Genomic DNA, 56,764 nt, shown 5'->3' with positions numbered 1-56,764 from the left:
AGGAGGCCACCGGCCGCTGGCTGGAGGACTTCCCCTTCTACCCGGTGGGCTACGGCAACGTGGCCATCACCGCGCGGCTGATGACGGCCATCTCCCAGGCGAAGCAGCGCGTGGACCCGGCGAAGGGCGCGCAGTACCAGGCCGCGCTGGACAGGGCCGCCGCCTACGTGCGCGCGCACATGAATGACTTGACGGACGGGGCCCAGGCGGATGGCCAGCGCTACACGCACCAGACGGCGTGGGCCATCGTCGGGCTCAAGGCCGCGGGGCCCGGGGACAACGGCGTGAACACCGCCGCCCTGGGCACGCTGGCCACGAAGCTGCTCGCCACGCGCGCGCTCGGGGACGCGCCCGGTTGGGGGACGCTCGCGGGCGAGCCCGCCGACGAGTTCGCCACCGGCCTCTCGCTGTACGCGCTGTGCCTGGCGGGACGGAAGCCCGGCGCGGACGGGCGCATGTCCGGGGCGCTCGACTGGCTGAAGTCACGGCAGGCGGCGGATGGAAGCTGGGGCGTGGGCACGCGCTACCCGGACATCCCCACCACCTTCGCCGCCATGGGGCTGGCGTGCTTCGGCGACTTCAGCGTGGGCGTCTCGGTGAACGGCGCGGCGCGCAGGCCGCTCGAGCATGACCTGCCCAATCCCCAGACGGCCACGTACGTGCTCACCGTGCGCAACCACGGGTACAAGACGGACGAGTACTCGCTGAGCACGCAGGGCGGGCTGCCCGGGTGGACGGCGACGCTGGACAGGACGACGCTGGAGCTGGGCCCGGACGAGTCCACCACGGTGCTGCTCACCATCACCGCGCCCCCGGGGCTGGCGGCCTCGCTGTCGTCGGACGTCATGGTGGTGGCGGCTTCGGACGGGGCGGCGGGAGTGAAGGGCGCCACGAAGGCCTCCACGTACACGACGCCCCCCGCGCCCACCGAGGGCCTGCCCACCACGACGGCGCTGCTGTCACCCGGAAGTGGCCCGCTCACGGTGGCGCTGGCCAACACGCTGTCCGCGCGCGTGGTGGATGACCGGGGCTGGCAGGCACGAGGCCCTGGCATGGGCGTCATCACCTTCAGCGTCGCGGGCGTCACGGTGGGGGCGGACAACGACGCGGATGGGGACGGGGTGTATTCGATTGTCTGGAGGCCTCGCGCGGCGACGTGGGACGACCTGGGGCTCCAGGATTTGCGCGCGGTGTACTCGGGGGTGACGCTCCAGCCGGAGCGGGACAACCGCCTGGGGAGCACGGCGTCGCAGGAGGTGGAGGTGCTTCCGTCGCCCTACCCCGCGCCGTCGGTGACGCTGTGCGGGCTGCCAGACTTCACCGGAGCGACGTCGCTGACGGCGTGCGGCTTCACGACGCCGCTGGCCGTGGGGACCTCCATCGAGTCCGCGGCCTTCATCATCCACGGCGAGACGTACCCCGTGGTGCCGGACGTGAATGGCGGCCTGGTGATGGCCTCGCTGCCGCTGCGGGACGGGCCCAACGTGGTGCGGCTGGTGGCCACGGACACGCTCGGCGGGCTGTCCAGCGACGAGGCGACGGTGATGGTGGACAACACCGCGCCCGAGGTGACGCTGCTGTCGCCAGCCAACGGCAAGGCGCTGAGCGTGTACAGCGTGGACGTCCAGGTGGTGGTGCGCGACTGGTCGCCGGTGCGGGTGGAGACGAACTGGGTGCACGTCACGCAGGTGCCCGCGGGCGGCGGCACGGTGACGCACACGGTGTGGCTGAACCCGGGGCAGAACGCGATTCTGGTGCGGGTGACGGACGCGGCGGGCCACGCCACGGAGCAGGTGGTAAATGTCTGGGTGGATGCCCAGGCGCCGTTTGTGGGCACGGGGCTGCCGGACGGGTGGCTGATGGGGCCGCAGCCGGGGGACACGCTGTGGTACGGCATCGGCGTGTACTCGGCGTCTTCGACGCAGGTGGTGGTGTCGTCGAGCGGGACGTACTCGCTGCCGCGCGGCGGCGGCGCGGTGAATGCGCAGCTGCACCTGGTGCCCGGCGTCAACACGTTCACGATTGATGTGACGAGCGAGACGGGGCTGACGACGTCGCTGACGCGCACGGTGCGGTACGACAACTCGGCGCCGGAGGCGGAGCTGGTGATTCCGACGCCCGGTGGGACGTACAGCGGGCCCATCGTGCTCACGGCGCGGGTGACGGACACGGTGGGCGGCGTGCGCGGGGTGGCCTTCACCCGCGATGGCTCGGGGATTCGAGCGGCGACGCTGCAGCCGGACGGGACGTGGACCGCGGAGCTCGACACGCGCGAGCTGGTGGACGGGGCGCACACGGTGGAGGTGTGGATGGATGATTGGGCGGGGAACTTCGTCATCCGGACGTTCCACTTCAACACGCGCAACCGGCCGTAGCCGTGCGGCCCGGGGTCAGACCTCTTCGAACTTCGTGCCGGTGATGGCCGCGTCCTCCATGGCCTGCTTGAGGTCCTCCGAGACGATGAGGGCCACGGACCAGCCCCACGGGCGGAAGATGCGGGCATCGCCCACCTTCGTCGGGTCGATGCGCATGCCGATGACGGAGCGATACTGACCTTCTTTATCGGGCCGTTCATCCTCCGGCTTCCAGTACTGCACCTCCTCACAGCGAGCATCATCGATGCAGCGGAGGGTCCGCAGCGTGTTGAGGATGAAGTAGGGCCCCTCGTGCCCTTCGACCTCCACCGGGATGAACTGGACCTCCGAGATGCCAAGACGCTCGAACAACTGGACGACGCGCTCGTGGACGACTGGCGTCGCAAAGGAGTCCAGGGTGAACTCGAGCACCTGCCCCGCAGGCTTCACGGGAAAGCGAATCGTGTCCTGCAGCTCGATTCTTCTGCTCTCAAAGAACTGCCAGGAATGGACTTCCTGTCCTTGCTCATCCCGGGGTGACCTCAGGTGCCAACGCCGTCGGATGCGCATGTCATCCGTCAGTTTGAAGTACCGATTCATGAGCATTTTCCTTGAGGCACTATCACTTCGTGACGAGCCGGTGCAGCAGGGAACCGCCGGTACAGATTTCGCTCGCCAGCTTCTTCAACTCCGTCAACAGGCGGGGGCGACAGTCCGCCCGGGGGCGACAATCTCCGAGTGCAGATCGCACCCGCTCAAATACTGCCTCGTGGTACCGCTCCGGATGCGGCCCCTGATGTCCCTTCAGGTAGACAAGGTTTACTGGGTCATCCAGCCCCACCCCAGCCCTTCCAAAAAGCTCTTCGAAGCGTGGCGTCCACGGCCCTCCTCTCACCTCAGCCGTATCGTTCTTGTTCGTGGCGATGTGGTGCCACTGGTGGTCGTCCTTCTTCACCGAGCCGTCCGTGCACGCGCTCCCCGCCCCTCCTGACGCGGAGCCCGTCGCCGTCCCCACTGCCACACCGCTGACCACCAGCGAACCGTCCGCCACCATCTGCGCCGTCGTCGCGCTCTGCCACGTCAGCCCGCCGGGCACCGCGTACCGCGAGGGTTTGAGAAGCGACCAGCCTCCGCCCTCCGGCACCTTCGGCAGCGTCTTCCCAACACCAAAGGTCGCCACCAGCACCACGACTCGCAGCGCTGTGCCTCCCAGCGCCCGCCCGAAGCGCTCCGCCACTGCCTCCAACTCCTCCACCGTCCTCGCCGCTTCCGCATCCTTGTACAGCTGGTAGCAGGCCACTCCCAGGTTGCGCAGCTCCAGCAGCCCCACCGCAATCGCCAGCCTCACCGTCAGCGCCGCCGCGAAGGCCTTGCTGAAGACGGGTTCCGGCAACGCCCATGCCGCCAGGTACACCGTCACCGACAGCGCCACGCTGGCCAGGAAGGCCGGTGAGCTGAACAGCTCCTCCGCCGCGTCACGTATGCCCGGCGCCATGTAGCGCGTCGACCGGCGCAGCACGAGGAACAACCGACTCTGCTCCACCGAGTCCGGCAGCGGCAGCCGTGAGGGCCCGTACCGCGCGAGGAACTCCTGTCGAAGCTGGAGCTCCCACGGGGCCGGTGTGCCCCCGCCGCCCGCGAGCGCACGCTGGACACGCGGCGGGGTGGCCTCGCGCAGAGCCTGGTGGAAGCCGGCGAGCACCGCTCGGGCTTCCTCTGCACTCAGCTTCCCCAGCGCAGGGCTGACCTCCAACGGCGGGAAGGTGAGTCGTACCCGCTCTCCTGACAGCTGCGTCGTCCGCACCTCCTCGGGACGGGCCCTCTCCGAATGGCCGTCAGGTGACGTAGCGCACGAGGAAGCCAGCACGCAGCAGCAGACCAGGGCCAGGCGCAACACCACCAGGAGAGCGGTCCTCATGCGTGGGCAGCTTGCAGGACTCTCCGCTCATCTGCACTTCGGCTTCCGTCCACCAGCAGCACATGCACAGCGTCTCGGAAACTTTCGAGCACAGCCCTCCATTCAGTGCATCGCCTGCCCCGCCTACCCAGCGGCCTTCGCCAACTGACGCATCCGCTCCGCATGCTCCGGGTACTGCGCCACCAGCGACTCAGCGGACGGCATCTCCCAGTCCGAGAAGTCAAAGCCGGGCGACACCGTGCAGCCCACCAGCGTGAACTCTCCCCGAGGCACCGCCGCCTGCAGCACGCCCGCGTGCACCACCACCTGCGGCTGCTCGCCCTTCGTCACCTCCCGCCCGAGCACCACCGTCTCCAGCCGCCCGTCACTGCCCACCAGGAGCAGCTCCAGCGGGTGCCCGTCGTAGAAGTGCCACACCTCGTCCGACGTCACCCGGTGCCACGCCGCGAACGAGCCTCGCGGCAGCAGGTAGTAGATGGCCGTGCCCGCCGAGCGCACGCCTCGCGGCGTCTCCACCGACAGCGCCGCGCGGTACGTCTCCTTGTAGAAGCCACCCTCGGGATGGGGCACCAGGCCCAGCCTGCGCACGAGCTCATCGACCATGGGCACAGAGTCTACGCGCCGCCGGCAGCCGGTCGAGCCGCCTACTCCGGCAGCGGCGTGGCGACGTAGTCCGTGCCGTTGCTCGCATGACAGCCATGGCACGTCCCATGGGCACGGCCGTAGTAGTTGTCGTCGTAGTCCGGCCCGAAGCCCTCGTAGAAAATCCAGGTGTCCTTGCCCGCGCCATCGGCCACCTTCACGTCGAGCGCATGGCCGCGCGACGTCTTCCCATCCGACTCGTACAGCTCCTTCACCGTGATGCTGCCTCGCGGGTGGGTCGCATTGCCCGCCCGCATCGACTCCACCAGCACGTCGTTGAAGAACACGCGGACCTTGGAGCCATGCGAGTTCACCGAGTCGCGCGGTGCGGGCTCGGCCAACCAGCTCTTGTAGCGCCCCTCCCGCACGAAGGCGGTGATGCCGGCCTCGGACGTGTCCAGGTCCCCCACCAGGCCTACCTGCTCGTCCACGGAGGATGACGGACCACAGGCGGCCAGCAGCAGCACGGCAAGGAAGACGGCGGGCAGTCGCATGGATGAGGTCTCGTGACACGGAGGAGGCCCCCCGAACGGGGCAGAGCCTGTTACGCCGCGAGCAGGCCCCCGGTTACTCAACGCAGCCCTTCCCGGCCCCGTCCACCCCGCCGCCCCCACCGTTACCCTGGGCCCGGAGACGCCTCCAAGCCCCAGTCGTAGGAAATTCAAGGACCTGGCACCCACCCCAGGTCTCCCGCCCTACCCACCGGGCCTCGCACGGCCGCCAACCTGTGACGTCACCGCGTGTCATCCCTCCCTGCTAGGGTGCTGACCCAGGAGGTAGTCAGCGCTTGCTCCAACCATTTCCCCGGGTCATGCTGGTACTTACCACCTTGGCAGGTATGGCCGCGGTAGCGGGAGAACCCGGAGTGGAGCGGCAGATGCGGCAGCGGCACATCACCCTCTCGGCGGAGACTCCGGCGGCGACGCACGTCGTGCACGTCGCCGCGGGGACCGTCACCGTGCTGCTGTTCGACTCGCCCGTGCTTCCCGCCAGCCTGGAGCTGGGGGCGTCCCGGGAGCGGTTCGAGCGCGTCGACATCACCGAGGGCGCCCTCATCCTCCTGCCCCGCATGGAGCTCACGCCCCAGGAGCGCATCCCCCTCACCCTGCGCTTCGCCGATGGCCACATCCCCAACCGCGTGACGTTCGCCCTCATGGGACAGCCAGGAGAGGTGGACCGCCAGGTTCGCGTCTTCCGCACCGCGCTCGCGCCCGAGGCACTCGTGGAACACCTGAGCGCCGTGCAGGCCCGCTGCGAGGACTCGGGGCGCTTCGCCAACCTCCTCTTCTCCCGGAACGTGGAGAGCGGCATCGTCGCGGAGCCGCTGAACCACCGCCCCTCGACGGAAGAGGAGCCGCCGCGCCTCTACGCCGCCGGCATGAGGGCCTTCATCGCCCCTGGCTTCCTGGTCCTGGAGGCCACCCTCTTCCTCGCGAAGGGTCAGGCGCCCTGGCGGCCGGGCCGGGTGCAGGTACGCGTCGAGAAGACGGAAGAAGAAGTCCCGGTCCGGGCGACGGACCTGGATGTGCCGACACTCCTCCCCGGCTCCGAGGGAAGGCTCGTGCTGGAACTCCCCGCGCGTCCGCATTTTCCATCCGAGCTGCTGCGAATCGACATCCATGAGCAGGGCGGACCGCGCGTCCTGACACTGGGAAAAGTCCACCTCGCGCGGCCTTCCGCCGGGGAGACGCCATGACGGTGGCGCACCCGGTGGCGCTCCGGCCGGGCATGACGGTGGGCCCATGGCGCATCCTCGCGCAGTTGGGCTCGGGCTCCTTCGGCATCGTGTTCCAGGTGGAGCACGAGGGGCAGGTCCACGCCCTCAAGTTCGCCCTGCGCGGCCCGGGCAGCGAAGACCTCAACCACACCGATGCGCGCGCCACCAAGGAGCTGGCCTGCCTGCTCCAGGCCGCCCACCCGAACGTCGCGAAGGTATGGGCCCATGGCCGGTGGCCCGATGCGCGAACCGGCTACCACTACGTGGTGATGGACTTCGTGGAGGGCTCCACCCTGGCCAACTGGGTGAAGCGGAAGCGCCCCTCGGCACGCAGGGTGGCGCGCCTCTTCGCCCGGCTGGCACAGACCCTGGGTGAGCTCCACGCGCGCGAGGTCTTCCACCGCGACCTCAAGCCGTCCAACATCCTCGTGCGCGCCCTCGACGAGGAGCCCATCCTCGTGGACTTTGGCAGCGCGGACCACGCCGAGTCCCTCCCACTCACCGAGGGCTCGCTGCCTCCGGGTACGCCGCACTACCGCACTCCGGAGGCGCTGCGCTTCCACCGCGAGCACCATGCCCGACCCGATGCGCACTATCCCTTCCGCGCGACGGATGACCTGTATGCCCTCGGCGTGACGCTCTACGAAGTGCTGGCGGGGGCTCCCGCGTTCTCGCCCACCCTCCCCCGGGATGTGCTCATCGAGCACATCGAGGAGCGCCTGCCACCCCTGCTCTCGGCGGTGAACCCCCGCGTTCCGGCCGCGCTGGAAGCCATTGCCCTGCGGCTGCTGCGAAAGCGAGCCCGGGAGCGGTTCTCCCATGGCGAGGCCCTGCACGCCGCCCTCGAGGAAGCGCTGCGGGCCGCGGGCCCCGACTGGGACGAGCCGCTGTTCCCTCCCAGTCCCGAAGAAGCACCTTCCCAGACGACTCCGGCGCGCGAGCTGCCAGCGGAGCGGGGGGCGCGTCCGACGTCCGTCATCCGCCCCACCCCGAGGGCTTCGCCTCTCGCACGGAGTCCCGCACCTCCATCCGACCTGCCTGCATCCCCGGCCCGCTCCTTGCCCCGGCTGCGCCCCGCGGCTTCGTTGCACCTGCTGGGCGCGGGGGTGCTCCTCGGACTGGTGGCCCTGCTCGGGTGGAAGCGCTCGGAGCCTTCCTCCGAGCGGCGGGCCCTGGTTTCGCCCCCGCCCGCCGCGCCCCCGGCTCCTGTCCTGGCCACCCCTGAGCCGCAGGTCCCCATGGGAGCGGATGCCGGGATGGAGGCGGAGACCTCGGAGACCTCCCCAACCACGAGAGAAGAAACCGTGACGAACCCGACGACTCCTGGAGCCCCCAAGTCCCCCGCCACACGAAAGCGCGTGCTGCCTGCCAGCCTCGCGGGGATGGCCGCCGCCGCCAGCCTCCACTGCGCGAGCACCCCCTATGCGACCCCGATGGGAGACAAACCGCGCAGGAATGAGCCCTGCTCCCCCAATGCCCTGAGGGAGATGAACGACGTGCTGGAGAAGTACCGCGGGCAGTACCGCCTCCCCCTGGTGGGCACCGCCCAGCTCGACGTCCACCAGGACTACGTCGACGGCGCGGTGCTCAATGGCGGCCTGAGGACGGGCTTCATCACGAGCATCGTCCGGAACCCAGGCGCGTTCCCCTCTGGCACCGTCATGAATGGCTGGGTGTGGGTGGACGGGGAGGACGCCGAAATCCAGTGGTTCGAGGCGAGGGCCCCGCGCACCCGTACCTCCGAGCCCCTCGGCATGAACATCTGCGCCCGGTCCGGGGACTTGAAGCGCCGCAAGGTGCACAACGCACCGGGCTCCACCCCGAAGAAGCCCATCTGGTACCGGACCGACGAGTACACGGTGGTGGACCGGTGGTGAATCCCCGCCCGGCGCGAGCCGCCTTTCGCGGCCCGCGCCCGGGCACGGGCCCCGACTCCGTCACGGAGGCGGGGCCCGGGGCCTCACTTCTTCTTCTGCTGCATCGCCGAGGCGACCAGGTTCATCAGCTTGAGCTGCACGGGCGACAGCTTGCGCAGGTTGCGCATCAGCCGCCGCATCTCCGGCGTGTCGTCCTCGCGCGTCTTCGCCACCGCCTTGTCCTTCGCGGGCGCCGGGGCGGCCAGCTCCTCGCCCAGGCCCAGCAGCGCGTGCGGTGGCACGTTGAGCACGACGCACAGCCTGCGCAGGTTCTGCACGCTGGGGAGCATGTGCCCGCGCTCCAGCCGGCCGTACACCTCCGACGCCATGCCAATCCGCTCCGCGACGTCCGCCTGCGTCAGTCCCATCCGCACCCGGGCGGCCCTCGACGCGGCTCCCAGCATGCTCGCCAGTTCTGTGTCCATGCGTGTGTCAGTCCACGAAAGGAGGGGCCCCGCTCCAGGCGCCTCGGAGGCCCATAGATAACCCTCAAGGTCGGGTACTTTCACCATACCTTCAGCGTTTTTTCAAACGCGCAGGTCCCCATGCACCCGCCCCGCACAGGCCCTCCGTGCGGGGCGCGCCGCCCCATGCGCCGGAGGCCCGCGCACCCGGGCCCCCGTCTCCTTTCCCACGGAGCCCGAGGAAGGCGCTTCCCCGGAGCCTGCGACGGGTCCACGCTCGCGCCGCCTTCCCACCCTTCATGAACGGAGCGCATGCATGGATTCCATCGGACGCCACAGGTGGGCCATCGCCGAGGGCTACATCCCCAGCGAGAGCACCGGCCCCGCGCCGGCGATGACGAGCCACGAGACGGCCTGCCTCCTCAACACGGGCAACCGCGACGCCCAGGTGAAGCTCACCGTCTTCTTCAAGGACCGGGAGCCCGCGGGGCCCTACCGCATCACCGTGGGCGCGCGCCGCACGCTCCACCTGCGCTTCAACGACTTGAAGGACCCGGAGCCCATCCCCCGCGACACCGACTACGCCAGCGTCTTCATCTCCGACGTGCCCATCGTCGTGCAGCACACGCGGCTGGACTCGCGGCAGGCGGAGAACGCGCTGATGACCACCATCGCCTTCTCCGAGTGAGCCCTGCCGGCCCGCCGGCCTCGGGGGCCCTCCGCGCTCCGGGGCCTCACAGGTCCGCGCGCCGCGCCGGGGGCGCCTCCACCGCGTCCATCAGCGCGCGGCGGCGCTCGGCCGTGGTGAACAGCAGCGACAGCGGCAGCCCCAGGAAGACGGCGTGCAGGACTATCTGGGGGAACTGCGGCACCTCGTGGAACCACGGGTAGTAGCCGCGCCCGACGAACTGGAAGCTCACGGCCCAGACGAGGATGCCGAAGAGCATCCCCACCGCGCTCTGGAACTCCCAGCGCCCCCGCCCGTCCGGCGGCAGCACGGCGTCCAGGAGCGAGTAGGCCAGCCCCGCGAGCGCGGACAGCGCCAGGTGGATGCCCAGGCCCACCAGGAGCACCTGCCCGGCGGACACGCCGCCCGTGAGCGAGGCCTGCCCCAGCCCCACCGCCGCGGACATGCGCACCGGGCGCAGGGCGTCCTCCCCCGTCGCCACGGCCAGCACCACCTCCGCGAGCGCCAGCACCACGCCCGCCGCCAGGCCGAACAGAAGCCCGTTGGTGGCCGACCAGGGGGTGTACCTCCGCCGAGCCATCATCCGCTCCTTGCCAGGGCCTCGCGCTCGGCCCTCGCGTGAACGTGGGCACGGGCCGCGGGGGTGGGCAGCCGGAGCGCGGCGGGGGCTCGGGGCTCCGCCTCCCCGGCGAGCACGCGGGCAGTCCGTTGCCGGACGTGCGGCGACACCCCCGGTCAGTGACGGCCAGCGGGCCCGCTCCGCTATCCGGGAGGGCTGGCGGGCCCTCGCCCCCTCCCGGGGCGTCAGGCCCGCCGCTGGAGGAGCCCCCATGTCGCGCCTGCTTCGTTGGACCGCCGTGCTGTCCTGCTCCGCCGCCCTGGCCCTGGTGGGCTGCGGCGACGACGATGACGATGGGCCCGGTGACGGGAATGAGGTGGCGTGCCCACCCGCGGGCACGGCGCTCACGGAGCAGAACTTCGGCCGCCCCTTCCTGGACGCGTACTGCACGCGCTGCCACGCCTCCACGCGCACCGGGGCCGCGCGCAACGGCGCGCCGCCGGGCCTGGACTGGGACCAGCTCGCCGTCGTCCGCGCCAACGCGGCGCGCATCAACGAGGCGGCCGGCGCCCAGGCGGACGGCAGCGTGAATCAGGAGATGCCCCCCAACGACCCGCGCCCCATGGACGCCGAGCGCCGCAACCTCGCCGAGTGGCTTGCCTGCGGCGCGCCCTGAGCCGCGGCCATGGGGCGCGCCGAGGCGCAGGGCGCCGCCCGAAGTCCCGACGTCGGTCCGCCCTCGCGCCCGGCCCCCGTTGCCGGGCGGCCGGGGCACGAAGAAGTCCGGAGCCTGTCGTTTCTTCCTGGCCAGGCGGAGGGAGTCTGTAACTCCTTCACCCTGGGTATCCGCGCACCTGGGCATACCGCCGGAATTCCAAGGCTGCTTGCCCAGGCATGCGATTGGCATGGGGACGGAGCCCGGAAAGGAACGACGAAGCAGGGATATGCCGCAGCTCCGCCACCACAGCCACGGAACCTACCGCGTGCACTATGCGCCCGACGCCTGGCGCGAGGTGGGACGCATGCCAGCGGAGACCTTCCTGGCGCTGCAGCAGGTGCTGGAGCGGCTGGGCGACGCCACCGGGCGGGCCCCGGACGTCCTGAGCGGCCCCGCGATGCATGTGCTGCCCCAGCACGGGCTGGAGCTGAGCTACACGTGGGACGAGCGCTCGCGCACCCTCACCCTGCTGTCGCTCCAGCGCGTGCCCCGCGAGCCGTGAGTCACGCCGCCGGCAGGCAGAGCTTCTCCACCGCCTCCAGCAGCTCCTCCACGATGAAGGGCTTGCGCAGCAGGCCCCGCGCGCCCGGCGGCGCCTCCGTGGAGACGGCGGTGAGCACCAGCACGGGCACCGACTTCAGCTTCGGCGTCTCGCGGATGTGCGCGAGGAACTCGTGGCCGTTCATCACCGGCATCATCAAGTCGAGCAGGATGAGGGCCGGCTTGCGCAGGTGCCGCAGCTCGTCGAGCGCTTCGCTCCCGTTCGCCGCGATGGCGACCTCGTAGCCCTCCCCCTCCAGGATTTCCGCGATGGCGGCCCGGATGTCCTCGTCATCCTCCACGACGAGCACGGACCTGCGCGGCGCAGCGGTGGCCATGCCCGCAGCATAGGAGCGCCACCTCGCGCGGCGATTCCAGGAGTCCGCCTGCCCGGCAATTAGTGGACAGAAACCCTCTCGAAAACGGCCGCCCGGAGCACCCTGGCGTGCGAGGGAAATTCCCTGAATGGACAATTCCGTTTGAGCTTCAAATGCATGTCAGGGATTCGCGGCGGGAGGAGAAACGACGGGGCGGGGTGTGCATCCAGAAGGCCACCCCGGAGGTGGAGGAACGTGCAGTCCCTCACGAGGTGCTCCGGCGGCGGTGGGGCCAGGGCTTACCTCGGCTCGGGGCGGCTCCCTAGCTTGGAGGGGTGATGTCGCGGACGGCGGAGGGACGGGGCGTGCGCAGGGGCGAGGACGCGGCGCGGCCATGGAAGGCGCGGGCCTGGAGCGAGCTGGAGACGGCGCGAGCGCGCGTGCTGGGCATGCTCGCCGGGCTGCCGGAAGCGGAGCTCCTGCGCCAGCACTCGCCGCTCATGTCGCCGCTCATCTGGGACGTGGCGCACGTGGCCAACTACGAGGAGCAGTGGCTCTTGCGCGCGCTCGGGGCGCCCGCGCTGACAGAGCCGGCGTTCGACGCCATCTACGATGCCTTCCGGCACCCGCGCGCCGCGCGCTCGGAGCTGCCGCTGCTGAGCCCCGAGGCCGCGTTCGCCTATGCCCGCCGCGTGCGCGAGGCGGTGCGCGAGCACCTGGACTCGCTGCCCGAGGAGGGCGCGGGCGCCCAGGCGCCGCTGCTGGCGGGAGGCTTCGTCTTCGGCATGGTGGCGCAGCACGAGCAGCAGCACGCGGAGACGCTGGCCGCCACGCTGCAGCTGATGACGGCGGTGGACTACCGCGTGCCGTCGCGGCGCGCCCTGCCCCGCCCCGGCGCGGTGCCGCAGGCGGAGGTCTTCATCCCCGGCGGCCCGGTGCGGCTGGGCAGCGACGGCGCGTGGGCCTACGACAACGAGAAGCCCGCCTTCGTCACCGAAGTGGCGCCCTTCCTGCTGGACGCGCACCCGGTGACGAATGGCGACTACCTCGTCTTCGTCGAGTCGGGCGGCTACGAGGACTCGCGCTGGTGGCACCCGAAGGGCTGGGCGCTCGTCCAGGAGGAGGGGCTGGGGCACCCGCGGTTCTGGCTGCCTCGCGGCCAGCATGTCTGGGAGCGGCGGCGCTTCGGGCAGGTGGAGCCGCTGCCCAAGGACGAGCCGGTGCAGCACGTGTGCTGGTACGAGGCGGACGCGTATGCGCGCTGGGCGGGCAAGCGCCTGCCCACGGAGGCCGAGTGGGAGAAGGCCGCGCGCGGCAGCGACGGCACGCCGCGCGAGCACCCGTGGGGTGACGCGGCGCCCACCGGGGCGCACGCCAACCTGGGCGGAGACACGTGGGGGCCGGCGCCGGTGGGCAGCTACCCCGCGGGCGTCAGCCAGGACGGCGTGTGGGGCCTGCTGGGCGACGTGTGGGAATGGACGGCGAGCGACTTCCGCCCGTACGCGGGCTTCAGCGCCTTTCCGTACCGGGAGTACTCCGAGGTGTTCTTTGGCGAGGACTACAAGGTCCTCCGGGGAGGCGCGTGGGCGAGCGCGCCAGTGGCGGTGCGCAACGGCTTCCGCAACTGGGACTTCCCCAGCCGCCGGCAGATTTTCGCCGGCTTCCGCTGTGCACGAGACGTGAGGTGAGGCGATGCGGGTGACGACGGCGCAGACGGTGGGGACTCCGGGCAGCGGCACGCAGGGCGCTCCGGGCGTCAGGGTGGACGTGTACGTGCGGCCGGGCGACGCGAAGCGCGCGCTGCGGGCCGAGGCGCTCGAGGGCCTGTGCGGCATGCCCAAGGAGCTGTCTCCCAAGTGGCTCTATGACGAGCGCGGCAGCCAGCTGTTCGACGACATCACCCGGCTGCCGGAGTACTACCCCACGCGGCGCGAGCGCGAAATCCTGCTGGCCCACGCCGGGGACGTGGCGCGGCTGAGCGGCGCGGACACGCTCATCGAGCTGGGCAGCGGCACCAGCGAGAAGACGCGCCTGCTGCTCGACGCCATGGAGGAGGCGGGCCGGCTGTCGCGCTTCGTGCCCTTCGACGTGAGCGAGGCGTTCCTCCGCCGGGCCGCGGCGTCGCTGGCGCGCGAGTACCCGGGCATCAGCGTGCACGCGGTGGTGGGCGACTTCGAGCGCCACCTGGGCAACCTGCCCGGAGGCGGCCGGCGGCTGGTGGCCTTCCTGGGGGGCACCATCGGCAACTTCAAGCCGGCGCAGCGCGCGCTCTTCCTGCGCGAGCTGTCCGCGGGCCTGCAGCCGGGGGACGGCCTGCTGCTGGGCACCGACCTCATCAAGGACCGCGAGCGGCTGTACGCCGCGTACAACGACCGCGCGGGCGTCACGGCCGAGTTCAACCGCAACGTGCTGCGCGTGCTCAACCGCGAGCTGGGCGGGGACTTCGAGCCGGAGGCCTTCGAGCACTTCGCGCCCTTCGACGAGCAGAACGCGTGGATTGAGATGCGCCTGGTGTCGCGGCGCGCGCAGACGGTGTGGCTGTCCAACCTGCGGCGGCGGGTGGACTTCGCGGAGGGCGAGGTGCTGCGCACGGAGGTGAGCTGCAAGTTCCGGCGGGAGCAGGTGGAGGCGGAGCTGGCCTCCGCGGGGCTGGACCTGGCGGCCTGGTGGACGGACGCGGCGGGCGACTTCGCCCTGTCACTGGCCCTCAAGCGCTGAGGAATTCCAAGCGGTAAGGCGATTCCAGAAGCAACTGGGGACGATTTCTGTCGAGAATGAGGCGATGCCGGACGGTTGCGGCCGGCCATCGGGTCCAAAAGGGCCGGGGATCCTCGAGACCCCCTTCCCACAGCGGCACCGCGCGACGGGGACATCCTCCCTCCTCCTGCCGGAAGAGGGAGCATCGGGAGCCAGACGTCCCGCCTCCTGGCACGGAGGCTCCCGGGGTCTTCTCAGCCCCGCTCGTGCGCCGTTGGAGGACTGGGGGGTTTACGCACCACGCCGGGGGGATTCATCGGGCGCGAGGCCGGGCACAACCCGCCGACGCGCCCGATGTCTTTGCGGGGTGAGGCCCACGCGGGCTGAGGCCCAGGTGAGGTGAGGCCCACGCGCCGCGCTCCACGGAGGGCTCACGTGGAGGGACTGCGTGGGAGTGTCGCGACCTGGCGGCGACTAGCGACGCGGCGGGTTGCGGCGGGACGACGCACGCACGGGCACGGGAGCGGGCTGGGGCTGCGGGCGCGTCCAGGCCGCCCAGAGTCCGGCCACCACCGTGGCCGCGATACCGCCCGCGACGATGATCTGCTCCCCCAGAGGTCCAAGGTCCACGGTAGCGAAGTGGAGGGGGAGCATTCCGGAGAACGACATGCGGGGACTCCTTGAGCTGTCACGACATGAAGGTCCTGGAGGGGCCGGACAGCGCCCAACACAGGCCGGGGAGGTGCAGGTTAAGTATTCGTGACGGAATGTGGAAGAGCCAGAGCGACGAAGGCGACCCGGCGTGCACGGAAGTGCACCCCGTGTCCTGTCGGCCTGGGACTCCGGCCCGTCACGAAGTTCATAACCGGTTGGACACGCGGCGCACGCCGGATGTTCACGCGGGCCGCGTGCCTGCCTGCTTCCTCCTCGCGCGCCTCGTGGCACCGGCCTATCCTGAGGACATGCCGTCCGACCTGACGAATGCGTTCCTGGCCTTTCCCGGCAGGCGCTGGACCCCGGAGGAGTACGACGCGCTGGTCCGCTCCGGCATCCTCGCCGAGGACGAACGTGTCGAGCTGCTCGAAGGAGTCCTGGTCCCGATGACGCCGCCCGGCCCCGCCCACACCGCCTTCATCGCGTGGTTGAACTCCGCGCTCGTCGCGGCCACCCAGGGCAAGTCATTGGTGAGTCCGCAGAGTCCGCTGGACTGCGGCGAGAGCCGCCCCCAGCCGGACCTCGCCGTCATCCCCCTCTCGGAGGTCCGGACCGACCGCCTCCCCCGGAAGGCGCTCCTGGTGGTCGAAGTCGCGGACAGCTCACTCGCGCGGGACAGGCTCAAGGCCGCCATCTACGCTCGCGCGGGCATCCCCGAGTACTGGCTGGTGGATGTGGCCGCGCGCACCGTGGAGGTCCACACCGAGCCCACCGCCCGCCGCGAGGCTCGCTACCGGACGGTCCACCTGCTCGGCGTCGAGGACGTCCTGACGACGCCAGCGCTGCCGAAGCTCAAGCACTCCCTCGCCACCCTCTTCGGGCGCGGCAGGCACTGAGCGCTCGCGGGGCTTCGCCCGTCCGAAGCCCGCGCGTTCCGCCCCGCTTCAGGAAGGGGCGCCCGGTCTGAAGGACGCCTGCTCCTGCAGGACCTTCATCAGCTCCACCTTCATGCACCGGTCCTGGACCACGCGGATGCCGGCGCGGGCCAGGCGCTCCGCCGCCCCGTCGTTGCGGATGCCCAGCTGGAACCACACGGCCCTCGGCTTCTTCGCGAGCAGGTCGTCCACGTGCGCGTCGATGTCCTCGGCACGGCGGAACACCTCCACCACGTCCACCGCCCCGGGCACGTCCGCCACCGCGGAGTACGTGGGCTGGCCGAGGATGGGCCCGCGCTCGCCATGCACCGACACCGGGACGATGTCGTAGCCGTGCTGTTGCAGAAAATGCGGCACCCCGTACGCCGGCTTGTGCGCGTGAGTCTCCGAGCGGATGCCCAGCACCGCGACGCGGCGGCTGCTCGTGAGCACGTCCCGCACGCCCGCATCGTCCTCGACGAGGTTGTTCTTCCAGTCCATGGCTGCCTCCTCCCCGGAAGGTTGCCATGGACAGCCCGGACGACGAGTGAGCATCTCCTCAGGCGGGACGGGGGCGCGGCGGGTTGCGCGTGGAAGGAACCTTCATTCCACCCGTCGCAGCGACTACCTGGGCGCGGGCTGCACCTGGATGTCGCGGCACGCCTCGGTGGCCAGCCGCACGTCCTCCGGCGAGGCCCCCGGCAGGCTGGCGCAGAGGAACAGGTCGCTGCCCACCCGCCGCGCTCCGAAGAAGCCCGGAGCCTGGACGCCCACGCCCCCATCCGCCAGCTTCGGCGCGAAGGTGATGCGCAGGAGCGAGTAGGTGTCCGACTCCTCCTCCTGGTCCAGCGAGAGCTCGTAGCCCTTCAGCTCCTCGCGGACCCGGTCGGCCAGCGCGTCGACGGTGGGCATCTGCTCGCCCTGCCCGCGACGCAGGTCCACGCGCAGCACCGCCTGCCCCGGCGGGCCCGCCTGGAGGCTCTCGTCCGGCGCGACCTGCACGGACCAGCCCTTGGGCAGCGGCACCTTCACCCCCGAGCGCGGGGCCACAGGCTGGGCCTCCGCGTCCGGGGAGGAGGCGGCCGGGCCGCCCGCCTCCTGCTTGCAGCCCTTGCAGCCGGTCAGCAGCGCAAGCGCCAGCACGGAGGCTGACGCGATGTGCTTCCCGAAGCGCACTACTTCTTCGTCTCGCCACCGGGAGGCGGAGGCCTGCCGCCCGTGCCGAGGTTCTCCATCTTCAGCGAGCCCTCGAAGATGACGCCGCGGTCCATGGACAGGGCCGGCGTCTCGAGGTTGCCCTTCACGCGGCCGGGCGTCTTCAGCTCGATGATCTGGGTGGCCTTCACGTTGCCTTCGACCTGCCCGTTGATGATGACGGTGCCGGCCTGGATTTCGGCGTTCACCTTGGCGCCGTCACCGATGACGAGCACGTCCTTGGTGATGATCTGCCCGTTGAACTTTCCGTCGATGCGGACCTGTCCCTCGAACGTGAGCTTGCCTTCGAACTCGCTCCCCTTGCCCAGGAGCGTATGCACCTCACCAGTGCGCTGCGACACGGAATCCTCCTCCCGCCTGAACAGAGGCTTGCTGGGTGCTTCGTCTTTTTTCCCGCCAAGGAGCGCCACGTCCTACTCCTTCCTGAGAAGCTTCAAGAGACGATCGAGGTCATCGTACGAAAAGAAGTCCACCTCGATGGTGCCCTTTCCGGGGCTTCGTTCGGTGAGCCGAACCTTCGTCCCCAGCCGCCGCTGAAGCTCCTCCACCAGTGCCTTCACCTGCGGGCTCTGCTTCGGTGTCGGCTTGCCCGAGTCCTTCTTGCCCTGGGAGCGACTCTGCTGGACGAGCCGCTCCGTGTCACGCACGGAGAGCTTCTTCTCCGTCACCTGCCTGGCCAGGTTCTGCAGCTCCGGCAGCCGCGGCACCCCCAACAGGGCGCGCGCATGGCCCATGCTCAGCGAGCCGTCGGCCACCAGGGACTTCACGTCCGCCGGCAGCGCGAGCAGCCGCAGGGCGTTGGCCACCGTGGAGCGCTCCTTGCCCACGCGCTGGCTGACCTGCTCCTGCGTGAGCTTGAACTCCTCGACGAGCCGCTTGTAGCCCTCGGCCTCTTCGATGGGGTTGAGGTCCGCGCGCTGGAGGTTCTCCACGAGGGCCAGCTCGAAGGCCTGGACCTCCGTCACATCCTTGACGATTGCCGGCACCTCCTTGAGGCCCGCGGCCTGGGAGGCACGCCAGCGGCGCTCGCCGGCGATGATGCGGTAGCCGTCACCGTCCTTGCGGACGAGGATGGGCTGGAGCACGCCCTGCACCCGGATGGACTCGGTGAGCTCCTTGAGCTTCTCCTCGTCGAAGTACTGGCGCGGCTGCTCCTTGTCGCGGTGGATGGCCTCGATGGGGAGCTTGAGGACGCCGGCCTTGAGGGCTGCCTGCTCGGCGGCCTTGCCGGCGGGCGCGGGGGCGGCCTGGGGGATGAGCGCGGAGAGTCCGCGGCCGAGCGCCCGCTTCTGCATGTCTGCTTTCACCACGTCATGACTCCAGCGCCGCGAGGGGGCTCACGGCGGCCATGGACCCGCTTCAGGGCCGACGGCATCGGGTTGGGCTCAGGCCACGCGGCGGCGCGGCGGAGCCTTGGGGGTGTCGCGCTTCATGAGCTCGCGGCCGAGCGCGAGGTAGCTCTCGCAGCCCTTCGACTTGATGTCGTAGAGGATGATGGGCTTGCCGAAGGACGGGCACTCGGACAGGCGCACGTTGCGGGGCACGACGACTTCGAAGACCTGCTTCTTGAAGTAGCCGCGCACCTCGTCGACGACCTGGTGGGCGATGTTGGCCCGCGAGTCGAACATGGTGAGGAGGATGCCCTCCATCTTCAGCTCGGGGTTGAGGCCCTGCTTCACCAGGTCGATGGTGTGGGTGAGCTGCGAGAGGCCCTCAAGCGCGTAGTACTCGCACTGCAGGGGGATGAGGACGGAGTCCGCGGCGGCGAGCGCGTTGAGCGTCAGCAGGCCGAGCGACGGCGGGCAGTCGATGATGACGTAGTCGTACTCGGCGGCCAGGGGACGCAGGGCGTCGCGGAGGCGGAACTCGCGGTGCTCCTGGTTGACGAGCTCGACCTCGGCGCCGGTGAGGTCCGGGGTGGCGGGGACGACCTGGAGGTAGCGCAGCTCCGTGGGGTGGAGCAGCTCCTTCATGGGGCGGCCGTTGAGGAGCGCCTCGTACACGGTGCCGTGCAGGTCGTCGCGCTTGAGGCCGAGGCCGCTGCCGGCGTTGCCTTGCGGGTCCATGTCCACCAGCAGCGTGCGGCGCTCGGCCGAGGCCAGGCTCGCGGCGAGGTTGATGGCGGTGGTGGTCTTCCCCACGCCGCCCTTCTGGTTGGAGATGCAGATGATACGACCCACGTGGCCCATCCTCTCTCGACCCCGGCCGGTGCCAGGGCCCCGCGCGTGAAGCAGTGCACGGTTGCGCGCTGCTCCACGCTGCTAGCACGCGGTTTGGGATCGGATCAAATTGTCGGCGACCCTTGCCTACCTGCTCTCTCCGGCGGGTTTTCGGAGTGGGTGGGATGGGGCTCGGAGGGGTGGCTGGCGCCTGGGGGCCAGGCGACCGTGACGGGTGAGGTGGTGGGTGGGCGGAGGCAGGTGAGGTGGGGGCCCGGAGTCCGCGAGATGCCGGGCTCCATATAGAGGTGGTGCGCCGGTGCGCACGCGAGGGTCCGGGCCTGGAAGCGGGGCGCCGAGGGGCGGCGCGGTGGGCCGGACCTGGGGGTCGGGCCGGGCCATGGCGTCACCCGGGGGGCGGGCGGGGTCGGGGGCCGGGCGGGTCCTGGACCTTGCCGCCGCATCGGCCAGGGCGGGCGAAGGGGTCCGGTGTCAGCCCCTATATAAGGATACGGCCGGGCGGCTCTGCGTGGAGATGGCGGAGGCTGACGGGCTCGCGAAGAGGCCCGGGGTTCCGCGCGTGCTCACGCGGGGAGGTCTGCCGGCGTCGCGGCTCGACCTGGGCCCGACTCGGGCAGTCCGCCTGGGCCTCCGGTGTCGGGCTCTGCGTCGGCCTTCCGTGCCGGAGCCGCGGAGGGCTCGCGAGCGTCTGCTCCAGGTCCACTCGGCGGCTTCCCTGACACCCGCGGAGGGCGTGGTCGCATCCTGAGCGACTGAGTCCCAGGCAGTAGAGGCCCCTGCCGGCGACACCTGGCGCAATCCTGTCGGACAGGTAGACAGGTTTGGAACGGCCGCGTCCGGCAGCCGCCTCGGGGACCCAGAATGCGAGCCAGCCCCTACGCGGGTTGCCGTTCATGTGCTCGCGAGGTCGAGGCCACCGGGTTCCGCGTGGAACAGGTGGCGACGGTTCGGGGACGCGGCGCATCACCGTTCGACGGCTCCGGACTCGCCAGGCCGCGCTTCACCTGGCACAGGCGTGGACTCGATGCCGTGCACGACGCGCCCTGCCCTACCGGCGCACCGTGTCCACCTCCGTCCCTGCCGCGGTCAACGGATGGCGTGCTCCTGCCCGGTCCGCACCTCGCTCACCACCGCCAGCCGCATCCTGTGGCAGTACCGCGTGCGGCCACGCTCGTGGTGGCACCGCTGTCCGTGCAGCCACGACGCGACGAGGTGTTCGACTTCATCGCCGGCCCCGATGAAGCGCGCACGCTCGTGCTCCACACGGTCCCATCCGCCGAACGCCTTCATCGCGCAGGTCTCCGCCATCACCGTCCTCCCTCTGCTTCACGTGGAGCAGGTGCCTCGCCAACCGCGGGCGGCGGCGCACAGCGGCCGGCCTTCCCCCGGTGGCATCAGGAAGGAAGCCGCGCCCGCATCGCCTTGGTGGGGAGCCCGCCGTCACGCCGCCTCTCGCTGAGCAGTGCTCACGCGCAACACCAGGCGGAGGCGGCGAACCGAACGCGGCTCCGCACCTCCTGCAGCACGCGGTCATGCGGCGCTGAGGTGAGGCACTCTTCGCCCAGACCGTTGTCGAAGCCGTGCTCAGCCCACCAGGGTCTCGCTGCACGAGGAGCAGGCGGCAGCGCCCCATGTGGCACGGAGCCGCGCGCCCAGGTCGCGGGGCGCGGCCCGTCCCCGGTTGCGCGCTGGTCCTGACCTGCCCCGGGTGGCGCTTCACACGGAGCCAGGCCGCGGGTTCCTGTCGCGAAGGGCGGCTTCGTCCCAGGTTGAAGCGCAGGTGGTGCGGGCAATGCGTGGCTCTCCGCATGGAATGGACCGGAGCGGCGTGGCCACGCCGTGAAGTGCAGGTCGTTGCCCCGCCGCGCGCAGGTGCGGACCTGGCCGGGAGGCATCGTTCGATGTGGCCTCGCAGGTGACGCCTCACCACCGCTGAGCAGCGCACGCCCCCACGCCAGACCTGTCCTCGCGGCCTCCTCGCTCCACGTGGAACCGCAGGACATGCATGAGCGCCGCGCAGCAGCCCACGCGCGACCAGGCCTTGGACGACTGCGGCCTGGGCTCCACGTGGAGCACAGGGCGCCGGACCTCAGACCGTGAAGCCGGGCGCACCGCAGCACCTCGCAGCGGTCGGTGGCCTTGCTCCATGCGGACCAGGGGCCTCGCCGCAGCATCACGCAGCCGCACTCCTTCACCGCAACTGGCTCGTCCTTGTTCCCCGCATCATGTGGAACAGGGCGCCGGGTCAGCAGCGCCGCGACCCGGGCTCGCTCCGTCACCGCTGGCGTGGCACCTCAGCGCGTTCCACGTGAAACAGGGCGCGGCGCCGCCATGGGGTGAGCCATTGCGTCCGTCGCTTCAACACGATGTCGCTCCACGTGGCCCGGACCGGTTGTCCCTCAACGCCGCGAAGTCGTGCTCGAGCAGTCGCGTCCGGCGGGTTCATGCGGCGGCGTTCCTTGGGGCCGAGTGCTCGCGTGGCGACGCGGCGAACCCGTGCTCGCGCCGGCGCGTCCAGCTTGTCCGTTCCACGTGGAACAGGTCCTCGCGCAGCGACGCCGCGAGGTCGTCCACGAGCCAGCGCGGTGAGGCGGGGCGTTCCACGTGGAACAGCCGGCCGCAGCTCGCCGCAGCACGCTGCCGCGAAGTCGTCCGCGAGGCACCACGGCCAGCACGCTCACGCCCCCACGTTCCACGTGGAACAGGAACGTGGGGGCGACGCCGCGACGTCGTCCATGAGCCACCACGGTCCCCGCACTCGAGCGGTGTTCCGCGTGGACCCGGGGCTCGCGTGGTGATGCCTCGAAGTCATGCCTGAGCCACCAGGGTCACGTGGTCAGGCGGCGGCGCTCCACGCGGGACAGGCGGCTGCAGTTCGCTTCCGCGAAGTCCTGCACGAGCGACCATGGCTCGCGGGGTCATGCTGCGGCGTTCCACGTGGAACAGGCGGACGCAGCTCGCTGCTGTGAAGTCGGGCATGGACCACCATGGCCTTTGCGCGCAGGCGGCGGCGTTCCAGGTGGAACAGGCGGCAGCAGCTCGATGCCGCGTTGTCATGCATGAGCCAGCGCGGTTCACGCGTCCATGCGATGGCGTTCCACGTGGAACAAGCGACCGCGGTTCGCTGCCACGAAGTCGTGCATGAGCCCCCATGGCGCGCGGTCGTGCGGCGGGGCTCCACGTGGAGCAGGCAGCAGCACCGCACTGACACGAAGTCGTGCATGAGCCCCATGGCGCGTGGTCGCGAGATGGCGTTCCACGTGGAACAGGCAGCAGCACCTCGCGGCCACGAAGTCGTGCATGAGCCCCATGGCTCGCGCGGTCGCGCAAGGACGTTCCACGTGGAACGGGCAGCGGCACCTCGCGGCCACGAAGTCGTGCATGAGCCCCCATGGCTCGCGTGGACATGCGGCGACGTTCCATGTGGAACAGGCAGCGGAGCCTCACTGCCAAGAAGCCGCGCACGAGCGCCCATGGCTCGCGTGGACATGCGGCGGCGTTCCACGTGAAACAGGCAGCGGCACCTCGCGGCCACGAAGTCGTGCGTGAGCCTCCATGGCTCACGCGGTCATGCGGCCGCGTTCCATGTGGAAGAGGCAGCAGCACCTCGCGGCTACGAGGTCGTGCATGAACCGCCACGGCCATGGCTCGCGCGGTCATGCGCCGGCCATCCACTCGGAACACGCAGCAGCACCTCACCACCACGAAGTCGTGCACGAGCCACCATGGCCATGGCTCGCGGTCATGCGATGGCGTTCCACGTGGAACAGACCTCGCGAGGCGCGGTGTCGCGAAGCTGTGCACGATCCACCCTGCCTCGCTCACTCCTTCGGCGACGTTCCACGTGGAACAAGACCTCGCGCGGCGATGTCGCGAAGCCATGCGCGCACCACGTCGCCTCGCTCACTCCTTCGGCGACGTTCCACGTGGAGCAGGTCCTCGCGTAGCGCTGCCACGACACCGCGCTCGCGTCAGCGCATCGCTCTCTTCCTGGCCTCGTTCCACGTGGAACAGGAGGCCCCACCATGAGCCTCGAATCCGCGCACGCACCACCGTGACGTGCGCCTCATCGGCCTGGTTCCACGTGGAACAGGAGACCGCAACTCGACTCCCTCCATCGCGCATGCTCCATCGCGTCGCGCGTGGTGCAGCCACCCGCGCATCACCGTATCCACGACCTGCGCACGCCACCGCATGCGCGCATCGGAGTGGCGGCGTTCCACGTGGAGCGGCGGGTGGTGCCTCGACACCGCGACACCCTGCACGCGCCACCGATGCGGCGCTGCTCGTGGTGTTGCGCCCATGCGAAGTGACAGGTGGGGCTGCGAACTCTGAGGCAGCACCTGGTCCGCGACAACGCGCCGCTGCTGCCCCGACCGCGCGGCTTCGTTCCACGTGGAACACGGAGGCCGTGGCTCAGGTCCGCGCAGCCGCGCTCATCACCTTCTCTTCGCGCAGCCGCCGGCCCGCCTCGCGCAGCCGTGTTCCTCGTGGAACGGCAGGGCACGTCGACGCCGTGAGGCTGCGCTCGTCACCGCGTCGCGCAGCCATCGACCGACCCTCCTCGGCCTCAGTCCATGTGAAGCAGCAGGACGCGCCTCGACACCATGGGACGTGCGCTGCACGGAATCGCGCCTGCTCCAGCCGAACCCGCGCAGCCGTGTTCCTCGTGGAACGGCAGGCCGCGCATCGACACAGCGAGGTCGCGCACCGCGCATCACCGCTGCTTCGCGGAGCCGCTGTCCCGACCGCGTTGCCTCGTTCCACGTGGAACACGAGGCAGCGCTTCGCGGTGCAGGTGGTCACCGTCATCACGCCCCTCCACGCATGCACGCTGACCGGTGCCTGCTGCCTCACGCGGAACACGAGGCCGCGCTTCGCGGTGCGGGTGGTCACCGCCATCACGCCCCACGCATGCACGCATGCACGCAGACCGGTGCCTGCTGCTTCACGCGGAACATGAAGCTGCGCTTCGAGATGCTGCCAAGGCCTCCTCATCGACGCTCCGCGCATGCCCGCGCGAACCGGCGCCACCACTTTCCACGTGGAACAAGGGAGTTGGGTTCGGGGCCTCGATGCGGGCCGCCTCCTCCGCGTTCCACGTGGAACACGAGGCTGCACATCGACGCTTCGATGCGAGCCATCGCCACCGCGCTCCAGGTGGAACAGAAGGCTGGGCTTCGACGCTTCGGTGCGGGCCGGCGCCGCCGCGTTCCACGTGGAACAGGAGGCTGGGCCCCGACGCTTCGATGCGGGCCGCCACAGCCGCGTTCCACGTGGAACAGGGGACCGCGAACCCAAGACCCCGAGCACCACGCCCATGGCGACACACGCGACATGCGCTGACCGCCCCCGCCACGATGCCGCATCAGTGAGCACGGCGGCACGATGAGCCACCACTTCCCGGTGCATGCGTGGCCCCGTCGCTCAGGAGCACGTGCGGCATGGAGTGGAGCCGCAAGGAACACGAGCGGTGCTCCTCAACGTCGGCACTGATGCATGCGCCGTCCGCGCCGGACTTCTCGGTTCAGGTGGCACCAACAGCTGCGTGTCCCCATCCCTGAGCCGGCGCATCACGCCGCCCCTTCGCGCAGGTTCCGCCCGGGTTCACGCACGCGTTCCACGTGGAACAGGAGCCCGCGCATCGCGCCACAGGAAGGGGCCCTGCTCCGAGCCGAGGCTCGCGCACCGCGTTCCACGTGGAACAGGCGATGGCTCGCGAGCGCCTCCGGCTTCCGCACGGCACCCGCGACACGGCGCAGTGGAGGCTCCCGGGTCGTTCCACATGGCACGGGAAGACGGCGCAAAGGGCCTCCTTCATCACCGCGGCACCGTGAAGCCGTTGGTCGGCAGGTGCGGCGTTCCACGTGGAACAGGTCGGCGAGCATCAGGGCCGCGACGCATGGTCCACAGCTACCGCATGGGTGCCAGTGCTGGCCGAGGTAGCGCGGCGGCGTTCCACGTGGAACGGCTGAGTGCGCCCCCGCACAGCACCATGCCGCTTCACACCTCACTTCTGCACGAGCAACCCGCTGCCCGAGCACGCGCGGCGTTCCACGTGGACGGGGAACGCATGCGCCTCCGAGCCGGCGCAGCGTTCATCGCTTCCGCACGAGCCCGGCGTTGACCCGTCACGCCCGCCCCCGAAACTGCAAGCACCTGCGCACCGCACCGGCCACGCATGCCGACGGCCGGATGCCGCTTCGCGCACCAGTCCCGTCTTCGCTCCTCGCTCATGTGAAGGGGGCGCTCGCTCTCAGCCCCACGTCCGACCATGCGAGTCCTGGAGCAGTCCCCTCCCCTTCCCCACCACGCACCATGCCCCCGGTACCCAGGTCGAGCAGTCGGCACACCAGCCCCGGACCGACCGCCCCCCGCACCACCGACACTGCAGTGCCCTGCTCTGCCGTCGTCTCAACCACCAACCCGGCGTCCTGCTATCGAGCGCCCTTGCCCTCCATGGCTCCATCCTCTGGAAGCAAGCCGTGCAGCCGACCACCGCACCGCCTCCTGACAACCCACCAGCCAACCGACCTGCCCCAGCGACGCATGGCCGTTGCCCATCCACCATGTGCGTCCCCGTTCGGTCACCAACGGACCTCACGCTCCCTCGCGTTGACGAAGCCGCCGTGCTCAGGTCACGTCGTGCCCGATGCGTGAGCGCCTCCCCCCAGCCGAACCCACGACCGAAGACGAGCGGCTCTTCCGCACCTTCGCGGCGGCGATGCCTCAGCTGGCCTGGACCTCCACGTTCGATGCGGACACGGACTCCTTCAATCCCGCCTGGTACGCCTTCACCGGTCAGCCCACGGACCTGACCGGCGCCGCGGCCTGGAACGCCGCGCTCCATCCCGACGAAGCCACCGCGGTCATCGCCGCCAGCAAGGCCATCAGGCTCACCGGCGAAGCCTTCGCACTCGAAGCCCGGCTCCGTCGCGCCGATGGCACCTGGCGCTGGCACCACCTCCAGTCCCGCCCGGTGACGCACCCGGAGGGCCCGGTCCGCTTCCGCCTCGGCACCGCCACCGACATCCATGAGCAGAAGCTCGCGCTCCGCCGGCTGGAAGACAGCGAGCAGCGACTCGCGCTCGCGCTGGAGTCCTCCAACCTGGGCACGTGGGAGTGGGACATCACCTCCGACGTGCTGAGCTTCGACCTGCGCTGCGAGCAGATCTTCGGCATGCCGCCGCGGTCGTTCCGCGGCACCTTCCGCACGGACTTCCCCCGCTTCGTCCACCCCGACGACCGCGAGCTCGTCCTCTCGCACGTCGACGCCGCCGTCCGCGGGCGCACCGCCTATCGCCTCGAGTACCGCACCGTCTGGCCCGATGGCGGCATCCACTGGGTGCGGGCCCTCGGGCGCGCGTACTACGGCGAGACGACGGGCAGGCCCACGCGCATGGTGGGCACCGTCGCCAACATCGACGCACGCAAGAACCAGGAGGCCCGCTTCGAGCTCGTCCTCGAGGCCGCCGGTCTCGGGCTCTGGTACTGCGACCTTCCGGGCGAGCTCGTCCACTGCAACGCCATCTACCGCTCGCTGCACGGACTCCCCGCCGAGGGCGAGGTGAGGGCGGACGCGGTGCGCCGGCGGATGCATCCGGATGACGTCGCACGCGTCGACGAAGCCGTCCGCCGCGCCCTCGAGGAACGCGCGCCGTATGACGTACACTTCCGGCTGCTGCTCGACCCGGCCGCGCCCTCGCAGGTCCGGTGGCTGCGCACCACGGGCCGCGTCTTCTTCGACGCGCACGGCCGCCCGCGGCGGTTCGACGGCGTCACCCAGGACGTCACCGCCGAGCGGCAGCTCGAGGAGTCCCTCCGCCAGACGCTGCTGGAGAAGAACGAGTCCCTCCAGACGCTCGAGTTGGTGAATGAGACGGGCCAGGCGCTCGCCGCCGAGCTCCATCTGGAGACGCTGGTCCAGGGCGTGACGGACGCCGCGACGCAGCTGTCCAAGGCGGCCTTCGGCGCGTTCTTCTACAACGTGCTCGACGACCGCGGTCAGTCGTACATGCTGTACACGCTCGCCGGAGTTCCGAAGGAGGCCTTCTCGCGGTTCCCCATGCCCCGGGCGACCCGCGTCTTCGAGCCCACCTTCAAGGGTGCGGGCATCATCCGCAGCGACGACATCACCCGGGACCCTCGCTACGGCCACAACCCTCCGCACCACGGCATGCCCGAGGGCCACCTGCCCGTGCGCAGCTACCTCGCGGTGCCGGTGACGTCCCGCTCGGGCGAGGTGATTGGCGGGCTGTTCTTCGGCCACCCCTCCCCCGGCGTCTTCACCGTCCGCGAGGAGAAGCTGGTGGCGGCGCTCGCAGCGCAGGTCGCCGTGGCCATGGACAACGCCCGCCTGTTCCAGCGCGCCCAGGAAGCCATCACCGCGCGCGACACGTTCCTGTCCATCGCGTCGCACGAGCTGCGCACGCCCATCACCTCCATGAAGATGCACGCGCAGCACATGCGCAAGCGCATCGACAGCCAGGACCCGAGCGCCTTCACCCCCGAGCGCGTCACCCGGCTCGTGGAGCAGACGGAGCGCTCCATCGGCGGACTCAGCCGGCTCGTCGAGGACATGCTCGACATCTCGCGCATCGCCATCGGCCGGCTCAACATCCAGCTGGAGCAGGTGGACCTGGGCGAGCTGACGCGCGACGTGGTGGAGCGCTTCCGGCCCCAGCTCTCCGAGGCCGGCCATGCGCTCGAGCTGCACCTCGCGTCCGGCATCGTCGGCCGGTGGGACCGCTACCGGCTGGAGCAGGTGCTGACCAACCTGCTCACCAACGCGCTCAAGTACGCGCCGGGAGCGCCGCTGCGGATTTCCACGCTGTCGGTGGGGGACTCCGCCCTGCTGGAGGTGCACGACGCGGGGCCCGGCATCCCCCCGGAGTCCCAGCACCGCATCTTCGAGCGCTTCGAGCGGCTCGTCGCCGCGAAGAACATCAGCGGTCTGGGGCTCGGCCTGCACATCGCCCGGCACATCACCGAGGCGCACGGCGGCACCATCCGCGTGCGCAGCGCCGTGGGGGAAGGCGCCCGCTTCACCGTGGAGCTTCCCATCGCCGGGCCCGCGGACACGCCGGTGACGCCCTCGAGCTGAACCCACGGGCGCGCGACGTCAGGCCTCCGGGTGCAGGCGCTCGGAACCTCGCCGCGGCATGGATGAAGGGGCCGCACCGGCACGCACCGTCCGGCGTGCCGGCAGCCCGAGCCCCCGAGGCGCAGGGGTGTCGGCCACTCGGGCCCTGGACGTCAGAGGTCCAGTCCCCGCTCAGGACTTCGGCGTCACGGGCTCGACGAAGTAGCCCTGCTTGTGCCGGGGCTCGGCGTCATACGCGGCCGCGAGCTTGCGGGCGATGTCCTCGCTCGGGTGCACGGCCACCTCGGCCCGGTTGCCGTGCTCGTCCTGGCGGATGACGGCCCAGCCCTTCCGGGGCCGCTCCCGAGAAGGCAGCGGAGGCGGTGTTCCACGCGCCTCCACCGCGTACCACTGCTTGTGGGCCCGCGCCTCCAGCATGCGCGCGAGGCACTCGGCGTGGCCCTTCACCGGCATCACGCAGACGTCGTGGCGGTTGCCCGTGTCGTCCTGCCGGTACACGGCCCAGCCGTCCTTCGCGCGAGGCTTGCCGCCGTCCGCGCGCCACTCGACCTCGTCCCGCCACCACCCGAGGTGCGCGAGCGTGTGGTCGATTTCATTCGCCTCCGCGAAGACGTGGAAGTCGCCGGTGCGCTCGCGGTGGAGGGCCACCACCGTCAGCCCGCACTCCGCGCGCCACACCCAGTACGCCGTGGGGCCGAGCCCGTCACCGTGCGAGTCCGTGCCATGCGGTGGACCCAGGCGCTGCTCGAAGGCGGCCCGCGACTCGCGCGCGAGCACGTCGTGGTTGGGTTCGTACAGCCAGACAAGCGGACCTTCGACGGGAAGCGGCTTCATGCGTGGCACCCCCGACACGAAGCTAACCGTGCGCCCACGCCCCGCCACCCCGCGAGCCACGCGCCCGAATGCCCGACTGAAGCGTGTCAGCAGTTCCACGCACGGGGCACACGGGCGCACGTCCGGAGTCGGTGCCTGCGGAAGACCCGACATCCCCACGGGCCGCGGTGCTCCCTCCCGCGCGAGGTCATCCAGGTCTCTTGCAACCCGTCGATGCGCAGGGCAGTCCCCTCCCCTGCCCCGCGCGAGGCCCGGCGCCGCGCTCACTCCTTCGCGAACACCGCGACCTGGCGCTCGGCGCCGGAGAACGGCAGCCGGTACGCCCGCGCGGACACGACGCGCAGCTGCCGCTCCGCCGCGCGCGCCGCCAGCTCCGCGTCCGGCTGCGCCTTGCCGAGCATCGCCACCACGCGCCCGCCCGGCGCCACGTACGCCGGCGCCAGCGCGAGCCAGTCCGGCAGGTCCATGAACGCGCGCGCAATCAGCACCTCGGCGCGCGCAATCCCCTCCACCTCCGGCCTGCCCTCCGCGCGCGCATGCAGCCCGCGCACGCCCTGCAGCCCCAGGCTCGCGGCGGCCGCCTTGATGAAGGCGACCTTCTTCCCCACCGTGTCCACCAGCGTCACGCCCAGCGCCGGCAGCGCCAGCTTCAGCGGCAGCCCCGGGAAGCCCGCGCCCGCGCCGAGGTCCAGCAGCGTCGCCGCGCCCGTCACCTCCGGCAGCACCGCCAGCGAGTCCAGGAAGTGCTTCTCCAGCACCTCCTCCGGCGCCGTAATCGCCGTGAGGTTCACCTTCGCGTTCCACTTCAAGAGCTCCGCCATCAGCCGCTGCAGCTGGGGCCCCACGTCCTCCGCCACCGTCACGCCCAGCGCCCGGCTCCCGGACGCGAACAGATCTACGAACCGCGCGTTATCCACAACGCCTCCACTCCGAACATGCCTTCAACCCCCTGGAATCACTCAGGCGGCGGCTGTCCCCAAAGTTTCCCACACGTTATCCACAGCCCCATTCCTGATCACTCCAGGGGCTGCGGGCCGCCTGCCGGGGGCACCGGGCCGCGCTTCAGGGCCACCAGCAGCAGCGACACCGCGGCGGGCGTGAGGCCCGGAATCCGCCGCGCCTGCCCCACCGTCCCGGGGCGGTGCGCCGTCAGCTTCTCCACCGCCTCGCGGCTCAGCCCGCGCACCTCGGCGAAGGCGAAGCCCTCCGGAATCCGCCACCGGTCCGTCGACTCCGCCTCGCGCGCCGCCGCCCTCGCCGCCTGGGCGATGTAGCCCTCGTACTTCACCTCCACCTCCACCTCCTCCGCCACCTCCGGAGGCAGCGCGGGCCAGTCCTCCCTCCCCTCCCCCAACTGCGCGTACGTCACCTCCGGCCGCTTGAGCCGCGCGGCCAGGCCGGTGCGCTTCAGCCGCGCCACCTCGTCCCCCACCGCGCGCGCCCGAGCCTCCGCCCGCTCCAGCGCCTCGCGGGGCAAGAGGCCCACCCGGTGCCCGTGCCGCGCCAGCCGCAGGTCCGCGTTGCCCTCGCGCAGCTTCAGCCGGTGCTCCGAGCGGCTGGTGAACATGCGGAACGGCTCGTCCACGCCCTTCGTCACCAGGTCGTCCACCAGCACCGCGCCGTGCGCCTCGTCGCGGCCGGGCAGCAGCGGCGGCTCGCCCTTCACCGCGAGCGCCGCGTTGATGCCGGCCCACAGCCCCTGGAAGGCGGCCTCCTCGTAGCCCGAGGTGCCGTTGAGCTGCCCCGCGAAGTACAGGCCCGCCACGGCCTTCGTCTCCAGCGTGGACTTGAGCTGCGTGGGCGGCGCGTAGTCGTACTCCACCGCGTAGCCGTAACGGACCACCTCCACCCGCTCGAGCCCCGGAATGGTGCGCAGGAAGGTGAGCTGCACGTCCGCGGGCAGGCTGGTGGACAGGCCCGCCGGGTACACCAGCGGCGACGTGGGCCCCTCGGGCTCCAGGAAGACCTGGTGCCGCTCGCGCGCGGCGAAGCGCACCACCTTGTCCTCCAGCGACGGGCAGTAGCGCGGCCCCCGGCCGACGATTTCCCCCTGGTACAGCGGCGAGCGGTGCAGGTTGTCGCGCAGCACCTGGTGCGTCTGCAGCGTCGTGGAGGTGATGCCGCAGGTGACGGCGGGCTGCCGCGGGAAGGGCTCGCCCGAGGCCACCTCCCCCTTCGTGCGCCAGGAGAACGGGCGCACAGGGAAGTCCCCGGGCTGCGGCTCCACCGCGTCCCAGTCGATGCTCTCGCGCGCCAGCCGCGCCGGCGTCCCCGTCTTGAAGCGGCCCAGCGTGAAGCCGAGCGCGCGCAGCGAGTCGGACAGGCCGCGCGCGGCGTCGTCTCCCAGGCGCCCGCCGACCTCCTTCTTCTCGCCCACGTGCATCAGCGCCTGCAGGAACGTCCCCGTGGTGAGCAGCACCGCGGAGGCCGCCACCTGGGTGCCGTCCCCCAGCACCACGCCCGCCACCCGCCCGCCCTCGGCGACGACGGAGGCCACCTCGCCCTCCAGCACCGTGAGGTCCGGCTGCGAGAAGAGGACGGCGCGCATGCCCGCCGAGTACGCCTCACGGTCGCACAGCACGCGCGTGGCCTGGACGGCGGGCCCCTTGGAGGCGTTGAGCGTCTTGAAGTGCGTGCCGGCCGCGTCCGCCGCGCGCCCCATCTCTCCGCCGAGCGCATCCAGCTCGCGCACGAGGTGGCCCTTGGCGGTGCCCCCCACGGCGGGGTTGCAGCTCATGACGGCGGCGCGGTCCTTCTTCAGGGTGAGGCCCAGCGTGGCCAGCCCCATGCGCGCGCAGGCGAGCGCCGCCTCGCAGCCCGCATGGCCCAGCCCCACCACGATGACGTCGTACCGGAGTCCCATCGCTCACGAGAGTCGCTGGCGGAAGCCGGAGCCTGACAGGGGAGCCTGACAGGGCCCGGCGCCGCCGCGTGGCACCGGGGCACCCTGGCCTCGCGCGCCGCGACCTTTCGGGCCTCCGTATGTCCCTGGCGCGGGCCCTTGGCAAGCAAAGGGGCTGAGGAGGGCAGCACCCGGCGGACCGAGCGCCCTGCCCTCCCCTCACCCACGAAGGTTTACGGGAGCGCGCGAGGCAGGCAGTGGGAGGGGTTGAAGACCTGCCTGCCTCGCGCGCACCGGCCACCCTCCGGAAGGTCGCCCCAGACCTGCTGGCGACGCCCCTCCGGCCTGGATGGCGTTTTGAAGATGTCTCGCGGGGCGGTCCGGTAGCGGTGACGCCACCCTCCCCCGGTGGGCGGCACACCTCCCGACGAGCGGGCCCGAAGGTCCACCCCGCGCTGGCGCCTCCCCGGGTTTCCCCCGGTGCCGAGGACGCGCCGTCCTTCCCCACGCGGCTTCCCGAGCCCGTGGGGTGAGTCATGGCGTCGCACACACGGAAGGCGGACCAGTCCGTGCGGTGAGGGCGCAGCGGTGGACGAGCTCGGGCCTCAAGGGTCCGACGCCCCCGTGTGCGCGACGGGGATATGAATAGCCGGGGGGTCTGACATGCGGGCTGACGCAGGCCCGGTGCCCGGCAGGGGCCCCGGACAGCCTCGCTGTTTCATTTCAGCAACAGGGTCGTGCGTGGTGGGCGGTTCCGTCCCGAGGGCCCGGCCGCTGTTCGTGGAGCGCACCCATGGAGCCGAGGTGCACGCTCGTGACGGAGCCGCTGCTGGACACGCTGGCGGCCCGCGGGCCGCTGTCCCTCGACATGTCCCTGCCCGCCCTGGAGTGGCGCGTGGGCTCATTGGGGCCACCAGGCGTGGGCGCAAGAAGCTGGAGCAGGAGAGGGTGGCCGTGTCTCGTGAGCCGGGGGCGGGACGCCTTGAGGCCAGACGGGCCCCGTCCTCCTCACGCAGGTGACGCCGAGGCAGCCGTGCGTGCACCGCGAGCACGGTCCGGACGCGACCCGACGCCTTGCTGTTCGGAAATGTCGGGACATTTGCGGCGCGAAAACCCCCGACATTTCCGAACAGTGGCCTTCCAATGCGCTCCCGCCCTGCCCGTGGCTCATCACGTGCGGACGTTCCACGTGGCTCCTCGCGGGTCCCGGCTGAGCAGTGGCTCCCCGCATGCGGACGGTGGCACCTGTCCCTTCGCATGCGCCTGGGAACCGTGAGGGCAGGGCAGCGGGTCCCGAAGTGAGGTTCCCTTCGGAAACGCGACACTCACGCTCCAGGCGTGAAGCAACGTGCTCGCGAGCAGGGGAGCCGTGCCATCCTTCCTGGCCATGGCATCCACCACCCGCACAGTCCAGGGCCCCGCGGGCCGGCTCGCCGTCACCGACTCCGGTGAAGGTGGGCTCCCCGTGCTCTTCGTCAACAGCAACGCCGGCCACCGTGAGCAGTGGGCCGCGCAGCAGGCGCACCTGAAGCAGCGCTCCGTGTCCTTCGACCTGCGCGGCATGGGGGACTCGGACCTGGACCCGAAGGGGCGCTACACCACGGTGGACATGGCCGAGGACATCCAGGCGGTGGCGGACGCGCTGGGGTTGGAGCGCTTCGTCCTCGTGGGGCACAGCCTCGGCGGCACGGTGGCGGGCGAGTACACCATCCGCTGGCCCGAGCGGCTCGCCGGGCTCGTCCTCGTGGACACGGCCGGCACGATGCCGCCGCTGCCTCCCGAGCAGCTCGCCTGGTTCCGCGACGGCATCCGCCCGGAGAAGTACCGCGACTTCATCGACGGCTGGTTCGCGCCCATCCTCCAGAACGCGAAGCCGCACACGCGCGAGGCGGTGATGCGCTGGCTGCACGCCACGCCGCGCGAGGTGGTCGTCAACTCGCTGGAGAGCCTGCTCGCGTACGACTCAGACAAGGTGTTCGAGCGCTACAAGGGCCCCGTCCACACGCTCGTCGTGGACGCCTTCATCCAGCCCAATGCCTATCATCTGCTCTACCCGGGCATCCCCCACACCGTGTTCACCGGCGTGAGCCATTGGCTGATGATGGACGCGCCGGAGAAGTTCAACGCCGAGCTCGACGCGTTCCTCGCCACGCTGAAGTGAGGGTAGGGGAGGGCGTCACAGCTCGCCGGTGTCGAACACGGTGACAGGCCGGTCCGGGCGGCGCGGGTCCTGGCCCACGAGCTTGAAGCGCACGGTGGAGTGGGGGCCCCGGTCCTTCACCTCCACCACGCCCACGTTGAGCCCGCTGTAGGGGTTGTGGTCCGCGCCCTCCACGCCGTCCATCCGGACGAGCCGCGCCACCGGGCCGTCCTCCACCTTCAGCAGCACCTCCGTGCGAGGCAGGTGGCCGGCAGCCCACGCGGAGAAGCCACGCGTGTGGTGCGTCACCGCGCTGGAGGTGAACTGGTACAGCGTGCCGTGCGAGTCGCCCAGCCAGTCGATGGCGAACGCGCAGCCCAGGTGCACGTCCCCGCTGAGCAGCACCACGCGCTGCGCGGGACAGCGGCGCTGGTGCGCGAGCAGCAACGCCAGCAGCCGGTCCCGGTCGGGCAGGTTCCACGGGTGCGTCCAGCGGTCCCTCGCGTCGCCCCGGTGGCTGCGCAGCAGGGAGATGCCCACCGACGCCCATGAGGCCACGTACACCATGGGCACGCTCAGCAGGAGGAACACCGCGTGGCTGTCCTGGTGTGCCTCCAGCCACGAGGAAAGGCGCGCGAGCTGCTCGGGCGAGTAGACGCGCGGGTGCTCACCGCCACGCCGCTGGCTGCGCAGGTCCATGGCGTAGATGCCGGTGCTGCCGTAGTCGAAGCTGAAGTCGAAGGTGGCGGGCGGGCCACCGGCAGCCGGGCCCAGCACGCGTGAGGCCTGGTAGTCGAAGTACGCCGCGCGCGCGCCCAGGTCGACCTGCCGCCACGTGGGGCCGGCGTGCTCGGGCTCGGCGCCCCAGTTGTTCACCACCTCGTGGTCATCAATCATGGGCCACGTGGGGTAGTCCGCCAGCAGCCCGCGCCAGCCGGGCAGGTCCCAGAACTGGCGGTAGCGGTGCTGGTACAGCCGCCGCACCTCCGCCGCCGAGCAGTCCTCCAGTCGCGCCCGTCCTGGCGGGGCGACCTGGTGGAAGTACTCCGGAGCGAAGAGGGACAGCGCGGGAGGCTCGTCCACGTACACCTGGTCGCCGCCCAGCAGGAGGAAGCGCGCGTCGTGCGACTCCAGCGTGCGGCGGGTGGCCTCCAGCATGGCCTCGGAGGCGGGCCGCACGGCGCCGGATGGCAGGAAGGGCTGGTGACAGCTCAGCAGGCCGAAGCTGAAGGACGGGGGCGTGTCCTCCGGAAGCGCGGGCGCGGTGTCGAAGCGGCCTTCGCCCACGAGCGTCCCGTCGGCTTCGCGGGTGATGCGGAAGCCATGACGCCGCAGGGACGCGAGCGGAGGCGCGTCGGCGAAGTCACCGGGGTAGAGCAGGGTGCCGGTGCCGTCCGCGTCTTCAGCCGGCGCGAAGTGCCAGGAGACGGAGCGCCGCGGACCGTCGCCATTCAGCGGCCACACCTCCAGCCGGTGCGGGCCCGGCACGTCCGAGCGCAGCCACAGGCGCACCGAGTCCGGGCCCACGGCCCCCACCGCCACGGCACAAGAGAAGCGCGGGAAGGGTAGGGCAGGGCGGGACATGCGCCGTGAGTCTATGCACGACTCCCCACCCTGGAGGCCCCGCTACCGCTGGGTGATGGCCCGCGCCGCCTTGACGCGCTCCTCCTCGGTCCGGGCGTCATTCTTCTGGGGGAAGGGCACGTCGAGCCCGCGCTTCACGGCGGGCCGGTCGGCAATCGCCTTCAGCCAGCGCTGGAGGTTCGGCAGCCCATCCACGGACACGCCCGCCCAGTCATGCATGCGCACCCACGGCCACGTCGCGATGTCCGCGATGCTGTAGTCACCGGCCAGGTACTCGCTCTCCTTCAGCCGCGTGTCGAGCACCGTGTACAGCCGCCGCGTCTCGTTCTGGTACCGGTCGATGGCCGGCTGCAGCTTCTCCGGGAAGTAGCGGAAGAAGACGTTGGCCTGCCCCTGCATGGGCCCCACGCCGGACATCTGGAACATGAGCCACTGGATGACGCGCGAGCGGCCCTTCACGTCCGCCGGCATCAGCTTCCCCGTCTTCTCCGCGAGGTACAGCAGGATGGCGCCCGACTCGAACACCGCGAAGTCACCCGCGTCCCTGTCGACGATGGCGGGGATGCGCCCGTTGGGGTTGATGCGCAGGAACTCCGGCTGCTTCTGCACGCCCGTGCCGATGTCCAGCGGGTGCACGGTGTAGGGCAGCCCCAGCTCCTCCAGCGCTATCGAGACCTTGTAGCCATTGGGCGTCGTCCACGTGTACAGGTCAATCATCCGGGTGCGCTCCTCGCGTCAGCTCAAGCCGCGCGTCCAGATAACGGGGCCGGGAAATCCGCGCAGCCCCCTGTTCGTGATTCAGCGCAGTTCCTCCTCCAGCAACCGCCAGCGCGCGTCCACCCACGAGCGCAGGTACGCCACCTCGCCCTCGTAGTCGTTCATGTCCGTGCGCCCGCTCCAGCGCGGGAAGGTGCGGTGCTGCTCGCCCCAGCGGGCCTCGTCCTTCAGCGCCGCGGCGCGCAGCTCGCGGTGGTACCCATCGATGAGCCCCAGCACCACGTCCCGGTGCAGCGGCCCTTCGAGCAGTCCGCGGAAGCGCTCCCGCATGGGCCCAGCGATGGCGGGCGTCTCCACCATGCGCTTGAAGAGGAGGTTCCTCGAGGTGAAGGGCTCCAGCTCATCCACGTTCAGCCGCAGCGTGTTCCAGTTCTGCCCGAAGCTGGCGTCCAGGTCCCACGGGATGAAGCGGAACCGCGCCCCCGGTCCTCGCGGCCGGTAGTGGTAGGCATTCTTCGCCACCGAGTCCGCCGTGTAGCCCAGCTGCGACAGAATCCACCAGTCCTCGTAGTCGCGCGGGTCCATCCACGCGTCCCGCTCGGCGACGAAGGTCTCCTCGCTGGAGTCCGCCACGAAGGCGGTGAGCGCGTCGATGGTGCGGAAGGCCTCGTCGCCGTCCTCGGGGTAGCCCACCTTCTTCTCGTAGCCCTGGCGCAGCTTCACCTTGGGCGAGCCCTCCGCGTCGATGCGCGAGAAGTTGGCGTCCCCGCCCACCGCCTTGAAGAGGTCCCCGCCCGGGTCCATCCCCTGCGCGGACAGGAAGTGGCCATTCACGTGGTCCGAGACGGTGAAGAGGCCGTGGTACTCGCCATTCACATACACCACCGCGCTGAAGGCCTTCATCTGCAGGTGCTCGGGCGACATGCGGTTCCACAGCTCGAAGGCGAGCCGCGCGCGCAGATACGAGTTGTCGTTGAACGGGCTGATGAGCACCAGCTTGTGCCGTCCCAGGAAGCCGCCGGCCTGCGTGGGCTCGTCGAAGGTCCGCCCGTCCTTGAAGTCCACCGTGAGGCTGCGCTTGGGGAAGCGCAGCGAGGTGTCCCCGCGGTACCGCGTCTCCACGACCTGGCACTGCCCCCGGTAGACGAGCTTCGCCGGGCGGTAGCCGTCGTCATCCGGCAGCGAGCCCGCCATGTAGAGGTGCAGCACCGGCAGGCCGTCCTCCTCGGTCAGGGCCCGGGGGTCGACGCCCTCGCCCTCGCCCCGAACGGCCCCCGACTTCCAACCTTCCGCCCCTCCGCGGCTCCACGTCGCGAGGTCCTCCACGAAAGAGGCGCTGTCCACGTCCCCACAATCGGGCGGAGCCTCGTTCCAGCCGCCCGTCGGCGCGCAGGCGGAGACCGCCGCCAGGCCCAGTGCGAGCAGGATGTGTCGCCAGCCCTTCCCCATATCCCTCCCTGCCTTGCCCTTGCAGGAAGGTAGCCACCGCGTCACGCACTGGCACCACACACCCTGGAGGCGCTCGCCCCACCTCGGCAAGCTCCGGCTTCGTCGCCTCGCGAACATCGCGCACGTGCGAAAACACGAAGCCCCGCGACGCCGGGTGGCACCGCGGGGCTCCGAGGCCCTGCAGGGGAGGCGGGGCGCTACCGCGTCACGGCGCGGCTGGAGCCTTCACCGGAGCCTTGGCCTTCTTCTCCGCGGTGGCGAAGTCACCGGCCTTCACCTGTGTGGCCTTCGCCCAGTCCACGTGGCGCTCCATGGCCTTGCGCACGTCCTCGGGCTTCAGCTTGACGAGCTTCTGCTCCAGCTCGGCGTCGAAGCTCAGCGTGCGGCCCAGGTACAGGTACCCGGCGAGCTGCCGCGCCAGGCCGCCGTCCTGCGAGCGCGCCGCCTGCCGGTACTCCAGCAGGCCCGCGCGGGCCTTCTCGAGCTCCTCGGGCTTGAAGCCCTCCTTCACCGCGCGAGACACCTCCTCGCGCATGGCCGCCTCCAGCCGCGTCGCGTTCTCCGGCGCGTAGATGGCGTAGGTGACGAAGTTGCCCACCGCGTCGATGTCGCCCGCGTCCAGGCTGCTGCCCACGCCGTAGGACAGGCCGTCCTGCTGGCGGATGCGCGTGGCCAGCCGCGAGTTCAGGAAGCCGCCGCCCAGCACGAAGTTGCCCAGCAGCAGCGCCGGCCAGTCCGCGTCGTCCCGGCGCAGCTTCAACGACTGTCCCGCCAGGTAGTAGGCGTTGGCCTTGTCCGGCGTCTCCAGGGCCACCACCTTCGGCCCGCCATCGACGAACTGCTGCGGCACCCGCTTGAAGGGCGCCGGGCTCTTCCAGCCGCCGAGCAGGTCGCCCGCCAGCGGCAGCAACTCCTTCGGCTCGAAGTCGCCCACCACCGCCAGCTCGCCGTTGGACGCGCCGTAGAAGGCCTTGTGGAAGGCGCGAGCCTCCTCCAGCGGGGTGTTCTTCACGCCGGCCAGGCGCTCGTCCAGGGTGGGCACGTAGTACGGGTGGCCCTTCGGGTAGTGGCCCGACAGCGTCCGCCAGAAGGCGATGCTGCCCTGCGTCTCCGGCTCGCTGCGCTGTGACTCCAGCGCGGCCAGCCGCTCCTGCTTCAGCAGCGCGAACTCGTTGGCGTCGAAGGCCGGCTCGCGGAGCACCTCGGCCACCAGCTTCAGCGCCTCCGGCAGGCTGGCGCGCGGGCACTCGATGGAGATGCTGGCGCCCGTGATTCCACCGTCGACGCCCACCCGCGCCTTCAGCTTGTCGAACGCATCCTGGAGCTGCTGCCGGCTGCGCTTCTTCGTGCCGCGCATCAGCATCCGCCCGGCGTACTGCGCCGCGTCCGCCTTGCCGCGCAGCGCGTCCTCGGTGCCCCAGCGCAGGTTGATGGCCACGTTCACCATCTCGCCGCGCGTCTTCTTGGGCAGCACCACGTACTTGATGCCGCCGCCGGGCAGCTCCCCGCGCTGCACGCGGGCCTCCACGTTGGCCGGAGACGGGTCGAACTGCTCGCCCTGGGCCACGGCCGCGCGGCCCTTGTAGTCCTGCATCATCTTCGCCACGTCCACCGGCGGCGGCAGCTCCGCGCGGTCCGGCTTCGGCGTGGGGATGAACGTGCCCAGCGTCCGGTTGGAGGCCTTGAGGTACGTCGCCGCCACGCGCGTCACGTCCTCGGGCTTCACCGCCTCGATGCGGTCGCGGTGCAGGAAGAGCAGGCGCCAGTCGCCGGTGGCGGCCCACTCGGACAGCTGGATGGCGGCGCGCTCGGAGTTGTTGAGCATCAGCTCGATGGACTTGATGAGCTGCGTCTTCGCGCGGGTGACTTCCTCCTCGGTGAAGGGCGTGCGGGCGGCGTCCTCCACCGTCTTCAGGAAGGCCTCGCGGGCCGGGGCCAGGGGCTGGTCCTCGCGCAGCTCGGCGTTGAAGACGAGCGCGCCCGGGTCTCTCAGCTGGAGGTTGGAGGCGCCCACGCGGGCGGCCTTCTTCGTCTCCACCAGCACCTTGTAGAGGCGGCCGGAGGGGTTGTTGCCCATGGCGAGCGTCAGCACGTCGATGGCGGCGAAGTCCGGGTGGGCGCCCTCGGGCACGTGGTAGAGGCTGGTGAGCACGGACGTGTCGCCCACGCGGCGCAGCGTCACCTCGCGCTCACCGTCCTGGGTGGGCTCGGCGGTGTACGTGGCGGGGACGGGCTCGGCGGGCTTCTTCAGCTTGCCGAAGGTGTCCTGAATCATCGTCAGGGCCTTGGCTTCATCGAAGCGGCCGGCGACGACGAGCATGGCGTTATCCGGCCGGTAGTACTTCCGGTAGAAGGCCTGGAGCCGGTCGATGGGGACGTTCTCCAGGTCCGAGCGCGCGCCGATGGTGGCCTTGCCGTAGCTGTGCCAGATGTACGCGGCGCTCATCACGCGCTCGAAGAGGATGCTGGACGGGTCGTTCTCGCCGGACTCGAACTCGTTGCGGACGACGGTCATCTCGCTGTCGAGGTCCTTGCGGGCGATGAAGCTGTTGACCATGCGGTCTGCTTCGAAGGACAGGGCCCAGCGCAGGTTGTCGTCCGAGGCGGGGAGCGTCTCGTAGTAGTTGGTGCGGTCCAGCCAGGTGGTGCCGTTGGGACGGGCGCCGCGCTCGGTGAGCGCCTGGGGGACGTTCTTCGTGGTGGGCGTGCCCTTGAACAGCAGGTGCTCGAGCAGGTGGGCCATGCCCGTCTCGCCGTAGCCCTCGTGCTTGCTGCCCACGAAGTACGTCACGTTGACCGTCACGTTGGGCTTGGTGGGGTCGGGGAAGAGGAGCACGCGCAGCCCGTTGGGCAGGCGGTACTCGGTGATGCCCTCCACGCTCGCCACCGGGGCGAGCGCCTTGCCCTTCGCCGGCGCGGCGGTCCTGGCGGTGGGGGCTCGGACGGCCGAGGGGGCAGGGGCCTGCGCCCACACCGGGGTGGAGGCCACCAGCAGGGCGGCCAAGAGGGAGAGCGGGGTACGACGCTGCATGCGGTCCTCGCGGGTCTTCTGGGAGTGCACGGGCTTCTAACCCGATATGGGCCTACCGCCATCCCGAGCCGTGGCTTCCGGGGCGCGAGTTGACGTGCTGGGTTGTGTGCCGGACTTGTACCCTGTGAGGTTGACTGCGGGCATGAACCGGCTACTCTGGGGGCATGGCACGGGGCGCTGATCATCGTGGCGGATGATCAGGGCTGCCGGGAGTCACCGGACCTTACAGGTCGTCTCCGCGTCAGCCGCCGTGTCAGATTGGGTTGGTAGGGTGCATGACGTCCCGCCGGAAGCCAACCCCGGCGGGCGGGAGGAGCAATGGCGATGGCTACGGGCAGGGATGTGTTGATGCAGCTTCTTCAGGAAGTGGAAGACCTGCGGCAACAGGGGGTTGCGGCGAACGAGCGAGTCGACCGGCAGTTCCAGGTCGTCGAGGAGCAGTTCCAAGGACTCGCGGCGGAGTTCAGTCGCCTCGCGGCGGCGTTCAGTCAGACCAATAAGGACATGGGGGGTCTTGCCCAGGCTTTTCGCTCGACCCGAGAACTCCACGAGAAACATCTCGCGAGGATTGGCCGCACGTTGAACAAGCTCGCGGATGAGGTTCTGGAAGACCGTGGCCGCTTCGAGGACCATCTGCGACGGGGGCATGATCCGCAGCCGGCCTGACCCGTCGCGAACGTAAATGGAGCCGAGCCCGGGGTGCTTTCATCGCGACCACCCCGGGCACCGATTAACCTTCCCGGCGGCGACCCACGAAGGGACATGGATGCGGCTGGTGCTCCTCTCCGATACGCACATGCGTCACGAGGCCCTCGAGGTGCCTCCATGTGACGTGCTCATCCACGCGGGGGACTTCTCGCACCGGGGGACGCGGCCACAGCTGGACGCCTTCCTGAAGTGGTTCTCCACCCGCGAGGCCCGGGAGAAGGTGCTCATCGCGGGCAACCACGACTTCATCTTCGAGCAGGAGCCCGAGCTGGCCCGCGCGCTCACCCGCGAGGCAGGCGTGCACTATCTCGATGACGAGGCGGCCGTCATCGCGGGGCTGCGCCTCTGGGGCTCGCCCATCACGCCGCGCTTCGGCCGCTGGGCCTTCAACCGCGACCGCGGCCCGGACATCCGCGCCCACTGGGACCGCATCCCCGAGGGCCTCGACGTGCTCATCACCCATGGCCCTCCCGCGGGGCTCGGGGACCGGACCTTCACCGGCACCGCCGCGGGCTGTGAGGACCTGCTGGTCCGCGTGCGCCAGGCGCGGCCCCAGCTCCATGTCTTCGGCCACATCCACGAGGCGTACGGTGAGTACGCGCTGCCCGGCCTGCCCACCCGCTTCCTCAATGTCTCCAATTGCCGGCTGCTGCCCTTCGGCGTCCGCCAGCCCCTCGTGGTGGAGCTCGAACCCCGCTCCTCCACGGGCGGAGGCCCGCTTCCCGGTGCGACGCCCGAGGCCACCGGCTGAGCCCGGATGCGCCCTCCCGCGAGAGTCCGCCCGCCCTTCCGCCCGGCGAGGAGCCTGGGGGACCGGGTCCATTCGAGAGGCCGCATCGCGAAGCCGCGAACAGACGGGGACGTGCAAGCATCGTCGCCGCGGCCCGTTAAGTAGTAAGGACCGCCCGCCAGGGCCGTCCCCTGTCTCGCGCGTACCAGGAGTCCCATCGGATGAAACGAATTCTCGTCGGCACGCTGGCCTTCATCGGCGCGATGTCCGTTCTTTTCGTGGTGGGCCTCATCGGCCTGATGGTGCTCGCGTCGGCGAGCGGCCCGAGCGTGCCCTCCAACCTCGTGCTGGAGCTGGACCTGGAGAGCCCCCTGCCGGAGCACGTGAGTGATAGCTCGCTCGCCGGCGCCTTCGGTGAGGACCCCGCCACGGTGCGCGACGTCGTGGACGCGCTGGAGAAGGCGGGCACCGACTCGCGCGTGAAGTCGCTGGTGGTGCGCATCGGCAACCCCGGCAGCCCCGCCTCCGCGCAGGAGCTGCGCGACGCGGTGAAGGCCTTCCGCGCCACCGGCAAGAAGGCCGTGGCCTACGCGGACAGCTTCGGCGAGGTGAACAACGCCACGCTCGCGTACTACGTCGCCTCCGCCTTCGACGAGGTCTACATCCAGCCGTCAGGCGACCTGAACGTCACCGGCCTCACCTTCGAGACGCCCTTCGCCCGCGACGCCTTCGCCAAGCTGGGCGTGACGCCGCGCTACCACAAGCGCGCCGAGTACAAGAACGCCGTCAACACCTATACGGAGCAGGGCTACAACGCCCCGCACCGCGAGGCCACCGAGCGCTACACGGCCAGCCTCTTCGGCCAGGTGGTGCGAGGCATCGCCGAGGACCGGAAGCTGAAGGAGGACGAGGTGCGCGCCCTCATCGACCGCGCGCCGCTGCTGGGCCAGGAGGCGGTGGACGCGAAGCTGGTGGACGGGCTGCGCTACCGCGACGAAATCTACGGCGCGCTGAAGAAGGAAGCGGGCGACGGCGCCGAGCTGCTCTACGTGCAGAAGTACCTGGAGCGCGCCGGCCGGCCGCACGCCACCGGGGAGACCATCGCCCTCGTGTACGGCGTGGGCGGGGTGACGCGAGGCAAGAGCCAGTCCAACCCGCTCTCCGGCGACCAGACGATGGGCGCCGACAGCGTCGCGGCGGGGCTGCGCAAGGCCGCGGAGGACCCGCGGGTGAAGGCCATCCTCTTCCGCGTGGACAGCCCCGGAGGCAGCTACGTGGCCAGCGACACCGTGCGCCGCGAGGTGCAGCGCGCGCGCGAGGCGGGCAAGCCCGTCATCGTCACCATGGGCACGTATGCCGCGAGCGGCGGCTACTTCGTCGCCATGGACGCGGACAAGATTGTCGCGCAGCCGGGCACGCTCACCGGGAGCATCGGCGTGTACGCGGGCAAGTTCGTGACGGCGGACTTCTGGGAGAAGCTCGGGGTGAACTTCGAGACGGTGTCCGCCGGCCGCAACGCCGCGATGTACGACTCGGACGCGGACTTCACGCCGGAGCAGGAGGCGCGGGCGCAGGCGACGATGGACCGCATCTACGCGGACTTCACGCAGCGCGCGGCGAACGGGCGGAAGATGCCGGTGGAGAAGCTGCGGGAGATTGCCAGGGGCCGCGTCTGGACGGGTGAGGACGCGCTGGCGAACGGGCTGGTGGACGCGCTGGGCGGCTATCCCAAGGCGCTCGCGCTGGCGAAGGAGGCGGCGAAGCTGCCCGCCGACGCCCGCGTGCACGTGGAGGAGTACCCGCGCAAGAAGGGGACGTCCGAGGTGCTGTCGGAGCTGCTCGGCCAGACGGGCGACAACAGCGAGGACGATGCCGCCTCCGTCAGCATGCTGTCCCCCTTCGCACCCCTGCTGGAGGGCACGCGCATGGTGTACTCGCTGGGCGCGCGGCTCGGCCTGCTCGAGCACCAGCGCGGCTCGCTCTACGCGCCCCTGCCCGAGGCAGGCCGGTAGTAGCGACGAACCATGCCCGGGCACGGCGTTCTCCCCGGCGGAGGGCGCAGGCCCGGGCCTTCCGCCATGCCCCGCCGCACTGCCCCGCCGGCCCTTGCGTACTGACGGGACGCACGGGCGTAGGGGCCGGACGCGGAATGGGGCCTTCCGAGGCCTTCCAGGTCCGGGGTGGCCGTGACTCAGAAGAGGGCCAGCGTGGGCGCGGTCTCCTTCCGGGCCAAGGGCCGTCCGAAGATGGAGTCGTAGCGGAGCTCCCGCAGGGCACACCGCTGGCGCCGCGGGTCGAACACGAGACAGCGCGCCACCGGCCCCGCGTACACGTGCAGGGACACCGCGGGCCCCTCGTGGGCGATGACGCGGTGGATGGGCGCCTCGGGGCTGCGGAAGTCCACGTGGCCCACGCCCACCGGCCCCACCACCTCCGGCGGCCCCAGGCGCGCGGGGCCCGGCCCCAGCCCGCCGGCCACCAGCGCGTAGTTCTCCATCACGAAGGTGCCGGCCTGGATGCTGAACCAGCACTCCTGCCCGTCATGGTCATGGATGGGCGACGCCGTGCCCGAGTCCCAGCAGTTGACGATGATCTCCAGCCGCGCGTCCCGGTACACGAGGTTGCGCGTGTACCGGCCCCGGCCGAAGTGCAGATAGGGCCTCAGGCTGGACGGCTCCACCACGAGCCCCCCGAGCCGCTCACCCATCCCCTCGAGGCCCGGCTTCCGGCCGGCCTCCTCCCGAAGGAGCCCCACCAACCCATCGAGGCACATCACGCCCATGGGGGAGAAGCTAGGTAAGGCACCGACATGACGCCCATGAGGCTGTCGGATGGAGGACGGCCAGGCGCTCCTCGCGCACTTGAGGACAGGCCCTGCATCCACTAGACGACACGCACCGCCGGGGCGGGCGCCGAGTAAGCACGCGGCCTCCGCCTTGCAAGGTGGCGCGGACGCGGAACCATCTGGCGTCCGCGAAGAAACCGCACGCCGGGTGGAAGCGTAGACAGATTTTGACTTTCCTGGACCGGGCCATACCCGAGGGCAGGGCAGGTGGCCGCGGTGGGGGGCCGAGGGAACCGACGATGAAGAAGCGACTGGGTGACATCCTCCTGGAGCGCGGTGTGATTGATGCGCTGCAGCTCCACTCCGCGTTGGCGTACCAGCGCAAGTGGGGGGTGCCGTTGGGGCAGGTGGTGGTGGATCAACGCTTCTGCACCGCGCAGCAGGTCCTCGAGGCGCTGGCGAGCCAGGTGGGGATGCAGACGGTGGACCTGGACGTCCAGGTGCCGGACGCCAACCTGGCGTACCTGATTCCGGAGAAGGTGGCGGAGGCGCACCGGGTGGTGCCGCTGCGGCTGGAGGGCAAGGGCCCCCGGGATGCGGTGCTGGTGGTGGCCATTGCCGCGCCGGCCAGCCTGGCGTCGCTGGACGCGGTGAAGAGCGTGTCCGGCAAGTCGCGCGTGGTGGCGAAGCTGGCCACGGACCCCGCCATCCGCCGCGCCATCGGCCGCGTGTACCGGGGTGAAACGGGTGAGGTGGCGCCCCGGCGCGCCGGCCTGGAGAGCTTCTCGCTGCCCGACGCGGACGAGAGCATGCCCATGCTGCTGGGTGGCAGCATGGCGGAGCTGACCAACATGGAGGCGCCTCCCGCCGAGGACGGGCTGCCCATGCTCGCCGCGCTGGAGGACGTCGTGCTGCCTCCGCCCACGGCCGTGCAGGCCACGCGGCCCACGCCTCCGCCCGCGCCCGTGCAGGCCACGCGGCCCACGCCTCCGCCCGCGCCCGCGAGGACGATGACGCCCCCAGGGGTGAAGATGCCGACGCTGACGGCGGCCCGGCCCGAGCAGGTGGCCCAGGTGCTGGTGTACGGCTGGGGCGCGGAGGCCGCGGCCGGGCTGGTGCGCGTGCTGGAGGCCAGTGAGGGCGTGACGGCCCGGGTGGCCAGCACGGAGGAGCTGCTGGCGGCCGGCGAGTCCCAGGTGGTGGTGGCGCCGCTGCCCTCCATGGAGGCGCTGGGCCAGCGGGTGCGTGCGCAGGTGGTGGTGGCCGGCAAGGTGCCGGAGCTGGACTTGCCCCGGGCCCAGGCGGTGGGGGCGAGGGGCTTCCTCGCCGCGCCGGTGGACCCCGACCTGCTGCTGCGGGCGGTGCGCCGGTTGATCCGCTCCACCGACGACACCTTTCTCAAGCGCGCCGGCTGACCGGCGCGACCCTCAGGGTACGGCGGCCAGCAGCGTGGGCTTCTCGGAGCCCTCGGCCAGCCAGAGTGAGCCGAGCTCCAGCATCGAGGACGCGAAGGGCTCGGCGCGCACCAGCGAGTCCGCCTCGTAGCTGCCGGTGAGGAGCCAGCCGCGCTTGACGCGCTGGTACACTTCCAGCGTGCGGGCGGTGGGGTCCACCAGCCAGACGTGGGCGACGCCCGCGCGCGCGTAGAGGGGCAGCTTGCGCGTGCGGTCCAGCGCGGCCGTGGAGGGCGCGAGCACCTCGCACACCCAGTCCGGCGCCAGCGTGAGGAAGGGGACGTCCGGGTCCAGCGGGGCGTCCACGCGCTCGCGGCGCCAGCCCGCCAGGTCCGGCACGAGCATGTCGTGGCCCAGGTGCAGCTCGGGCGCGCGCAGGAAGCACCAGCGGCCGCTGCCGCCCCGGCGGCGGTCGAGCTGTTCTCCCAGCTCCACGCCCAGCATGAAGGCCGCGCGCGTCTGCGCGGCGGTGGGGCGGGGCGAGGCGACCAGCTCCTCGTCCAGAATCTCCCCCACCCAGCCCGAGGGCAGGGCCGTGAGCATCGAATAGCGCGAATGGGGGATGGTGCCTTCCGTCACAATGCCTCCGTGAAAATCACCGGGTGAGGGCGGGCATTCTAGGGAGCGGTCTGACACTCCCCTGACGGCGGTCAGGACGCGCCCGGACGCCTTCGCTTCCGCCCCTTGTAGGAGCGCGTTCCGGCCGGATGTGAGGTGAGCGCCTTCGCTTCGGCCAGCAGCCAGCGACGCACGGCGGCCAGCCGCTCCGCATGGCGCGGCGTGTCGAGCTGGACGAGGTGGTACGCGAACCCGTCCAGCTCCGGCCCGAAGGGCTGCACGAGCGCCCCGCTGGAAAGTTCCTCAGCGACGAGCACGAGGCTGACGAGTGCGATGCCCTGGCCGGCGATGGCGGCCTGGATGGCGTGGGACTCGTCGGAGAAGAGCAGCTCCCCGCCCGGGGTGCGGTAGGGCCGGCCCGCGCTGGCGAACCAGCGGGGCCAGGTGGGCGTGTCGTCCTGGACGCGGCGCCACTCGAAGCGGATGAGCGGGTGCCTGCCGAGGTCCGCCGGCCCGCGCACGCCGAGCCGGGGGCTGCACACGGGCGCGAAGCGGTCCTGGAGCAGCAGCTCCGAGCGCAGGCCGGGGTAGGCACCGCGGCCGTAGCGGATGGCGAGGTCCACGCCTCCCGTCCTCAGGTCCACCGCGTCGTCGGAGGCATGGAGGCGCAGGTCGAGCCCGGGGCACGCCGCCCGGAACGCGGCGACGCGCGGCACCAGCCACTTCGACGTGAAGGCCACCGTGGAGGAGAGCGTGAGGGCGGCCCGCGCGGGAGGGCTCCTGAGCGCGTCGATGCCGCGAGTCATCGCGTCGAAGCCCTCTCGCAGCGACGGGTAGAGGGCCTGGCCGTCGGACGTCAGCACCACGCGCCGGATGTGGCGCTCGAAGAGGCGCAGGCCGAGCCACGCTTCCAGCTGGCGGACCTGGTGGCTGATGGCCGTGGGTGTCACGGCGAGCTCGTCCGCGGCCCGCTTGAAGCTGAGGTGCCGTGCGGCCGCCTCGAAGGCCCGGAGCGCCGAGAGCGGTGGGAGGTCTCTCATGAAGCACGCATGGGTGAATGCAGCTCAGCCATCGCCTGAGGATTACGCGTTTGTCAGCGGGGAGGCCAGCTCCTATCTCTAGTCGTGCCGGACGCGAGGGAGTCACGTCCTCGCGGCACGGTGCGCGGCCCGCTCCATGGATGAGCAGGGCTCAACCTGAAGCACTGTGGGAGGAGAGCGTCATGACCCGAATCCTTCACCTCGACTCGAGCGCCCGCGCGGGCGGCTCGGAGCAACACCGTCACGGCTCACACACGCGCCGCCTGTCGGCCCGCTTCGTCGCTCGGTGGCGGGAGGCCCGCCCTGGGGACACCGTCGTGTACCGCGACGTCGGGCAGGCTCCGCCTTCACCGGTGACGGGACGCTGGATTCAGTCGGCCTTCACGGCGACCGGGAAGCGCGAGCCCTGGATGAACGACGTACTCGCGGAGAGCGATGCGCTGGTGGACGAGCTGCTCGGCGCGGACCTCATCGTGGCCGGCGTGCCCATGTACAACTTCAACGTGCCGGCGCAGTTCAAGGCGTACATCGACAACATCATCCGCGTGGGAAGGACCTTCGGGTTCGACCGCTCGCGGACCGGAGAGCCGTACTGGCCGCTGCTGGCGGAGGCGCGCAAGAAGCTCGTCATCCTGAGCTCCCGCGGAGACTTCGGCTATGGACGGGGCGAGCGGCTGGAGGCCCAGAACCACGTCGAGCCAAGCATCCGCACCGCCTTCGGCTACATGGGCATCACCGACATGGAGTCCGTGGCGGTGGAGTACGACGAGTTTGGAGACGAGCGGCTGAAGGCGTCGCTGGCGCTCGCGGAGGCGCGGGTCGATGCCCTCGTGGACCGGCTGCTGCTCGAGTGGAGCCCGCGCGAGCTCGGGCCGGAGCCGGATGAAGGTGCCGGAGCTGCGCACGCCACGCGCGGAACCGTTCACATGGGCTGACGCGTGGACCGGCCGGCGTCACCTCAAGGGGACGGGCGTCTCCTCTCGTCTCCGGGGTGCGCTCACTTGCCGATGCAGAAGCGCTGGAAGATGGCGTCGAGGAGGGCCTCGGAGACGGAGGTGCCGGACACCTCGCCGAGCGCTTCGAGCGCGAGGCCCACCTCGCCGGAGACGACCTCGAGCGTGGACGCGCGCGACGCGGCCTCGGCGCGGGCCAGGGCCTCGGAGGCGCGACGCAGGGCATCCGCGTGGCGCTCGGAGACGAGGGCCACCGCGGAGGGAGTGCCACCTCCCCACAGCCGCCCGAGCAGGGTGGTGCGCAGGGCCTCCACGCCTTCACCCGTGAGCCCGCTCACGCGGAGGCGCGGAGCAGGTCCTTCTGGCATCCGCGCGGGTTCCTCCACGGCGTGCGGCGGGCCACCGGGGACAGTTGGACGCGGCTTCTCCACCGCGCCTCCACCCACGACCTGGACGTGCGAGGCGGACTGCGGGCCGACACCACTGCTCCTGCCCGACACATCGCACTTGCCATCGACACACAGCACCTCCGTGGCACCCGCCTCGCGCGTCCACGACTCGGCCTCGGCCTCCGTGGCCTGAGGCGGCAGCACGAGCACGGCCAGGTCCACGCCCGCGAGCAGCTCCCGCGTGCGGGCGATGCCGAGCGCCTCCACGCGGCCCGGCGTCTCGCGCAGCCCGGCGGTGTCGAAGAGGGTGACGCCCAGCCCGTCCCACTCGACACGCGCCTCCAGCGAGTCCCGCGTCGTCCCGGGCTCGTCGTCCACGAGAGCGCGCGCCTCGCCCACCAGGCGGTTGAAGAGGGTGGACTTGCCCGCGTTGACGGGGCCGTAGAGGGCCACGCGAGCCCCCCGCCGCACGAGCCGGCCCCGTCCCGCCTCCGCGAGCAACACCTCCGCCCGGGCGCGCAGGGCCTCGACGCGCGCGGCGGCCTCCGCGTCGGCACCCTCGGCCTCGTCGGGGAAGTTGAGCACTCCCTCCAGGTCCGCATGCAGCTCGCGCAGGGGCTCCTCCAGCTCCCGCACGCGCGAGGCGAGCGCACCGGACAGGCCCGCCGCGGCCGCACGCACCGCGGCCTCCGAGTCCGCCGCCACCAGGTCCGCCACCGCCTCCGCGCGGGTGAGGTCCATGCGGCCATTGAGGAAGGCGCGACGCGTGAACTCACCCGGAGCGGCGGGGCGTACGCGCTCGTCCTCCAGCGCGCGGGCCAGCAGCAGGCGCAGCAGGCGCGGGCTGCCATGGGCCTGCAGCTCCACCACGTCCTCCCCCGTGAAGGAGTAGGGCGCGCGGAAGTAGAGGAACAGGCCCTCGTCCAGCGCGCGCCCTTGAGAGTCCACGAAGGTGGCGAGGTATGCGTGACGCGGCGTGGGCTCGGCGGGCACGCCGGGGGCCAGCAGGCGGCCCACGTCCAGCGCGGAGGGGCCGGACAGCCGGAGGATGCCCACGGCTCCAGCGATGGGCGCGGTGGCGAGAGCGGCGATGGTGGAGGAAGCAGACGTCATGTCGGCACGGCGGCGTCGCGGGGAGGACGCCGCATCCCCCCCAGCGTAGCCGCACCCGGGGCAGGGAAGGGTGCTGTTACGGGCAGACGCCCTGGGCCCCCGGCGCCGTGTAGAACTCGTCGTGCGTGTTCACGCAGACGAGCGAGTTGTTGATGCTCACCAGCGTGGCCGGACCGCCCGCCAGCATCGAGGTGCCGATGCGCACGTCGAAGCCCCGGACGGCGCGCACGCTGTGCGTGGTGCCCGTGAGCGTCGAGCCCTGGAACGTGGCGCTGTAGCGCGTGTCGGTGGTGTTCGCGCTGTCGAAGCCGAGCGACTCCGTGGCTCCGGTGCCGCTGAGCACGCTGTTGCGCGCGGAGACGTGGGCGAACTCCGCGTAGACACCCGCCGCGAAGGCACCGCCGCGCGCCACGCCCTCCACCCCGGCCATGGCCACGGTGCCCGCCGCGTACACGCCGTAGTTGTGCTGCGAGCCCGTCGCGCTGGCAGTCACGTTGCGCAGGTAGACGGTGCCCCGCAGCGTCAACACGCCGGTGGCGAAGTCACCGCCCTTGCCCTCGGCGTAGGACTCCATGAGGTTCAGCGAGCAGTCCGTGCAGCGAAGGCCCCCCGCGACGCCCGCCGGGGGGCTGTTGGCGAAGGCCCGCACGTTCTCGAAGGTGCCCTGCGCGTTCCTCATGTTGATGCCGTACGTGACGGACGTGCCGTTGTTCGCCACCGCCACCACGTCGTGCAGGTCCAGGAACGGCGCGGTGCTGAAGATGGCGACGGAGCTGTCGCCACCGCCGGTGTTCATCACCGTCAGCCGCGTCAGCAGCACGCCCGAGGCCCCCACCACGGTGCCCTGCGTGGCGGCGGAGGAGCGCACCACCGTGGCGTCCTCCCCCGAGCCCTCCAGGAACACGTCCTGCTTGAGCTGCAGCGGCGTGGCGCCCACGTCGTAGATGCCGGGCTCCAGCTTCACCACCCACGTCTCCCCGGCGCCCACGGTGATGCCGTCAATCGCGGCGCGGAGCGCGGTGCCACCCTCGGCCGGCGTCGCCCCCGCGGCCACCACCACGATGCGCTTGTAGTCGAGGCCACTCGGCCCGCGCTCACCCGCCGGCCCCGGAACACCCTGCGGACCCGTCGGGCCCGCGGCACCCTCGGGCCCACGCTCACCGGTCTCGCCGCGCTCCCCCGCCGCGCCCCGCTCGCCCTGGGGACCGCGCTCGCCCGTCGCGCCCATGGGGCCCGGGAGGCCGCGCTCGCCCTGGAGCCCCTGAGGCCCCTGCGCGCCACGCTCACCCGCGGGGCCCATGAGCCCCTGAAGCCCCTGCTCACCGGCGGCACCCGCGACGCCCGGCTCACCCGGGAGTCCGCGCTCACCGGCGGGGCCCTGCTCCCCACGCTCACCGGCGGGGCCCGTGGGGCCGCGCTCACCGGCGGGCCCCTGGGGCCCCGGGGTTCCGCTCTCCGCCTCCTTGCACGCGGTGAGGGACAGGACGAGCGACAGCACGGCACGGCGAACGAGGCGACTGCTCACGGAAACACTCCAGGCGGGTGTGGAACACCAGACACGTTCCCGCATGGAGATTTCAGCGGGAAGGGGCTCCCAGTCATACGGAGCCGCACTTCCCCTCTGGCACTGGGTGGAACCCGACTCGCCTAACGCGGCCCCATCGGGGGCGTGGAGCCGCGAGCGGCCTTCTCCACGGCCTCGCGGTTCTCCTCGATGTAGCGCTCCACCGCGGCGTCCTCGAGCTCCAAATCGCGCAGCACGCCCGGGTAGACGAAACGGAAGGCGGGAGACTCCTCGTCCCCGCGCAGGCGGAAGCTCATCTTCAGCACCGCCGCGCCGTACAGCTTGTCCTTGAGAGCTTTCGCCTTGCCCATCCCTCTTCTCTCTTCCAGCGACCCGGCGAGTGCGGCGCGAGCGCGCTCACTCGTCGAAGTCGTCCTCGTCGTCGTCCGGGAGCAGGGCCCGCTTGGGCAGCGGAGCCGGCTTCTCCGGCGTGAAAACCACCCGGCGGTTGCGACCCTCGCCCTCCGCCGTCACCTTCACTCCACCCACTCCTTCTACTGCCCTGACGACGCGCGCGCGGTCCTCCAGCTTCATCGCGGCGAGCGCATAGAAGCGCCCCAGGCTGGCAGACTTCTCCGCGAGCTTGCGGGCCGCCTCTCGCAGCGCGGCATCCTCCTCCACCGTCATGGAGCGCTCGTCGGAGTCCACCTTGGTCACCGGGGCAGACCGGGCGGGCTGCGCCTGTGCGCCCCGCTGCTGGGCCTGCGCCGCCTTCACGGGCGCCTGGGCGGCCGCCTGGGGAGCAGGGCGAGGAGCGGCGGGAGCCGGCGCGGCCTGGACCGGAGCGGGTGCCGCAGCCTGGGCCGCCTGGGGCTGCTGCGGCTCGCGGCGCTGGCGGGGCTCCGGGTGGGCGCCCGCGCCGAGCACCACCCAGCGTCGCTCCACGCCGGGCCGGTGCATCATCTTGTTGAGCAGGAACTGGAGCGAGTCGACCACCTGGCTGCGCCGTCCGTTCTCCACGCCGGGGGGCGGGCCCGCCTCGAAGTGGAGGGCCACGGAGAGGTTGCCATCGGCGGCGTCCTGCATCTCCAGCCGGGCGGGGAAGCCCATCAGCCCGAGGATGTCGCCGAGGAGCTGCTCCACCCGGGCCCGGAACTCCGCCGAGGCGCCGGGGTTGGACGCCGGTGCGCCAGGGTCCGAAGCCCCTGGCGGCTGCTGAGGTGCCTGCTGCTGCTCGCTCACTTGCGTCTGCCTCCCGCCGCCGCCACCGCTGGCGTGCCGCCGCCCGTCTGCGGCTTGTTCCGGTCCAGCCACTTCCGCAGCCCGTACTGCTGGGCAATGGAGAGGATGTTGTTGGTGAAGATGTAGAGCGACAGGCCCGCCGGGTACTGCAGCAGCGTCAGCGTGAAGATGACGGGCAGGAACCAGGTCATGATTTTCGCCTGGGTCGCATCCATCATCTGCGGCTGCATCTTCTGGGTGATGACCATGGACACGCCCAGCGCCAGCGGCAGCAGGTACGTGGGGTCCTTGTAGGTCAGGTCGCGCCAGATGGGGCCGATGAAGGGCTCGCCGTAGATGTCGAAGCTGTTGCGCAGCGCCGTGAAGAGCGCAATCCACACGGGCATCTGGATGAGCAGCGGGAGGCACCCGCCCAGCGGGTTCACCTTGGCCTCCTGGTACAGCTTCATGATTTCGAGGTTCTGCTGCTCGCGGTTGTCCGCGTGCTTCTTGCGAATCTCCTCCATGCGCGGCTGGAGCTTCTTCACCTCTTCCATGCTGACCATGGAGCGGTAGGTGAGCGGCAGCAGCACCATCTTCACCACCACCGTGAGCAGGATGATGGCCACGCCCCAGTTGCCGGTGAGGCCGTGGAAGAACTTCATGACGGCCAGCAGGATTTTGCAGATGACGGCCCAGATGCCGAAGTCGATGGTGTCCTCGAGCCTCGGGTGGAAGGCCGTGTCACCCAGGCTGGCGGCCTGGCGCAGCGGGGCGCCGGGCACCACGCCGAGCAGGTCCGGGTCCTTGGGGCCCAGGTAGCCGCCGAAGCGCAACGTCACCGTCTCGCCGGCGGCCACCGTGAGCGGGAAGGACGCCGTCACCGTGCGCGCGGTGGGCGTGGCGGTGAGGGTGCAGGAGCCCTGGCGGGGGCCCTCCAGCGGGTAGAGCGCGGAGAGGAAGTACTGCTGGTCGATGCCGAAGTAGTGCACCGGGCCGCGGGTGTCCTCGGCGTCGGGGGCGTCGTCGCCGGGCACCATCTTCTGGAGCTCCTCGCCCACCCAGCACGCGGAGCGGCTCTGGTTGCCCACGCCTCCGAAGAAGGAGGGCGCGTGCTCGAAGTTGGGGTCGATGGCGCGGCCGTAGTGCACCTGGAGGTCGCCGCTCTGCGGCTGGCCGGAGGTGTTGCGCACCTGGAGGGTGTACGTGAGCTCGAAGCCCTCGCGCGGCCACTTCAGCGTCTTCACGACCTCCCACGGGCCCTGGCGGCCGGTGAAGGTGAGGCCCTCGGCGGCGCCCTCGGCACCCTCCGTCACGGTGAAGCGCGTGTCGGCGGGCAGGGGGCTGGCGCCCTGGATGGAGACGGCGAGCGGCAGCGGCTGGCCCGGCACCGGCTGCGCCAGGTTCATCTGCGGCGCGGGGGGGATGTCCTTGCCGATGAGCTTCTCGAAGCCCTGCTGGACGCTGAGCTCCTGCTGCTCGCGCATCTTCGAGCCCTGGAGCACCGCGGAGGTGAGGCCGGCGCCTCCGGACGAGAAGGCGTAGTGGACCTCCGGGCGCTGCAGGTCCACCTGGCGCGCGGGCGGCGGCGGGGCGTCTCCGGCGGCGACCGCGGGGGTGCCTCCGTCGGCGTCGGGCGGGAGGGCGGCCTGGGCGGGGCCGGCGTCTGCGGGGCCGGCGACGACGACGCCTGCGTCCGCGCCACCTTCCGCTCCGGGAGGAGGCGGCGTGGGGGCGAAGAAGAAGGTGTAGACGGCGGTGGCCGCGAACGAGAGGGCCAGGGCGGCCAGCAGTCGCTTCTGCGAATCGTTCGACTGGGGCGAGAGCGGATCGTTCATAGACTCCCCCCTCCGAGAGGGAGAGGGCGGCAAGGGGTGGAAGCCCCCGTCACGGCACCGGGTCGATGCCGCCGGGGTGGAAGGGCTGGCAACGGAGCAGCCGCCAGAGGGTGAGCCAGGAGCCCTTGAGGCCTCCGTGCTTCTCCAGCGCCTCCATGGCGTAGGTGGAGCACGAGGGATGGAACCGGCAGACCTTCGGCAGGAGCGGGCCGAGGAACTTCCGGTAGAAGCGGATGGGCAGGGAGATGACGAAGGCGAGCGGGCTCATCGGGGAGGCTCCTTCGGCTTCGTCTCCGCGGCCGGCGGGAGCCGCTGCAGCTTACGGGTGACACCGTCGAAGGCACGCGACAGCTCCGGGAAGGACGCCTCCTTCGCGGAAGAGCGCACCACCAGCACCACGTCCAGGCCGGGCGGCCATTGCGTGCGCCGCTTGCGGAACAGCTCACGTAAGACTCGCCTCAAGCGCGCGCGCACCACGGCGTTGCCCACCTTGCTCGACACGGTGAGGCCAACACGGGAGTACGACCGGCCATTGCGCTTGATGAGCGCCAGGAGGCAGTCCGAGGGCACCTTCTGCCCACCTTCCTGGACCTCCAGGAATTCGCGCCGTTGAAGCAGGCGCAGGGCCTTGGGGAAGCGTTGGTCTGCCGGGCCTGACTGGCCCGGCGTCGCACCCTCGGCCCTCACACGCAGGCTCGCTTACTTCTTCGCGGCGGACACGACGAGCCGCTTGCGGCCCTTGGCGCGGCGGCGCTTGAGGACATCACGGCCGCCCTTCGTGGCGTTCCGCTTGCGGAACCCGTGGGCGCGATTGCGGCGGACCTTCGACGGCTGGTACGTGCGCTTGGACACGGCTCTAACTCCTTGATGATGGCGGCGCCTCCTACCGCTCCGGCGCGACCTGAACTGGGGAAAGGGGCGGGTCCGTAACCCTCTTTCCAGGGTAAGTCAACGTTGGATCACCTGGACCCTTCCCAGAATCCCTTCTGATCCGGCGAACAGCCGGGCTGGAGTGGGTGGGTGTGGGTCTGGGTGACCCTGCTGGCTTGGACGGCCACCGGAGCAACGCTCGATGCGGTCGGTTTAATCGCATGCGTCGGGAGGCTCATGAGGGCGGGCTTCGACGAGCTTCGTCCGCATGTCAGGCATTCCCTGTATTTCCTGCGCATGCCCGTCTTCTGGCGGGCGCTCACGCCGGGGAATCGCCATGACAGCGCGCTGGGCCCTACCGCTTGGATTGCTGCTGGTGGCTTCAGGCTGTTCGGCCACCCGCCTCGTCCACCTGGAAACCGGTCAGGACTCCTTCGTCGTCACCCCGCACGAAGAGGAGGAGGCCGA

Annotated in this window: 50 protein-coding genes (2 of these 50 only partly in view); 17 read left to right on the top strand and 33 right to left on the bottom strand. The window is 71.1% G+C overall.

Annotated elements, in window-relative coordinates:
* Positions 1–2,375: the 3' portion of an Ig-like domain-containing protein gene (locus LXT23_RS07385; protein ID WP_253979547.1), read on the top strand. Its footprint begins 484 nt before the window's first position; only the last 2,375 of its 2,859 coding nucleotides appear in the window; the start codon falls outside the window, past its left edge; the stop codon is at positions 2,373–2,375.
* A gap of 15 nt (positions 2,376–2,390) precedes the next feature.
* Here the strand turns inward: LXT23_RS07385 and LXT23_RS07380 are convergent, their stop codons facing one another.
* From LXT23_RS07380 to LXT23_RS07365, 4 genes are all read right to left on the bottom strand, one after another.
* A complete protein-coding gene (locus LXT23_RS07380) occupies positions 2,391–2,954 on the bottom strand; it encodes an imm11 family protein (protein ID WP_323378814.1) in 564 nt (187 codons plus the stop codon).
* A 22-nt stretch (positions 2,955–2,976) separates the two neighbouring features.
* On the bottom strand, positions 2,977–4,272 hold the full coding sequence (locus tag LXT23_RS07375) for an AHH domain-containing protein (RefSeq protein ID WP_456104644.1): 1,296 nt from the start codon (positions 4,270–4,272) through the stop codon (positions 2,977–2,979).
* 123 nt (positions 4,273–4,395) lie between these two features.
* On the bottom strand, positions 4,396–4,875 hold the full coding sequence (locus tag LXT23_RS07370; protein ID WP_253979351.1) for a cupin domain-containing protein: 480 nt from the start codon (positions 4,873–4,875) through the stop codon (positions 4,396–4,398).
* A 41-nt stretch (positions 4,876–4,916) separates the two neighbouring features.
* Positions 4,917–5,408: a hypothetical protein gene (locus LXT23_RS07365; protein WP_253979350.1), complete on the bottom strand. Its 492-nt coding sequence runs from the start codon at positions 5,406–5,408 to the stop codon at positions 4,917–4,919.
* Positions 5,409–5,725: 317 nt separating this feature from the next.
* Between LXT23_RS07365 and LXT23_RS07360 the strand changes: the two genes are divergently transcribed.
* The gene (locus LXT23_RS07360; RefSeq protein ID WP_256560683.1) at positions 5,726–6,610 is read left to right on the top strand and encodes a DUF2381 family protein; all 885 of its coding nucleotides are present in this window, start codon (positions 5,726–5,728) and stop codon (positions 6,608–6,610) included.
* Positions 6,607–8,508, top strand: a complete 1,902-nt coding sequence (locus LXT23_RS07355; protein WP_253979349.1) for a serine/threonine protein kinase — start codon at positions 6,607–6,609, stop codon at positions 8,506–8,508. The genes LXT23_RS07360 and LXT23_RS07355 overlap by 4 nt, the downstream gene beginning before the upstream one ends.
* A gap of 83 nt (positions 8,509–8,591) precedes the next feature.
* On the opposite strand, the gene LXT23_RS07350 is transcribed toward LXT23_RS07355, so the two are convergent.
* On the bottom strand, positions 8,592–8,972 hold the full coding sequence (locus LXT23_RS07350) for a helix-turn-helix domain-containing protein (RefSeq protein WP_253979348.1): 381 nt from the start codon (positions 8,970–8,972) through the stop codon (positions 8,592–8,594).
* A 295-nt stretch (positions 8,973–9,267) separates the two neighbouring features.
* Here LXT23_RS07350 and LXT23_RS07345 point away from each other — a divergent pair, with 295 nt between their 5' ends.
* Positions 9,268–9,639, top strand: a complete 372-nt coding sequence (locus tag LXT23_RS07345) for a sensory rhodopsin transducer (protein ID WP_253979347.1) — start codon at positions 9,268–9,270, stop codon at positions 9,637–9,639.
* A 46-nt stretch (positions 9,640–9,685) separates the two neighbouring features.
* On the opposite strand, the gene LXT23_RS07340 is transcribed toward LXT23_RS07345, so the two are convergent.
* Positions 9,686–10,222 (bottom strand): hypothetical protein, encoded by a 537-nt coding sequence (locus LXT23_RS07340; RefSeq protein WP_253979346.1) that lies wholly within the window; start codon positions 10,220–10,222, stop codon positions 9,686–9,688.
* Positions 10,223–10,469: 247 nt separating this feature from the next.
* On the opposite strand from LXT23_RS07340, the gene LXT23_RS07335 reads away from it, so the two are divergent.
* Together LXT23_RS07335 and LXT23_RS07330 are read left to right on the top strand one after the other, a co-directional pair.
* Positions 10,470–10,874 carry a c-type cytochrome gene (locus LXT23_RS07335; protein WP_253979345.1) on the top strand — a complete coding sequence of 135 codons (405 nt, stop codon included), beginning with the start codon at positions 10,470–10,472 and terminating at the stop codon, positions 10,872–10,874.
* A 268-nt stretch (positions 10,875–11,142) separates the two neighbouring features.
* Positions 11,143–11,418, top strand: a complete 276-nt coding sequence (locus LXT23_RS07330) for a hypothetical protein (protein WP_253979344.1) — start codon at positions 11,143–11,145, stop codon at positions 11,416–11,418.
* A gap of 1 nt (position 11,419) precedes the next feature.
* On the opposite strand, the gene LXT23_RS07325 is transcribed toward LXT23_RS07330, so the two are convergent.
* Complete coding sequence (locus LXT23_RS07325; protein ID WP_253979343.1) at positions 11,420–11,794, bottom strand: response regulator; 375 nt, start codon at positions 11,792–11,794, stop codon at positions 11,420–11,422.
* Between the two features lie 317 nt (positions 11,795–12,111).
* Between LXT23_RS07325 and egtB the strand changes: the two genes are divergently transcribed.
* The gene (gene egtB / locus LXT23_RS07320) at positions 12,112–13,461 is read left to right on the top strand and encodes an ergothioneine biosynthesis protein EgtB (protein WP_253979342.1); all 1,350 of its coding nucleotides are present in this window, start codon (positions 12,112–12,114) and stop codon (positions 13,459–13,461) included.
* Between the two features lie 4 nt (positions 13,462–13,465).
* On the top strand, positions 13,466–14,491 hold the full coding sequence (gene egtD, locus LXT23_RS07315; protein ID WP_253979341.1) for an L-histidine N(alpha)-methyltransferase: 1,026 nt from the start codon (positions 13,466–13,468) through the stop codon (positions 14,489–14,491).
* Between the two features lie 453 nt (positions 14,492–14,944).
* Here egtD and LXT23_RS07310 read toward each other — a convergent pair whose 3' ends face one another.
* Complete coding sequence (locus LXT23_RS07310) at positions 14,945–15,139, bottom strand: hypothetical protein (RefSeq protein ID WP_253979340.1); 195 nt, start codon at positions 15,137–15,139, stop codon at positions 14,945–14,947.
* Positions 15,140–15,432: 293 nt separating this feature from the next.
* Between LXT23_RS07310 and LXT23_RS07305 the strand changes: the two genes are divergently transcribed.
* A complete protein-coding gene (locus LXT23_RS07305; protein WP_253979339.1) occupies positions 15,433–16,020 on the top strand; it encodes a Uma2 family endonuclease in 588 nt (195 codons plus the stop codon).
* Between the two features lie 48 nt (positions 16,021–16,068).
* On the opposite strand, the gene LXT23_RS07300 is transcribed toward LXT23_RS07305, so the two are convergent.
* The 7 genes from LXT23_RS07300 to LXT23_RS49590 form a co-directional block, all read right to left on the bottom strand.
* The gene (locus tag LXT23_RS07300; protein ID WP_253979338.1) at positions 16,069–16,539 is read right to left on the bottom strand and encodes a CoA-binding protein; all 471 of its coding nucleotides are present in this window, start codon (positions 16,537–16,539) and stop codon (positions 16,069–16,071) included.
* A 123-nt stretch (positions 16,540–16,662) separates the two neighbouring features.
* A complete protein-coding gene (locus LXT23_RS07295; RefSeq protein ID WP_253979337.1) occupies positions 16,663–17,214 on the bottom strand; it encodes a hypothetical protein in 552 nt (183 codons plus the stop codon).
* Positions 17,214–17,663 carry a bactofilin BacM gene (gene bacM, locus LXT23_RS07290; RefSeq protein ID WP_253979336.1) on the bottom strand — a complete coding sequence of 150 codons (450 nt, stop codon included), beginning with the start codon at positions 17,661–17,663 and terminating at the stop codon, positions 17,214–17,216. The genes LXT23_RS07295 and bacM overlap by 1 nt, the downstream gene beginning before the upstream one ends.
* A 3-nt stretch (positions 17,664–17,666) precedes the next feature.
* Positions 17,667–18,563: a ParB/RepB/Spo0J family partition protein gene (locus LXT23_RS07285; protein WP_253979335.1), complete on the bottom strand. Its 897-nt coding sequence runs from the start codon at positions 18,561–18,563 to the stop codon at positions 17,667–17,669.
* 75 nt (positions 18,564–18,638) lie between these two features.
* Complete coding sequence (locus LXT23_RS07280) at positions 18,639–19,442, bottom strand: ParA family protein (RefSeq protein ID WP_256560519.1); 804 nt, start codon at positions 19,440–19,442, stop codon at positions 18,639–18,641.
* Positions 19,443–20,519: 1,077 nt separating this feature from the next.
* The gene (locus tag LXT23_RS07275) at positions 20,520–20,741 is read right to left on the bottom strand and encodes a hypothetical protein (protein WP_253979333.1); all 222 of its coding nucleotides are present in this window, start codon (positions 20,739–20,741) and stop codon (positions 20,520–20,522) included.
* Between the two features lie 3,108 nt (positions 20,742–23,849).
* The gene (locus tag LXT23_RS49590) at positions 23,850–23,984 is read right to left on the bottom strand and encodes a hypothetical protein (RefSeq protein WP_256560518.1); all 135 of its coding nucleotides are present in this window, start codon (positions 23,982–23,984) and stop codon (positions 23,850–23,852) included.
* Between the two features lie 2,101 nt (positions 23,985–26,085).
* Between LXT23_RS49590 and LXT23_RS07270 the strand changes: the two genes are divergently transcribed.
* A complete protein-coding gene (locus tag LXT23_RS07270; protein WP_253979332.1) occupies positions 26,086–28,536 on the top strand; it encodes a PAS domain-containing protein in 2,451 nt (816 codons plus the stop codon).
* 171 nt (positions 28,537–28,707) lie between these two features.
* On the opposite strand, the gene LXT23_RS07265 is transcribed toward LXT23_RS07270, so the two are convergent.
* The 3 genes from LXT23_RS07265 to mnmG form a co-directional block, all read right to left on the bottom strand.
* Positions 28,708–29,370, bottom strand: coding sequence for a hypothetical protein (locus LXT23_RS07265; RefSeq protein WP_253979331.1), 663 nt, complete (start codon positions 29,368–29,370; stop codon positions 28,708–28,710).
* Positions 29,371–29,633: 263 nt separating this feature from the next.
* On the bottom strand, positions 29,634–30,287 hold the full coding sequence (rsmG, locus tag LXT23_RS07260) for a 16S rRNA (guanine(527)-N(7))-methyltransferase RsmG (protein WP_253979330.1): 654 nt from the start codon (positions 30,285–30,287) through the stop codon (positions 29,634–29,636).
* Positions 30,288–30,385: 98 nt separating this feature from the next.
* Positions 30,386–32,233: a tRNA uridine-5-carboxymethylaminomethyl(34) synthesis enzyme MnmG gene (mnmG, locus tag LXT23_RS07255; RefSeq protein ID WP_253979329.1), complete on the bottom strand. Its 1,848-nt coding sequence runs from the start codon at positions 32,231–32,233 to the stop codon at positions 30,386–30,388.
* 1,348 nt (positions 32,234–33,581) lie between these two features.
* On the opposite strand from mnmG, the gene LXT23_RS07250 reads away from it, so the two are divergent.
* Positions 33,582–34,373 (top strand): alpha/beta fold hydrolase, encoded by a 792-nt coding sequence (locus LXT23_RS07250; RefSeq protein ID WP_253979328.1) that lies wholly within the window; start codon positions 33,582–33,584, stop codon positions 34,371–34,373.
* Between the two features lie 15 nt (positions 34,374–34,388).
* Here LXT23_RS07250 and LXT23_RS07245 read toward each other — a convergent pair whose 3' ends face one another.
* The 4 genes from LXT23_RS07245 to LXT23_RS07230 all read right to left on the bottom strand — a co-directional run bounded on the left by LXT23_RS07245 (position 34,389) and on the right by LXT23_RS07230 (position 41,133).
* Positions 34,389–35,936 carry an alkaline phosphatase D family protein gene (locus tag LXT23_RS07245; RefSeq protein ID WP_253979327.1) on the bottom strand — a complete coding sequence of 516 codons (1,548 nt, stop codon included), beginning with the start codon at positions 35,934–35,936 and terminating at the stop codon, positions 34,389–34,391.
* Positions 35,937–35,978: 42 nt separating this feature from the next.
* The gene (locus LXT23_RS07240; protein ID WP_253979326.1) at positions 35,979–36,653 is read right to left on the bottom strand and encodes a glutathione S-transferase family protein; all 675 of its coding nucleotides are present in this window, start codon (positions 36,651–36,653) and stop codon (positions 35,979–35,981) included.
* An 81-nt stretch (positions 36,654–36,734) separates the two neighbouring features.
* Positions 36,735–38,102, bottom strand: a complete 1,368-nt coding sequence (locus LXT23_RS07235; RefSeq protein ID WP_253979325.1) for a CotH kinase family protein — start codon at positions 38,100–38,102, stop codon at positions 36,735–36,737.
* A 205-nt stretch (positions 38,103–38,307) separates the two neighbouring features.
* The gene (locus tag LXT23_RS07230) at positions 38,308–41,133 is read right to left on the bottom strand and encodes a M16 family metallopeptidase (RefSeq protein WP_253979324.1); all 2,826 of its coding nucleotides are present in this window, start codon (positions 41,131–41,133) and stop codon (positions 38,308–38,310) included.
* Positions 41,134–41,451: 318 nt separating this feature from the next.
* On the opposite strand from LXT23_RS07230, the gene LXT23_RS07225 reads away from it, so the two are divergent.
* The 3 genes from LXT23_RS07225 (at position 41,452) to sppA (ending at position 44,583) form a co-directional block, all read left to right on the top strand.
* Positions 41,452–41,799: a hypothetical protein gene (locus tag LXT23_RS07225; protein WP_253979323.1), complete on the top strand. Its 348-nt coding sequence runs from the start codon at positions 41,452–41,454 to the stop codon at positions 41,797–41,799.
* Positions 41,800–41,899: 100 nt separating this feature from the next.
* Positions 41,900–42,592, top strand: coding sequence for a metallophosphoesterase family protein (locus LXT23_RS07220; protein ID WP_253979322.1), 693 nt, complete (start codon positions 41,900–41,902; stop codon positions 42,590–42,592).
* Between the two features lie 200 nt (positions 42,593–42,792).
* Positions 42,793–44,583, top strand: a complete 1,791-nt coding sequence (gene sppA / locus LXT23_RS07215) for a signal peptide peptidase SppA (RefSeq protein ID WP_253979321.1) — start codon at positions 42,793–42,795, stop codon at positions 44,581–44,583.
* Positions 44,584–44,762: 179 nt separating this feature from the next.
* On the opposite strand, the gene LXT23_RS07210 is transcribed toward sppA, so the two are convergent.
* Positions 44,763–45,353, bottom strand: a complete 591-nt coding sequence (locus LXT23_RS07210) for a cysteine dioxygenase (protein WP_253979320.1) — start codon at positions 45,351–45,353, stop codon at positions 44,763–44,765.
* A 302-nt stretch (positions 45,354–45,655) separates the two neighbouring features.
* On the opposite strand from LXT23_RS07210, the gene LXT23_RS07205 reads away from it, so the two are divergent.
* Positions 45,656–46,771, top strand: coding sequence for a GspE/PulE/PilB domain-containing protein (locus LXT23_RS07205; protein ID WP_253979319.1), 1,116 nt, complete (start codon positions 45,656–45,658; stop codon positions 46,769–46,771).
* A gap of 12 nt (positions 46,772–46,783) precedes the next feature.
* Here LXT23_RS07205 and LXT23_RS07200 read toward each other — a convergent pair whose 3' ends face one another.
* Both LXT23_RS07200 and gcvA read right to left on the bottom strand, forming a co-directional pair.
* On the bottom strand, positions 46,784–47,389 hold the full coding sequence (locus tag LXT23_RS07200; RefSeq protein WP_253979318.1) for a Uma2 family endonuclease: 606 nt from the start codon (positions 47,387–47,389) through the stop codon (positions 46,784–46,786).
* Positions 47,390–47,460: 71 nt separating this feature from the next.
* Positions 47,461–48,408, bottom strand: a complete 948-nt coding sequence (gene gcvA / locus LXT23_RS07195; protein ID WP_253979317.1) for a transcriptional regulator GcvA — start codon at positions 48,406–48,408, stop codon at positions 47,461–47,463.
* A 182-nt stretch (positions 48,409–48,590) separates the two neighbouring features.
* Here gcvA and LXT23_RS07190 point away from each other — a divergent pair, with 182 nt between their 5' ends.
* Positions 48,591–49,343 (top strand): FMN-dependent NADH-azoreductase, encoded by a 753-nt coding sequence (locus LXT23_RS07190; RefSeq protein WP_253979316.1) that lies wholly within the window; start codon positions 48,591–48,593, stop codon positions 49,341–49,343.
* 62 nt (positions 49,344–49,405) lie between these two features.
* On the opposite strand, the gene LXT23_RS07185 is transcribed toward LXT23_RS07190, so the two are convergent.
* From LXT23_RS07185 to rpmH, 8 genes are all read right to left on the bottom strand, one after another.
* Positions 49,406–50,863, bottom strand: a complete 1,458-nt coding sequence (locus tag LXT23_RS07185) for a tRNA modification GTPase (RefSeq protein WP_253979315.1) — start codon at positions 50,861–50,863, stop codon at positions 49,406–49,408.
* 76 nt (positions 50,864–50,939) lie between these two features.
* Positions 50,940–52,388: a collagen-like protein gene (locus LXT23_RS07180; RefSeq protein WP_253979314.1), complete on the bottom strand. Its 1,449-nt coding sequence runs from the start codon at positions 52,386–52,388 to the stop codon at positions 50,940–50,942.
* Between the two features lie 122 nt (positions 52,389–52,510).
* Entirely contained in the window at positions 52,511–52,738 is a 228-nt protein-coding gene (locus tag LXT23_RS07175) for a hypothetical protein (protein WP_253979313.1), read from the bottom strand.
* 46 nt (positions 52,739–52,784) lie between these two features.
* Positions 52,785–53,609 (bottom strand): hypothetical protein, encoded by an 825-nt coding sequence (locus tag LXT23_RS07170; protein ID WP_256560517.1) that lies wholly within the window; start codon positions 53,607–53,609, stop codon positions 52,785–52,787.
* Positions 53,606–55,426: a membrane protein insertase YidC gene (gene yidC / locus LXT23_RS07165; protein WP_253979312.1), complete on the bottom strand. Its 1,821-nt coding sequence runs from the start codon at positions 55,424–55,426 to the stop codon at positions 53,606–53,608. The genes LXT23_RS07170 and yidC overlap by 4 nt, the downstream gene beginning before the upstream one ends.
* A gap of 49 nt (positions 55,427–55,475) precedes the next feature.
* Positions 55,476–55,694: a membrane protein insertion efficiency factor YidD gene (yidD, locus tag LXT23_RS07160; RefSeq protein ID WP_253979311.1), complete on the bottom strand. Its 219-nt coding sequence runs from the start codon at positions 55,692–55,694 to the stop codon at positions 55,476–55,478.
* Positions 55,691–56,113, bottom strand: a complete 423-nt coding sequence (rnpA, locus tag LXT23_RS07155; RefSeq protein ID WP_253979310.1) for a ribonuclease P protein component — start codon at positions 56,111–56,113, stop codon at positions 55,691–55,693. Before rnpA ends, yidD begins: the two co-directional genes overlap by 4 nt.
* 12 nt (positions 56,114–56,125) lie before the next feature.
* The gene (gene rpmH, locus LXT23_RS07150) at positions 56,126–56,278 is read right to left on the bottom strand and encodes a 50S ribosomal protein L34 (RefSeq protein ID WP_163993305.1); all 153 of its coding nucleotides are present in this window, start codon (positions 56,276–56,278) and stop codon (positions 56,126–56,128) included.
* A 355-nt stretch (positions 56,279–56,633) separates the two neighbouring features.
* On the opposite strand from rpmH, the gene LXT23_RS07145 reads away from it, so the two are divergent.
* Positions 56,634–56,764, top strand: partial view of an AHH domain-containing protein gene (locus LXT23_RS07145; protein ID WP_253979309.1) — the 5' end (the start) only. It continues 1,198 nt past the right edge of the window; the window shows 131 of its 1,329 coding nt (coding positions 1–131); its start codon is at positions 56,634–56,636; the stop codon falls past the right edge of the window.

It is taken from the genome of Pyxidicoccus xibeiensis (assembly GCF_024198175.1).
Lineage (GTDB): Bacteria > Myxococcota > Myxococcia > Myxococcales > Myxococcaceae > Myxococcus > Myxococcus xibeiensis.
Note: the sequence above shows the minus strand (reverse complement) of the source record. Positions and strands in the feature narration are given on the sequence as shown.

Coding starts and splice junctions, on each gene's coding strand:
- LXT23_RS49590 (WP_256560518.1), bottom strand. CDS start 23,984: ATGGCTGCGCGACGCGGTGACGAGCGCAGCCTCACGGCGTCGACGTGC.
- LXT23_RS07370 (WP_253979351.1), bottom strand. CDS start 4,875: ATGGTCGATGAGCTCGTGCGCAGGCTGGGCCTGGTGCCCCATCCCGAG.
- LXT23_RS07350 (WP_253979348.1), bottom strand. CDS start 8,972: ATGGACACAGAACTGGCGAGCATGCTGGGAGCCGCGTCGAGGGCCGCC.
- LXT23_RS07190 (WP_253979316.1), top strand. CDS start 48,591: ATGACCCGAATCCTTCACCTCGACTCGAGCGCCCGCGCGGGCGGCTCG.
- sppA (WP_253979321.1), top strand. CDS start 42,793: ATGAAACGAATTCTCGTCGGCACGCTGGCCTTCATCGGCGCGATGTCC.
- LXT23_RS07300 (WP_253979338.1), bottom strand. CDS start 16,539: ATGGACTGGAAGAACAACCTCGTCGAGGACGATGCGGGCGTGCGGGAC.
- LXT23_RS07380 (WP_323378814.1), bottom strand. CDS start 2,954: ATGAATCGGTACTTCAAACTGACGGATGACATGCGCATCCGACGGCGT.
- LXT23_RS07305 (WP_253979339.1), top strand. CDS start 15,433: ATGCCGTCCGACCTGACGAATGCGTTCCTGGCCTTTCCCGGCAGGCGC.
- LXT23_RS07310 (WP_253979340.1), bottom strand. CDS start 15,139: ATGTCGTTCTCCGGAATGCTCCCCCTCCACTTCGCTACCGTGGACCTT.
- LXT23_RS07335 (WP_253979345.1), top strand. CDS start 10,470: ATGTCGCGCCTGCTTCGTTGGACCGCCGTGCTGTCCTGCTCCGCCGCC.
- LXT23_RS07185 (WP_253979315.1), bottom strand. CDS start 50,863: ATGACGTCTGCTTCCTCCACCATCGCCGCTCTCGCCACCGCGCCCATC.
- LXT23_RS07275 (WP_253979333.1), bottom strand. CDS start 20,741: ATGGCGGAGACCTGCGCGATGAAGGCGTTCGGCGGATGGGACCGTGTG.
- yidC (WP_253979312.1), bottom strand. CDS start 55,426: ATGAACGATCCGCTCTCGCCCCAGTCGAACGATTCGCAGAAGCGACTG.
- gcvA (WP_253979317.1), bottom strand. CDS start 48,408: ATGAGAGACCTCCCACCGCTCTCGGCGCTCCGGGCCTTCGAGGCGGCC.
- LXT23_RS07330 (WP_253979344.1), top strand. CDS start 11,143: ATGCCGCAGCTCCGCCACCACAGCCACGGAACCTACCGCGTGCACTAT.
- LXT23_RS07340 (WP_253979346.1), bottom strand. CDS start 10,222: ATGATGGCTCGGCGGAGGTACACCCCCTGGTCGGCCACCAACGGGCTT.
- egtD (WP_253979341.1), top strand. CDS start 13,466: ATGCGGGTGACGACGGCGCAGACGGTGGGGACTCCGGGCAGCGGCACG.
- LXT23_RS07225 (WP_253979323.1), top strand. CDS start 41,452: ATGGCGATGGCTACGGGCAGGGATGTGTTGATGCAGCTTCTTCAGGAA.
- LXT23_RS07175 (WP_253979313.1), bottom strand. CDS start 52,738: ATGGGCAAGGCGAAAGCTCTCAAGGACAAGCTGTACGGCGCGGCGGTG.
- LXT23_RS07355 (WP_253979349.1), top strand. CDS start 6,607: ATGACGGTGGCGCACCCGGTGGCGCTCCGGCCGGGCATGACGGTGGGC.
- LXT23_RS07345 (WP_253979347.1), top strand. CDS start 9,268: ATGGATTCCATCGGACGCCACAGGTGGGCCATCGCCGAGGGCTACATC.
- LXT23_RS07240 (WP_253979326.1), bottom strand. CDS start 36,653: ATGATTGACCTGTACACGTGGACGACGCCCAATGGCTACAAGGTCTCG.
- LXT23_RS07265 (WP_253979331.1), bottom strand. CDS start 29,370: ATGAAGCCGCTTCCCGTCGAAGGTCCGCTTGTCTGGCTGTACGAACCC.
- LXT23_RS07235 (WP_253979325.1), bottom strand. CDS start 38,102: ATGGGGAAGGGCTGGCGACACATCCTGCTCGCACTGGGCCTGGCGGCG.
- yidD (WP_253979311.1), bottom strand. CDS start 55,694: ATGAGCCCGCTCGCCTTCGTCATCTCCCTGCCCATCCGCTTCTACCGG.
- LXT23_RS07245 (WP_253979327.1), bottom strand. CDS start 35,936: ATGTCCCGCCCTGCCCTACCCTTCCCGCGCTTCTCTTGTGCCGTGGCG.
- egtB (WP_253979342.1), top strand. CDS start 12,112: ATGTCGCGGACGGCGGAGGGACGGGGCGTGCGCAGGGGCGAGGACGCG.
- LXT23_RS07230 (WP_253979324.1), bottom strand. CDS start 41,133: ATGCAGCGTCGTACCCCGCTCTCCCTCTTGGCCGCCCTGCTGGTGGCC.
- LXT23_RS07375 (WP_456104644.1), bottom strand. CDS start 4,272: ATGAGGACCGCTCTCCTGGTGGTGTTGCGCCTGGCCCTGGTCTGCTGC.
- mnmG (WP_253979329.1), bottom strand. CDS start 32,233: ATGGGACTCCGGTACGACGTCATCGTGGTGGGGCTGGGCCATGCGGGC.
- LXT23_RS07280 (WP_256560519.1), bottom strand. CDS start 19,442: ATGGGCCACGTGGGTCGTATCATCTGCATCTCCAACCAGAAGGGCGGC.
- LXT23_RS07270 (WP_253979332.1), top strand. CDS start 26,086: ATGCGTGAGCGCCTCCCCCCAGCCGAACCCACGACCGAAGACGAGCGG.
- LXT23_RS07210 (WP_253979320.1), bottom strand. CDS start 45,353: ATGGGCGTGATGTGCCTCGATGGGTTGGTGGGGCTCCTTCGGGAGGAG.
- LXT23_RS07205 (WP_253979319.1), top strand. CDS start 45,656: ATGAAGAAGCGACTGGGTGACATCCTCCTGGAGCGCGGTGTGATTGAT.
- LXT23_RS07365 (WP_253979350.1), bottom strand. CDS start 5,408: ATGCGACTGCCCGCCGTCTTCCTTGCCGTGCTGCTGCTGGCCGCCTGT.
- LXT23_RS07325 (WP_253979343.1), bottom strand. CDS start 11,794: ATGGCCACCGCTGCGCCGCGCAGGTCCGTGCTCGTCGTGGAGGATGAC.
- LXT23_RS07360 (WP_256560683.1), top strand. CDS start 5,726: ATGCTGGTACTTACCACCTTGGCAGGTATGGCCGCGGTAGCGGGAGAA.
- LXT23_RS07220 (WP_253979322.1), top strand. CDS start 41,900: ATGCGGCTGGTGCTCCTCTCCGATACGCACATGCGTCACGAGGCCCTC.